General features: G+C 66.3%; 48 protein-coding genes, 1 tRNA gene and 1 pseudogene (1 of these 50 running past the window's edge). 24 read left to right on the top strand and 26 right to left on the bottom strand.

Annotation, left to right across the window (positions count from 1 at the left end; all coding sequences use genetic code 11):
- From ER13_RS01165 to ER13_RS01135, 7 genes are all read left to right on the top strand, one after another.
- A protein-coding gene (locus ER13_RS01165; RefSeq protein ID WP_008264116.1) for a hypothetical protein crosses the window boundary here: on the top strand, positions 1-168 show its final stretch. It extends 642 nt beyond the left edge of the window; 168 of the gene's 810 nt are visible here — the last part of the coding sequence; its start codon lies beyond the left edge, outside the window; it ends in the stop codon at positions 166-168.
- A 159-nt stretch (positions 169-327) separates the two neighbouring features.
- Positions 328-921 carry a YfbR-like 5'-deoxynucleotidase gene (locus ER13_RS01160; RefSeq protein WP_035305561.1) on the top strand — a complete coding sequence of 198 codons (594 nt, stop codon included), beginning with the start codon at positions 328-330 and terminating at the stop codon, positions 919-921.
- A 2-nt stretch (positions 922-923) separates the two neighbouring features.
- Positions 924-1,874 carry an NAD regulator gene (locus tag ER13_RS01155; protein WP_052004668.1) on the top strand — a complete coding sequence of 317 codons (951 nt, stop codon included), beginning with the start codon at positions 924-926 and terminating at the stop codon, positions 1,872-1,874.
- An 86-nt stretch (positions 1,875-1,960) separates the two neighbouring features.
- A tRNA-Ser gene (locus ER13_RS01150) sits at positions 1,961-2,050 on the top strand.
- A 149-nt stretch (positions 2,051-2,199) separates the two neighbouring features.
- Complete coding sequence (locus tag ER13_RS01145) at positions 2,200-3,003, top strand: DUF4102 domain-containing protein (RefSeq protein ID WP_081836069.1); 804 nt, start codon at positions 2,200-2,202, stop codon at positions 3,001-3,003.
- Between the two features lie 818 nt (positions 3,004-3,821).
- The gene (gene poxB / locus ER13_RS01140; protein ID WP_035305553.1) at positions 3,822-5,540 is read left to right on the top strand and encodes a ubiquinone-dependent pyruvate dehydrogenase; all 1,719 of its coding nucleotides are present in this window, start codon (positions 3,822-3,824) and stop codon (positions 5,538-5,540) included.
- A gap of 22 nt (positions 5,541-5,562) precedes the next feature.
- Complete coding sequence (locus ER13_RS01135) at positions 5,563-6,837, top strand: MFS transporter (RefSeq protein WP_035305516.1); 1,275 nt, start codon at positions 5,563-5,565, stop codon at positions 6,835-6,837.
- Between the two features lie 17 nt (positions 6,838-6,854).
- Here the strand turns inward: ER13_RS01135 and ER13_RS01130 are convergent, their stop codons facing one another.
- The 4 genes from ER13_RS01130 to ER13_RS01115 form a co-directional block, all read right to left on the bottom strand.
- Positions 6,855-7,484 (bottom strand): response regulator transcription factor, encoded by a 630-nt coding sequence (locus ER13_RS01130; protein WP_008258680.1) that lies wholly within the window; start codon positions 7,482-7,484, stop codon positions 6,855-6,857.
- Positions 7,477-10,461, bottom strand: coding sequence for a triple tyrosine motif-containing protein (locus tag ER13_RS01125; RefSeq protein ID WP_035305514.1), 2,985 nt, complete (start codon positions 10,459-10,461; stop codon positions 7,477-7,479). Before ER13_RS01125 ends, ER13_RS01130 begins: the two co-directional genes overlap by 8 nt.
- 240 nt (positions 10,462-10,701) lie before the next feature.
- Positions 10,702-15,819, bottom strand: a complete 5,118-nt coding sequence (locus tag ER13_RS01120; protein ID WP_081836068.1) for an ATP-binding sensor histidine kinase — start codon at positions 15,817-15,819, stop codon at positions 10,702-10,704.
- A 378-nt stretch (positions 15,820-16,197) separates the two neighbouring features.
- Positions 16,198-17,028 carry an alpha/beta fold hydrolase gene (locus tag ER13_RS01115; RefSeq protein ID WP_035305512.1) on the bottom strand — a complete coding sequence of 277 codons (831 nt, stop codon included), beginning with the start codon at positions 17,026-17,028 and terminating at the stop codon, positions 16,198-16,200.
- 247 nt (positions 17,029-17,275) lie between these two features.
- Here ER13_RS01115 and ER13_RS18205 point away from each other — a divergent pair, with 247 nt between their 5' ends.
- From ER13_RS18205 to ER13_RS01085, 7 genes and pseudogenes are all read left to right on the top strand, one after another.
- The gene (locus tag ER13_RS18205) at positions 17,276-17,566 is read left to right on the top strand and encodes a hypothetical protein (protein WP_154725620.1); all 291 of its coding nucleotides are present in this window, start codon (positions 17,276-17,278) and stop codon (positions 17,564-17,566) included.
- Between the two features lie 80 nt (positions 17,567-17,646).
- Entirely contained in the window at positions 17,647-18,306 is a 660-nt protein-coding gene (locus tag ER13_RS01105) for a hydrolase (protein ID WP_035305508.1), read from the top strand.
- A 37-nt stretch (positions 18,307-18,343) separates the two neighbouring features.
- Positions 18,344-18,487, top strand: coding sequence for a hypothetical protein (locus tag ER13_RS18560; RefSeq protein WP_196066333.1), 144 nt, complete (start codon positions 18,344-18,346; stop codon positions 18,485-18,487).
- Positions 18,484-18,702 (top strand): DUF1427 family protein, encoded by a 219-nt coding sequence (locus tag ER13_RS01100; RefSeq protein WP_035305505.1) that lies wholly within the window; start codon positions 18,484-18,486, stop codon positions 18,700-18,702. The genes ER13_RS18560 and ER13_RS01100 overlap by 4 nt, the downstream gene beginning before the upstream one ends.
- Positions 18,699-20,663, top strand: coding sequence for an amidohydrolase (locus tag ER13_RS01095; RefSeq protein WP_081836066.1), 1,965 nt, complete (start codon positions 18,699-18,701; stop codon positions 20,661-20,663). Before ER13_RS01100 ends, ER13_RS01095 begins: the two co-directional genes overlap by 4 nt.
- Positions 20,664-20,665: 2 nt before the next feature.
- Complete coding sequence (locus tag ER13_RS01090) at positions 20,666-21,088, top strand: DoxX family protein (protein ID WP_035305502.1); 423 nt, start codon at positions 20,666-20,668, stop codon at positions 21,086-21,088.
- Positions 21,085-22,673, top strand: a pseudogene (locus ER13_RS01085) (MFS transporter). Before ER13_RS01090 ends, ER13_RS01085 begins: the two are co-directional and overlap by 4 nt.
- 6 nt (positions 22,674-22,679) lie before the next feature.
- Here the strand turns inward: ER13_RS01085 and ER13_RS17530 are convergent.
- Entirely contained in the window at positions 22,680-23,255 is a 576-nt protein-coding gene (locus tag ER13_RS17530) for a helix-turn-helix transcriptional regulator (protein WP_052004664.1), read from the bottom strand.
- A gap of 203 nt (positions 23,256-23,458) precedes the next feature.
- On the opposite strand from ER13_RS17530, the gene ER13_RS01075 reads away from it, so the two are divergent.
- Positions 23,459-25,135 (top strand): FAD-dependent oxidoreductase, encoded by a 1,677-nt coding sequence (locus ER13_RS01075; RefSeq protein WP_035305499.1) that lies wholly within the window; start codon positions 23,459-23,461, stop codon positions 25,133-25,135.
- A gap of 61 nt (positions 25,136-25,196) precedes the next feature.
- Here ER13_RS01075 and ER13_RS01070 read toward each other — a convergent pair whose 3' ends face one another.
- The 3 genes from ER13_RS01070 to ER13_RS01060 are packed head-to-tail and all read right to left on the bottom strand — an operon-like array spanning position 25,197 to position 26,439.
- Positions 25,197-25,496, bottom strand: coding sequence for a UBP-type zinc finger domain-containing protein (locus ER13_RS01070; RefSeq protein ID WP_035305496.1), 300 nt, complete (start codon positions 25,494-25,496; stop codon positions 25,197-25,199).
- The gene (locus tag ER13_RS01065; protein ID WP_035305495.1) at positions 25,493-25,873 is read right to left on the bottom strand and encodes a response regulator transcription factor; all 381 of its coding nucleotides are present in this window, start codon (positions 25,871-25,873) and stop codon (positions 25,493-25,495) included. Before ER13_RS01065 ends, ER13_RS01070 begins: the two co-directional genes overlap by 4 nt.
- A 44-nt stretch (positions 25,874-25,917) precedes the next feature.
- On the bottom strand, positions 25,918-26,439 hold the full coding sequence (locus tag ER13_RS01060; protein ID WP_035305492.1) for a Dps family protein: 522 nt from the start codon (positions 26,437-26,439) through the stop codon (positions 25,918-25,920).
- Between the two features lie 186 nt (positions 26,440-26,625).
- On the opposite strand from ER13_RS01060, the gene ER13_RS01055 reads away from it, so the two are divergent.
- Positions 26,626-28,548, top strand: a complete 1,923-nt coding sequence (locus ER13_RS01055; protein WP_035305489.1) for an ATP-binding protein — start codon at positions 26,626-26,628, stop codon at positions 28,546-28,548.
- Between the two features lie 47 nt (positions 28,549-28,595).
- Here ER13_RS01055 and ER13_RS01050 read toward each other — a convergent pair whose 3' ends face one another.
- The 6 genes from ER13_RS01050 to ER13_RS18910 all read right to left on the bottom strand — a co-directional run bounded on the left by ER13_RS01050 (position 28,596) and on the right by ER13_RS18910 (position 35,894).
- A complete protein-coding gene (locus tag ER13_RS01050) occupies positions 28,596-29,213 on the bottom strand; it encodes a response regulator transcription factor (RefSeq protein WP_035305488.1) in 618 nt (205 codons plus the stop codon).
- A 371-nt stretch (positions 29,214-29,584) separates the two neighbouring features.
- On the bottom strand, positions 29,585-31,816 hold the full coding sequence (locus ER13_RS17525; RefSeq protein ID WP_231492435.1) for an ABC transporter permease: 2,232 nt from the start codon (positions 31,814-31,816) through the stop codon (positions 29,585-29,587).
- 53 nt (positions 31,817-31,869) lie between these two features.
- Positions 31,870-32,838 carry an HlyD family secretion protein gene (locus tag ER13_RS01040; RefSeq protein ID WP_008264120.1) on the bottom strand — a complete coding sequence of 323 codons (969 nt, stop codon included), beginning with the start codon at positions 32,836-32,838 and terminating at the stop codon, positions 31,870-31,872.
- A gap of 89 nt (positions 32,839-32,927) precedes the next feature.
- Positions 32,928-34,451, bottom strand: coding sequence for a TolC family protein (locus ER13_RS01035; protein WP_050771613.1), 1,524 nt, complete (start codon positions 34,449-34,451; stop codon positions 32,928-32,930).
- Positions 34,452-34,863: 412 nt separating this feature from the next.
- The gene (locus ER13_RS18915) at positions 34,864-35,319 is read right to left on the bottom strand and encodes a zinc-binding dehydrogenase (RefSeq protein ID WP_231492433.1); all 456 of its coding nucleotides are present in this window, start codon (positions 35,317-35,319) and stop codon (positions 34,864-34,866) included.
- Between the two features lie 41 nt (positions 35,320-35,360).
- Positions 35,361-35,894, bottom strand: coding sequence for an alcohol dehydrogenase catalytic domain-containing protein (locus tag ER13_RS18910; protein WP_231492431.1), 534 nt, complete (start codon positions 35,892-35,894; stop codon positions 35,361-35,363).
- Positions 35,895-36,037: 143 nt separating this feature from the next.
- Between ER13_RS18910 and ER13_RS01025 the strand changes: the two genes are divergently transcribed.
- The gene (locus ER13_RS01025; RefSeq protein WP_008263425.1) at positions 36,038-36,934 is read left to right on the top strand and encodes a LysR family transcriptional regulator; all 897 of its coding nucleotides are present in this window, start codon (positions 36,038-36,040) and stop codon (positions 36,932-36,934) included.
- A gap of 200 nt (positions 36,935-37,134) precedes the next feature.
- Here ER13_RS01025 and ER13_RS01020 read toward each other — a convergent pair whose 3' ends face one another.
- Entirely contained in the window at positions 37,135-37,506 is a 372-nt protein-coding gene (locus tag ER13_RS01020) for a VOC family protein (RefSeq protein ID WP_035305485.1), read from the bottom strand.
- Positions 37,507-37,601: 95 nt separating this feature from the next.
- Here ER13_RS01020 and ER13_RS01015 point away from each other — a divergent pair, with 95 nt between their 5' ends.
- From ER13_RS01015 to ER13_RS01010, 3 genes are all read left to right on the top strand, one after another.
- The gene (locus ER13_RS01015) at positions 37,602-38,024 is read left to right on the top strand and encodes a MarR family winged helix-turn-helix transcriptional regulator (protein ID WP_154726889.1); all 423 of its coding nucleotides are present in this window, start codon (positions 37,602-37,604) and stop codon (positions 38,022-38,024) included.
- A gap of 429 nt (positions 38,025-38,453) precedes the next feature.
- Positions 38,454-38,594 (top strand): hypothetical protein, encoded by a 141-nt coding sequence (locus ER13_RS18200; RefSeq protein WP_154726890.1) that lies wholly within the window; start codon positions 38,454-38,456, stop codon positions 38,592-38,594.
- A gap of 224 nt (positions 38,595-38,818) precedes the next feature.
- A complete protein-coding gene (locus ER13_RS01010; protein WP_035305481.1) occupies positions 38,819-39,199 on the top strand; it encodes a DUF1622 domain-containing protein in 381 nt (126 codons plus the stop codon).
- Positions 39,200-39,642: 443 nt separating this feature from the next.
- On the opposite strand, the gene ER13_RS01005 is transcribed toward ER13_RS01010, so the two are convergent.
- Both ER13_RS01005 and ER13_RS01000 read right to left on the bottom strand, forming a co-directional pair.
- The gene (locus ER13_RS01005; protein WP_035305479.1) at positions 39,643-40,809 is read right to left on the bottom strand and encodes an MFS transporter; all 1,167 of its coding nucleotides are present in this window, start codon (positions 40,807-40,809) and stop codon (positions 39,643-39,645) included.
- A gap of 1 nt (position 40,810) precedes the next feature.
- Positions 40,811-41,221, bottom strand: a complete 411-nt coding sequence (locus ER13_RS01000; protein ID WP_008264298.1) for an antibiotic biosynthesis monooxygenase — start codon at positions 41,219-41,221, stop codon at positions 40,811-40,813.
- Here ER13_RS01000 and ER13_RS00995 point away from each other — a divergent pair, their 5' ends adjacent.
- Positions 41,222-42,199: a LysR family transcriptional regulator gene (locus tag ER13_RS00995; RefSeq protein ID WP_230307729.1), complete on the top strand. Its 978-nt coding sequence runs from the start codon at positions 41,222-41,224 to the stop codon at positions 42,197-42,199.
- Between the two features lie 369 nt (positions 42,200-42,568).
- Here ER13_RS00995 and ER13_RS00990 read toward each other — a convergent pair whose 3' ends face one another.
- The 8 genes from ER13_RS00990 to ER13_RS00955 form a co-directional block, all read right to left on the bottom strand.
- Entirely contained in the window at positions 42,569-44,383 is a 1,815-nt protein-coding gene (locus ER13_RS00990; protein ID WP_035305476.1) for a Ca2+-dependent phosphoinositide-specific phospholipase C, read from the bottom strand.
- A gap of 53 nt (positions 44,384-44,436) precedes the next feature.
- A complete protein-coding gene (locus tag ER13_RS00985; RefSeq protein WP_035305473.1) occupies positions 44,437-47,343 on the bottom strand; it encodes a TonB-dependent receptor in 2,907 nt (968 codons plus the stop codon).
- A 162-nt stretch (positions 47,344-47,505) separates the two neighbouring features.
- Positions 47,506-48,504: a FecR family protein gene (locus ER13_RS00980; protein ID WP_035305470.1), complete on the bottom strand. Its 999-nt coding sequence runs from the start codon at positions 48,502-48,504 to the stop codon at positions 47,506-47,508.
- A gap of 84 nt (positions 48,505-48,588) precedes the next feature.
- On the bottom strand, positions 48,589-49,092 hold the full coding sequence (locus tag ER13_RS00975) for an RNA polymerase sigma factor (RefSeq protein ID WP_008261471.1): 504 nt from the start codon (positions 49,090-49,092) through the stop codon (positions 48,589-48,591).
- Between the two features lie 231 nt (positions 49,093-49,323).
- Entirely contained in the window at positions 49,324-52,092 is a 2,769-nt protein-coding gene (locus ER13_RS00970; protein WP_035305466.1) for a TonB-dependent receptor, read from the bottom strand.
- A gap of 193 nt (positions 52,093-52,285) precedes the next feature.
- The gene (locus tag ER13_RS00965; RefSeq protein ID WP_231492428.1) at positions 52,286-52,909 is read right to left on the bottom strand and encodes a DUF1190 domain-containing protein; all 624 of its coding nucleotides are present in this window, start codon (positions 52,907-52,909) and stop codon (positions 52,286-52,288) included.
- A gap of 5 nt (positions 52,910-52,914) precedes the next feature.
- Positions 52,915-53,328, bottom strand: coding sequence for a DUF350 domain-containing protein (locus tag ER13_RS00960; RefSeq protein WP_035305463.1), 414 nt, complete (start codon positions 53,326-53,328; stop codon positions 52,915-52,917).
- Between the two features lie 26 nt (positions 53,329-53,354).
- Positions 53,355-54,002, bottom strand: coding sequence for a YjfK family protein (locus tag ER13_RS00955; RefSeq protein WP_035305461.1), 648 nt, complete (start codon positions 54,000-54,002; stop codon positions 53,355-53,357).
- A 135-nt stretch (positions 54,003-54,137) separates the two neighbouring features.
- On the opposite strand from ER13_RS00955, the gene ER13_RS00950 reads away from it, so the two are divergent.
- From ER13_RS00950 to ER13_RS00940, 3 genes are read left to right on the top strand one after another with little or no spacing between them, the layout of a single operon-like run.
- Positions 54,138-54,833, top strand: coding sequence for a YjfI family protein (locus tag ER13_RS00950; RefSeq protein ID WP_008259979.1), 696 nt, complete (start codon positions 54,138-54,140; stop codon positions 54,831-54,833).
- Between the two features lie 15 nt (positions 54,834-54,848).
- Positions 54,849-55,589, top strand: coding sequence for a PspA/IM30 family protein (locus tag ER13_RS00945; protein ID WP_035305458.1), 741 nt, complete (start codon positions 54,849-54,851; stop codon positions 55,587-55,589).
- A gap of 3 nt (positions 55,590-55,592) precedes the next feature.
- Complete coding sequence (locus ER13_RS00940; RefSeq protein WP_035305455.1) at positions 55,593-56,759, top strand: glutathionylspermidine synthase family protein; 1,167 nt, start codon at positions 55,593-55,595, stop codon at positions 56,757-56,759.
- 19 nt (positions 56,760-56,778) lie between these two features.
- On the opposite strand, the gene ER13_RS00935 is transcribed toward ER13_RS00940, so the two are convergent.
- On the bottom strand, positions 56,779-57,671 hold an 893-nt coding region (locus ER13_RS00935; protein WP_035305453.1), incomplete at its 5' end, for an acyl-CoA dehydrogenase.

Raw genomic sequence — 57,671 nt, 5'->3', positions numbered from 1 at the left:
CTGCTCGCCGACGACAATGTCGAAGCCGGCGCCTGGCGTCAGGTGGGGTTCGTGGCGCGCGGTCCGGTCGGCGGCCCCCTGGTCATCGCCACTGTGCGGTCCAAGGCCACCAACGACCGGGTGTTCGAATCCGCCAAGGATCTGGTCGCTCTGAACGTCGGGAACTGACGGTTTTCCACGCTGGATGCGGCGCCGATCAATCCGATTCGCCCTTGCCGCCTTGATCCCCGCGCCGCTTTGCGTCACCTGACCAGCCCACAAGCCATCAGGATCGACGATTTGGCCGAGCGCCCCAAGAAGAAGACCGAAGTCCGCGCCTGGCAGCGTATGCTGTCGGGCCGACGCCTGGACCTGCTCGATCCCTCGCCCTTCGACATCGAGATCGAGGACATCGCCCACGGCCTGGCTCGCGTCGCGCGCTGGAACGGTCAGACGATCGGCGAGCACGCCTTCTCGGTCGCCCAGCACAGTGTCGTGGTCGAGGAGATCGCCGCCCACATCAAGCCGGGCCTGGACCCGAAATGGCGCCTGGCCGCCCTGCTGCACGACGCCTCGGAATACGTCATCGGCGACATGATCTCGCCGTTCAAGGCGGCCCTGGGCTCGGGCTACAAGGATTTCGAGGCCCGGCTCGAGGCGGCCATTCACGTCCGCTACGGCCTGCCGCCCAAGACGCCGCAGACCATCAAGACCCTGATCAAGAAGGCCGACAAGGCCTGCGCCTTTTTCGAGGCGACGCAGTTGGCCGGATTCAACGAAAAGGAATCCCTGGGCATCTTCGGCTCGCCCCCGCCGGGCTACAGCCTGGTCATCGAACCCCAGCCGGCCTCCATCGCCCAGGCCCGTTATCTGGAACGCTATCAGGTCCTGGCCAAGGCGGTCGGCCTCCTGCCCGCCGACGACGCCTGGCATACGGAATAGGCATGGCGGGACCGGCGGATCAGGGCGTGCGCATCGGCCTGTCGGTCGTCGTCATGGCGCTGAAGGACCGTCGGGCCGTGGTCCTGACGACCCAGGCCGAGGACGGCGCCCGCGCCCTGCCCTTCGGCCCGTTCGATCCCGTGCGCGACCGCACGTTTGAACGGGCTCTGCGCGACTTCGTGACCGACCAGACGGGCTTCCGCCTGGGCTTCGTCGAACAGCTCTACACCTTCGGCGATGCGGGCCGCGCCACCCCCCGCGCCACACCCACTCCAGACCAGAGGCGCGAGGTCTCGGTCGGCTATCTGGCCCTGACGCCGGACGCGGCCCAGGGCCAGACCCACGACGCGCACTGGGACGCCGTATTCGACTTCTTCCCGTGGGAGGATCGTCGCGCCGACAACCCCGCCCTGCACGCCGCCCTGGTCGAGGGACTGGCCCGTTGGTCCGGCGCCGACGACCGCCGCACGGCCCGCGCCCGCGCCCTGTTCGCCCTGACGCCCGACCACCGTTGGAACGAGGAACGGGTGCTGGAACGCTATGAGCTTCTGTACGAGGCGCGACTGGTCGCCGAGGCCTGGCGCGACGCGCGCCAGACGCCGCCCGAGGCCTCGGCCCTGCTGCCCGGCGCGCCCATGGGATCGGACCACCGGCGCATCCTGGCGACAGGTCTCGGCCGGCTGCGCAGCAAGCTGAAATACCGCCCGGTCCTGTTCGACCTGACGCCCGGCCTCTTCACCCTGTCGGAACTCCAGGCCGCCGCCGAGGCCGTCTCGGGCCTGACGCTGCACAAGCAGAATTTCCGTCGCGGCGTCGAACGCACAGGCCTGGTCGAACCCACCGGACAACTGTCCTCGACCACCGGCGGACGCCCCGCCGAACTGTTTCGATTCAAGGGCGTCGACCCCCAGACGGGCGCCGCGCCGGGCCTGTCCCTACCTGCGCAAAGATAGCGTCCGATTTCTTTCACAGACCGCTTGCGATGCGGCGCGCCTGCCATTAGAGAAGCCGCTCGCTCGACCAAGCGACTATGCACCGCGGAGAGGTGGCAGAGTGGTCGAATGTACCGCACTCGAAATGCGGCGTGCCTGGAAGGGTACCGTGGGTTCGAATCCCACCCTCTCCGCCATTCGCCTGTTCAGGGGCGTTCGCCAAGGTTCCTGAACGTCCGAAAACCCAATAAAAACAACACTTCGTGAGCTAGACCCGTCCGGCGTTGACCGCCCCGGTTCGCCATGTTTTGCTGCACAAACGTGGGTAGGAACGTGGGTAGAAACCATGCGTGCCTTGCATCGTTTGAGCGCTCTGAAAGCCAGCAGAATCAAGGAGCCTGGGCTCCATGCTGACGGCGGGGGCCTGTATCTCCAAGTGGGTCGGGGCGACGCCCGGTCGTGGATTTTCCGCTATTCCGCCGATGGGCGCGAGCGCCAGATGGGCCTGGGCCCGGCGCATACGGTCGGCCTGGCCGAAGCCAGAGATATGGCGCTTGAGCTTCGGAAGCTCCGTTTGAAGGGCGTGGATCCGATTGAGGCGCGCAAGGCTGAGCAGGAGGCCTGCCGTCGGCAGCGGGCCAGCGCCGTGACCTTTTCCCAGGCCGTGAGCGAATATATCCGCCTCAATAGGGCCGGGTGGCGCAACGACAAGCACGCCGCCCAATGGACCTCCACCCTGAAGACCTATGCCGAGCCGGTCATCGGTTCGCGGCCGGTCGCCTCAATCGACGCGAACGACATCCTGCGGGTTCTCGAACCGATCTGGATCGATAAGGCCGAAACCGCCAGCCGCGTTCGGGGACGCATAGAGGCCGTCCTGGACTGGTCCACCGTTCGCGGCCAGCGCTCGGGCGAAAACCCCGCACGCTGGCGCGGACACCTCGAACTGCTCCTTCCCGCCAAGAGCAAGGTGCGCAAGGTCGCGCACCATGCCGCCATCGACCGCGCCGAACTGCCCAAGTTCATGGCCCTGCTCTCCAAGCAGCCCGGCACAGGCGCGCATGCTCTGTCCGCTCCGCCGCCCAATCGCGGAAGGTGGATCGAAAGCCGTGGGGAACCGCATCCACCTTCAGGTCGCGCAGCACCTTGATCAGGGTCATGTCGACAATGTCCCGCCGCTTGCAGCGGGAAAGACGATGTCGTCGGGTTTGCCGGGAACGCCAAGAAGGTCGATTGCGGCGCGGGAAAGCGCGGCGCGATGCACCCTTCCCCCTTTCATGCGCTCTGCAGGTGCTGTTCAGATTCCGCGAGCAACGTCCATCTCGCCCCATGTGGCGCCCCGGGTTTCCCCCAGCGGGCAGCCATGAGAATTCCGAACATCAGGGCTCGAGCGCCCATTCCGCCAACGTCTGAAAGGCGAGCGATGAACCCAGGCATTTCGTCAATCGGCAGAGCGCGATGGCGCCGGACCCGCGACACCTTCCCTGGATCGGCCAGCAGCTTATCCAGATGTCCCTCGGCCGTTGAGGGTGCCGCCAGCAACGGACGCTGCGGTTCGCTCCAACTCACGCGATGGCTAGCGTCGGTGACGGGATCAACTTGGCCGGTTGCGCAGGTTTTGGGCGGCGCCGCTGGCGGACCCCTGCGGTCGGCGCGTTGGAGATCCTGGCCCCAGGCCTTGGTCGTTACGCTTCCGACCGCGCTGGGGGTCGCGGCCTGGGCGGGCGATGACCTGCGTCCAATGTTCTTCGCCTATTTGGCATTCGGATACTAGGCGACTGCGGCAAAGCCTGCGCCGACGGCCATTGAGGCCGGATCTCGAAAAGCGGTTAGCCGAAAGACACTGGCGCCAAGTGTGATCGGGCGCCGTCGCCATCGGTCGAACCGGCCACGCTTTGACGCATTTCCAGACAAGACGCGATGGGCTCGTTCCCGCCCCCTGAGCGCAAACTTCACAAGGACAAGCTCATGTCGATGACGGTTGCGGACTTGCTGGCCAAGACCCTGGCTTCAGCCGGCGTAAGCCGGATCTGGGGCGTTACCGGCGACAGTCTGAACGGGCTGAACGACAGCCTCCGACGCTTCGACCAGATCGAATGGATGCATGTCCGCCATGAGGAAACCGCAGCCTTCGCCGCCGGGGCCGAGGCCGCGATCACCGGTAAGCTGGCGGTCTGCGCCGGCAGTTGCGGGCCAGGAAACCTGCATCTGATCAACGGCCTGTTCGACTGTCACCGCAACCGCACGCCGGTCCTGGCCATCGCCGCCCATATTCCCTCGTCGGAAATCGGCCTGGGCTATTTCCAGGAGACCCATCCGCAGGAGCTGTTCCGCGAATGCAGCGACTTCTGCGAACTGGTGTCCAATCCGGCCCAGATGCCGGGCGTCCTGGCGCGCGCCCTGAACACCGCCGTCGGCAAGGGCGGGGTAGCGGTGATCGTCCTGCCCGGCGATGTGGCTCTGGCCCCGGCGTCGGAAGGCGCCTCGCCCGACTGGACCCCGCCCGGCAAGCCGCGCATCACCCCCGCCGTCGCCGATGTGGCCCGGGCCGCCGAACTGCTGAACGGGGCCGAGAAGGTCGCCATCCTGGCGGGCAGCGGCTGCGCCGGCGCCCATGATCAGGTGCTGGCCCTGGCCGAGGCGCTTCAGGCGCCGGTGGTTCACGCCCTGCGCGGCAAGGAGTACGTCGAATGGGACAATCCCTTCGACGTGGGCATGACCGGCCTGATCGGCTTCTCGTCCGGCTATCACGCCATGATGAACTGCGACGCCCTGGTCATGCTGGGCACCGACTTCCCCTATCGCAACTTTTATCCGTCGGACGCCAGGATCATCCAGATCGACCATGACCCGTCCAGCCTGGGCAAGCGCGCCCATCTGGCCCAGGGCGTGGTCGGGGACGTCGCCGAAACCGTCGCCGCCCTGTTGCCGCAGCTGAAGCCGGATCGGTCGCCGCGTTTCCTGGAGGCCGCACGCAAACACTATCAGTCGGCGCGCGCGGGCCTGGACGATCTGGCGCGGCCGTCCGCGAAGGGCCGGCCCATCCATCCCCAATATCTGGCCGAGGTCATCAGCCGACTGGCGTCCGACGATGCGATCTTCACCGCCGACGTCGGCACCCCCACCGTCTGGGCGGCGCGATATCTGAAGATGAACGGGCGGCGTCGCTTGCTGGGATCCTTCAGCCACGGCTCCATGGCCAATGCGATGCTTCAGGGCATAGGCGCCCAGGCGGCTGCGCCGGGGCGGCAGGTGATCTCCCTGTCCGGCGACGGCGGCTTCACCATGATGATGGGCGACTTCGTCAGCCTGTCGCAGCTGGATCTGCCGCTGAAGGTGATCGTCTTCAACAACGGCTCGCTGGGGTTTGTGGCCATGGAGATGAAGGCCGGCGGCTTCCTGGACACCGGCACGGATCTGAGGAACCCCGACTTCGCCGCCATGGCGACGGCCATGGGGATCAAGGGCTTCCGCGTCGAAGACTCCGACCCGCTGGAAGACGTCGTCGCCCATGCCCTGGCCCATCCCGGCCCGGTGCTGATCGACGTGGTCACAGCCGGCCAGGAACTGGTCATCCCGCCCAAGATCAAGCTGGAACAGGCCAAAGGCTTCAGCCTGTTCATGCTGAAGGCGATCATGAACGGACGGGGCGACGAGGTGATCGAACTGGCCCGGACCAACCTCTAGGCCGCAGGCCGGGCGGCGTCTGATGACACGCCGGTACAAGACCGGGTCGGACCATCCGGGCGACAAGGGCGGATCGTTCGAGGTGCAGAAAGACGTTCCGATGACCGCCGATACCCGACCCGCCCCAGCAGCCCCTGCGGCCTCCGCCGGCCTCGGGCGGGGCCTGATGTTCGCAATGGCCGTGGCCGCCGGGATCGCGGTGGCCAACATCTATTACAACCAGCCGATGCTGGGTCTGATGGAGCGTGACCTGCCGGGCGAGGCGACCCGGTTCGTGCCGACGGTGACGCAGCTGGGCTACGCCTTGGGCCTGTTTCTGCTGTTGCCGCTGGGCGATCTGATCGAGCGCAAACGGCTGATCGTCGGCCAGTTCGTGGTTCTGGCCCTGGCCCTGGCGGCGACGGCCGTGGCGCCGGGCGCGGCCCTGGTGATCGTCGCCTCGCTGATCGTCGGGATCGTCGCTACGGTGGCGCAGCAGATCGTCCCCTTCGCCGCCCATCTGGCCTCGCCCGGGAAGCGCGGCGCGACCGTGGGCGTGGTCATGTCCGGCGTCCTATGCGGCATATTGCTGAGCCGGACCCTGGCCGGCTTCGTCGGCGCCCACGCGGGCTGGCGCGAGATGTTCTGGCTGGGCGCGCCCCTGGCCCTGATCGCCGGCGGTCTGATGGCCGTCGCCCTGCCGACCAGCCGCCCCGACAGCCGCCTGTCCTATCCCGCCCTGCTACGCACCCTGGTCGATCTGTGGCGCGAGTTTCCGACGCTGCGGCTGGCGGCCGCGACACAGGCCCTGTTGTTCGGCGCCTTCGCCGCCTTCTGGACCATCCTGGCGTTGCGCCTGCAGGAGCCGCGCTTCGGTCTGGGGTCAGACGTGGCGGGCCTGTTTGGCGTAGTCGGCGCGGTGGGCGTCGTCGCCGCGCCCATAGCGGGCCGGGTGGCGGATCGGCGCGGGCCGCATGAAGTCATCGCCTTGGGCGCGCTGCTGACCTTGGCCTCATGGATCATCTTCGGGACCTGGACCTCGATCGCCGGCCTCGTCGTGGGGGTGATCCTGCTGGACTTCGCGGTGCAGAGCGCCCTGGTCTCGAACCAGCACGTCGTCTACGCCCTGCGGCCCGAGGCGCGCGGCCGGTTGAACACTCTTTTCATGGGCGCGATGTTCCTGGGCGGGGCGGCCGGATCGGCCCTCGCCACCTTAGCCTGGGCGCGGTTCGGATGGACGGGCGTCGTCGCGCTGGGCGCCGTGGCGGCTGTTCTGGCGACCGGGCTTCAGACCCGCAGCCTGGTCAAGGGGCGCTGAGCCGCCTGGATAATATCCTAGATGTGGAGGGATCCGCGCTGGATGGCGACGATGACGGCGCGCGTCCGGTCCGTGACGTCCAATTTCGAGAAGATCCGCTTCATGTCGGCCTTCACCGTGTCGACGGAGACATGCAGGCGACGGGCGATCTCCTTGTTCGCCCGCCCTTCGGAGATGGCTTTGAGAATGGCGATCTCTCGCTCGGTCAGGCGGTCGCCAGCCGAATAGATCGCGATCTGCTGCGCCACTTCGGGGGCGATGACGCGACGACCCGCCACCACGTTCCGCACGGTCGTCAGAAGATCGCGCCGGATGCAGTTCTTCAGCAGATAGCCGCTCGCGCCCGCCTGCAGCGCCTGAACGGCCAGGGCGTCGCCGGGATAGGTCGTCAGCACGACGATGGCCGCCTGCGGATCGAGGGCGCGGATCTGCCTTATGGCCTCTAGACCCGTGAGCTCGGGCATCTGGATGTCCATCAGGGTGAGGTCCGGCCTCAGCCGCTCGAACAGGTCGATGGCTTCGCGGCCGTCGCGCGCCTCCCCGACCACCGACATGTCGGACTGTCGCCCCAACAGGCCCACAATGCCTTCGCGCATCATGGGATGATCGTCGGCGACCAGAATACGGATATGGGAAGGCTCAGTCATGAGGAGTCCGCGACCAGAGCGGGAGAGCTTTCAGAAGCCGTGCGAAATAGGCCCCGCGCACGCGTATTCGCACCGTGACCGCCGTCCCGCCGTCGGCCCCGGCTTCGACCGCCAGCCGAGCCCCGATGGCCCGCGCCCGCTCGCGCATGCCGCTGAGACCAAAATGACCGGCGCGGCCGTGGCTCAGGATATCGGCCGGGATTCCCACGCCGTCGTCGGCCACAGCCACGATCAACTCGGACCGAGCGTAACCCACCTCCACTCGAATTTCCGAAGCCTGGGCATGGCGGTGGGCGTTGAAAAGGGCTTCGCTCACGATTTGAAGGATCGCGTCGCAGACGATGGGCGTCAGAGGATAGGGCGCGCCTTCCGTCACGATTTTGATCGGCCCCTGGTGGGTGGCGTTGCGGAAATCCACGAGTTTGCGAAGCGCCGTGTCCAGATCGCCCTCGGTCCGCACAAGGCGCAGGTTCTGCACCCGCTCGCGCGCTTCGCCCACGATTTCGTCGGCGTCGTCCAGCGCCGTCTCCAGGGCGGTTCGTGCCGGCGCCTGGCGCGGAAAGTCCTCGACGAGCACCTGCAACCGCAGGATCAGACCCTGAACCCCCTGCAGCAGCGTGTCGTGAAGCTCGCGGGCGATGCGTTCGCGTTCCGCCAGCCGTTCGGTCATCTTCGAACGGATACGGCCGGCCACGACCCTCATCCGCAGATTGACCACCACCCAGAACAGGCCGGCGAGCCCAAATCCGCAGAGGGCGTAGAACATCCAAGTCTGGGTGAAGGTGTTGGGAATCTCCACCTCGACGCCCGCGCCGACCGTGTTCCAGACGCCGTCTTCGTTGGCGGCGATGACCTGAAAGCGATGCTTGCCCGGCCCCAGGTTCGTATAGATGGCCTCGCGCCGCGTACCGGCCTCGACCCAGGTCTTGTCGACGCCTTCCAGCCGGTACCGGAAACGGACGAGCCGGGGCATGCGAAGGCTCAGGGCCGAATAGTTGATGGTCAGATTCCGCGTGCCCTCGGGCAGGACGACCGGCTTGCTCGCATCATAGGACACGCCTCTGGCCGTCACATTGCGGATGACCACCGGCGGGGCCAGCCGGTTCATCGTCAGCCCCTGAGGCTCGACCTGCATCAGGCCGCCGGTCGTGATGAACCAGAAGCGTCCGTCGCCCCCCAGCGCCGCAGTCAGGCCGTCATGCAACCGACGCCCCCCTTGCAGACCCGGCAGCCCACGCCGGGCGACATGTGGAATAGGCAGGCCCGGCAGATCGAACGCCTTGTCCAGATCCGCTGCGGACAGCCGCACCAGACCGGCGCGCGACATGATCCAGACGACGCCGTTCGGTCCCCACGAAATCGAGGACACATAGTTCAGCCAGGGATGATCACGGACAGTCAGGCGCTGGGTCTGTCCCGGACGAATGCGAGCCAGCCCCTTGGTCCCCGCCACGATCAGGCCGCTCGGTCCATCCTGCACCGAATTGATGAACGGCCCCACACCCAGGGCGGCGTTGCTCAGGACCTGGGGCCGCAGACCGTCGAACTTCACCAGGTAGCGGCGATCCATCAGGATGACGGCGTCGCCCCGGCGATCGATCACAATGCTCCAGGGCAGGTCTTTTCCCACCGGCAGCCGATCCGTCATGTCGCGCCATTGATCGCCCTCCCAGACCTTGAGGGTGCGCGACGAGTCGATGCGCCAGAGCCTTCCCTCCCGGTCCTCGCCGCAGCTCACGGTTTCCAATTCGACCGGCACGGACATGCCGTATCGGCCATCCACGACTCTGCGCAGCCGATCACGCGTCGAAACCCAGACCGCCCCGTTTCGCCCTGAGCACAGCCCCTCGAAATCCGCCGCGCCCAGGGGTTCGGGCGCGCGCCCCGAGCGAATGATGGAGAATCCGTTCTCGTAGGTGACATAGACCCGCCCCAGGTCGTCGACCATCATGCGATATCCGGCAGGCGAAGACGGGATATCGGCCTCCCTGACCAGGCCCGTGGACACGAAACTATCCAGACTTCCGGCCGCGACCCAGACCGTGCCCTCCCGGTCCACCATGACGTCCGATGCGCTGTCGCTGCCCAGCCCGTCCGCCGCCCGATATCGGCTGAGCGTTCCCGAGCGGTCCGGCGACTGGATGCGGAAAATTCCGTCGCCACGCGTCGCGCCCCACAGGCTGCCGTCGGGCGTAAAACGGATACGGGCGCGGCTTATGCCGGAGACGGCGTAGGCGGGTTCTGCGCGCGTCTCCTTTGCGCCGTTCAGATAGTCCGGCAGGCGCCGCACCCCGCTGCGGTCCGCCAACCATATTCGTCCCTTTGAATCTTCGGCCAGGCCGGCGCCGGCCGCGACGGCCGCGGAGGTTTCGACAAACCGTCTGGCGCCCTTTGGAAGCACGAACAGCCTGTCCATCATGGCGACCCAGAGCGCGCCGTCCCTGGTCACCAAAAGATCGAACACCCACCCCTCCGGCAGGCCCCACGACGGGTCGAGTTCAGACCAGCGTCCGTTGACGTAGCGTTGCAACGGCCCGTCCAACCGGGCTGTCGCCGCCCAGATCAAGCCGTCATGATCTTCCGCCAGATTGGTGACCTGAATCGGCGGGTTCGGCATGCCGGTGTCGACAAGCTCTCCATCCCGCAGGGTCCAGCCCCCGCCGAACTCGCCCAGGCCGACCCAGACTGCGCCAGATCGGGTCGTCAGCAGCGACCGTATGGCGGCGGCGGCGTCAGGGTTCTGGCGGCTGGTGAAGGATTCGAACCCCACGCCGTCAAATCGGCTGAGGCCGTCTGCGGAGACGATCCAGAGAAACCCGTCCGGAGCCTGGCTGACGGCGATCGCCAGGGAAGGCCCGCCCTCCATCACATCCCATCGCGAATGGTGGAACTGCGAGATCGACAGCGGCTCGCCATCAGCGTGCGCCGGGCCCGACACCGCTATGACCGCCATCAAAGCGAGCAGGAGCGCCTTCATGAATTCTCCCGGCCCATCGCCAAGACGGGCGTCTCCGTCGAGCCTCCGAGTTGCGTGTCACGCCTCAAAGATCACAACCAAGGTCTGGCCTGCGCATCCGGAGACAGGAGTACTTGCAGACAGGCAAATACGACATACCCATTCGGGTAAGATTGATCGGCGTTCGCTCCAGATATCGAAGTCGGGCCCTCGCTTGAAGGCGCCGGATCAGCGCGTGGCGTCGCCGATCTCGTTTCGCCGTCAGTTCGGGCGCAAGGGGAGCGTAAACCACACCTCGGTTCCCTGTTCGCGTTCCACGGCCCCGATCTGACCGCCGTGGGACTGGATGATCGAGCGACAGATCGCCAACCCCATTCCCATGCCCTTTTCCTTGGTCGTGAACATCGCGCCGAAAATCCGCTCGGGGTCGCCGTGGGGCAGTCCCTTTCCGGCGTCCCCCACGGTAATCTTCACAAACCCGTCTTCCAGCGCCGAGCCCACCGTCAATCGTCGTTCGGAGATCGGCGTCGCCTCCATGGCGTCGATCGCATTGGTGATCAGGTTCAGGACGACCTGCTGCAACTGGATCGGGTCGCCGTGAACCGTATGCTGTGCGCACTGCAGACGCGCCTCGACCACCACCTTGTTCGCCTCGATGTCCCCCGCCGTGATGCGCAGCACATCCTCGACGATCTGGTAGATGGACAGGGACGTCAGGGCCGGCGGAGTCTGTTTGGCCAGGGACCGCAGCGAGCTGACGATGCCGGCGGCCCGGTTCGCGGCTACTTCCAGCTCGTGGAAGGTCTCCAACGCCTCGCCGACATCCGGCGCGCTTCGTTGCAACCAACGCACGCCTGCACTGGATAGGGCCAGTATGCTGGCCAGCGGCTGGTTGATTTCGTGGCTGATGGAGGCGGCGAGTTCCCCCATGACGGTCAGGTGCGAGGTCTGGGCCAGTTCGACCCGCGCCTTTCGAAGTGCGAACTCGATATCGGTGCGGTTGGCGTTTTCCGCCAGCAATTCCGAATAGAGCCGCGCCATCTCGATCGACACCGCCGCCTGAGACGCCAGGATCTGCGTCATCGTCGTGCGCTCGGGCGTGAACACGCCTGGGGCCAGCTGGTTCTCCAGATAGATCATGCCGATCAGCGCCCCCCGGCTGAGCAGCGGCAAGGCGAGGACAGAGCGGGCCGCCGTCTCCATCGGGATGCGTCCCTGACGTCTCCACTCCAGCTTGGCGTCCTCGATGACCTTGGGCTTCCAGGTCCGCATCACCTCGTTCAGGATCGCGGCGGGGACCTGGCGGTTCGTCGGGGTCGTCGTCGCCGTCGTCATCACCACGTCGCCCTCGACCACCCGGCCCTCGGCCTGAACCACGGGGTCCGGCCCTCTCAGCAGCACCAGGACGCCGTAGTCCGCCCCGGCGTGGATGATGATGTTCGACATCAGGGTCTCGATCACGCGGTCCAGCGGAATCTCTTCCGACAGGGTCTGGGAGACGCGCGTGATGACGTCGAGATCGAGGATGGCGTGATCGGCCCCGTCGGCGACTCTTTCGGGTCGGGCGCTTGCGGCGAGACGGGGGTGGATCTGCGCCATCCGCTTCGCCTTGCCCGCCGCGCCCCACCGGACATAGGCGTCGTGGGCGGCGCTCAGTTGATGCTGCGCGGCCGCCGCAAACCCCAGGGCTTCGTAGCAGCCGGCCGCCCGTTCGCGCGCGATAGCCTCTTCATGGACGAACCCGGCCGCAACCGCCGCAATGATCGACTCGTCGAACCGCCGCAGGGCGAGAAGCGCATCGCCCTCCAGATAGGCGATCTGAGCCTCGACGAGACGCTGCTTGTTGGTGAAGGTCAGCGGATTGAGCGCCGCCCAGGTGGCCAGTCGATCCAGAAGCGGGCGCACCCGAGCCACGACGGCGGAAGCGTTCGACGCATCGGCCGCGGCGGTCTCGGCCAGGGCCTTGAACAGAACGCAATAGGCCGAGTCGATGTGGGCCGGCACGGTCCAGAGCAGGACCTCGGCCTCGCCCAGGCGGATGCAGGCGCTGGCGTAATCCCCGGCGAAATAAGCGCCCATGCCCTCGTAAAGCCGAGCCCAGAACTGCGACGCATAGGACACGATCTGGGGCTCGACGCCGGCGACCGGGGTTCGAACCGGATCAACCTGTAGATCGCGGACCAAACGCCTCTGAGCGCCGATCAGATGTTCGATGTCCGAATACCCCACCTGACGCGTCAGGGCGATCGCCTCGTCAGCCTCCTCGACGACAATCGACAGGTGTTCGCCGGACACGATCAGGTCCGAGACCAGGTGGTTCCGCGCGTAGCAGGTCATGCCGACGTCGCCGGCAGAGCGGCCTGCGGCGATCGCGCTGCGGATATGACCCAGGGTGTCGGACAGGGGCTCGACCCAGGGGCTGAGTTGATCGACCGCCACCAGGGCTGCGGTCAGTTGCCCGGCATAGCCATGGCGTCGAACCAGCGCGAGCGCGGCCTGACCATAGGCGAAGCCCTCGTGATAGGCGTCATGGCGATGGGCGATCATGACGCCGAACCAAGCCAGCCCATAGGCGGAATCCGGGGTTCGGCCATGTCTGAACGTCAGTTCCACCATCTTCGCCACATGGAGGAATCGCATTTCGTCCTCGACGAACATAGAACTGATGAGCGTCGAAAGCAGGGACATGGCCATCCGCATCGATGGATCTTCCATCGTCGACAGATCCGACACGTCTTCGAGCCGGCGGCCGCCCATGGCCGACCGGATGGGCCGCAGGGCGGTGTCGTAATCTGCGGCAACGGGCCGCCGCTCCAGGACGACGCCCAACAGGTTCAGCCCCTCAAGGGCCGCCTCGATGGCCTTCACATAATCGGACCGCACGGTCAGAACCATGGCCTTCAGGCGATGGACGGCGGCCGTATCCAGGGGCCGCCCCGCCCGCAGCAGCAGGGCGTCGATACTGGTTTCCGCCTCGTCGATCATCGCCCCGGCGATCAGGCATTCGCACTGCAACAAGTGCAGGTCGAACGTCAGCTCATAGTGTGCGGTCCACCATGAAGGAACGACCAGGGCCCGGGCGGACTCCAGCAGTTGCAGCGCACGCCCAACGGCTGCGGCCGTCCTGGCGCCCCGGGCCGCCGCCAGCAGGGCGATCACGAACGGTACCCGGTCGCTGGCCGGAACATCGTCGCCCACGCGTTCGATCTGGGTGGCGATCTCGAACGCGCCTTCGCTGGTCGTCGCGGCGCTCATTTCGATCATCAGCCGCGCGATCTGGGCGTGCAGCCGACGTCTTTCGGATAGCGGCGTAAGGGCGTAGGCGGCCTCCAGCACGCGATCATGCGAGATCACGTAACGGGCCGGATAGACAAGCACGAGCCCGGCGTCGATCAGCGGCTGTATCCGGCGGCGCACCTCGGCCGCATCGCTCCCGGCCAGCCGTTCGACAGTCTGCTTGTCCGCCTGTCGCCCGATACAGGCCAAAAGCCTGAGCATGCCTTGCTGTTCGGCCGGCAGTTGTTCGAAATGTTCGACCAGGAATTCCACCACGTCTTCGGCACGGCTGTAGGCGGCCACATCCGCGTCGTTCCAGGCCCATATCCCGCGCTCGACGTCATAGGCGATGACATGATCGTCGAAGAACCGGCCCAGCAGTTGATCGACGAAGAACGGATTCCCCGCCGTACGCTCATGGATCATCTCCGCCAGGGTGAAGACGGACTCGGAGTCTCGTCCCAGGGCGGCCGCGACCAGGTCCGTGAGCGTGGCCTGGCTTAAGGGCCCCAGATGGATTTCCGTCAGCCGCGCCACGCCCTCCCGGGCGAGCGGAATGACGCCGCCCGGCGCAGCCAGACGGTCGGCCTCGTCGTCGCGATAGGCCCCGATCAACAGCATATGCGCGGGCGGCGCCGCGACCGCCGCCTTCAACACTTCCAGCGAGTCTTCATCGGCCCACTGCAGATCGTCGAGAAACAGCACCAGGGGCGCATCTTCGCGGGCGAAGGCCGATAAGGCCGCCAGTATGACCTGCACGATCCGCTCTCTGGCTGCGGCCGGCGGCAAGTCAGACAAGATCGCAGACTTGCCGAAAATGATCTTGGCGTCAGGAACAAGATCGACGATCAGTTGGCCGTGCCCGGCGACGGCCTTGAGAATGCGCGTACGGGTTTCGTTCAATACGGCGGCGCTGCTGACCAGAAGCTGAGCGACCAGGGCGCCGAGGACGGACCGCATCAGGGCGAACGGCGCCTGCTCCTGCAGGGCGTCGGCCTTGCCGGTCAGCATGTTCAGACTGTCCTGGCCCGAAAACTGCGGAAGCCGCTCGACCAGACAGGATTTTCCGGCGCCCCCCGCCCCCGCCAGCAGAACCATCTCGGACGCGCCATCGGCTTGAACGCGCCGCCAGGCCTCCACCAGGGCCGCAGCCTCGTCGCCGCGTCCGAAAAGCCGCCGCGCGGCGCCACGGACGCGATAGGCCGGACGGGCATCGACGGCCGTGAATGCGCCGGGGGACTGCCAGGCCGCCAGCGTCTGCTGCAGGTCCGAGCACAGACTGCCCGCGCTGCGATGTCGATCCGCGGGATCTTTCGCCATCAGCTTGAGAATGAGGGCGTCCAACGCCGCCGGCACGCCCGGCCGATGCCGGCTGGGCGGCGCTGGCTCGACCGCCAGTTGGGCATGCAGCCACTCGGCGCGCGTTCGCGCCTCGAACGGCGGCCTGCCGGTCAGCAGTTCGTACAGGCTGACGCCCAGCGAATAGAGGTCGGAACGTTCGTCACTGTACGGCCGGATCCGCCGCGCCTGTTCCGGCGCGGCGTAGAGGATGTCCGCATCATCGAGCGGATGGGGAAAAGCGATCGGAAAGCTCGAATCCCGGTCCTGCACGACGGCACGCATGAAGCCGGTCAATATCACCGCCCCCGCCTCGCCTTCCAACAGTGAGGACGGCTTTATGGCGCGATGCAGAATCCCCGCGCCGTGGACATGCGCTAGGGCTTCTGCAGCCGCCGAGGCCATCTTCAGAAAGCGAGACATCGACTCCGGCCTTTGGTCTCGAACCGGTTCGACGGGAGGCCTTAGGTTTCCGGGAAGGACCAGCAGCAGTTCTTCGTTGCTGCGAACCAGGGCGGCGGCGGCATCCACCCGCTTCGAAGAGAGACGTATCGTCGTCTCATAGTAAGTCTGCAGCCCCTGAGCGACGTCAGCGGAGGCGGCGGAGCCGCTCACCAGCCGCCAGGCCGCTCCGTCCGCATCGGTAACGGCAAACCAGACGAGGCAGCGATCTTCGGACAGTCGATTCCGAACAGCAGACTCAATCCAGGCCCAGTCCTTTGTTGGATCGACGCTGGAGAGCACCTTTCGGCTCAAGACGTTCATAGCTGATGACCTCTGTCGGGGTCATGCGCCACCGCATGACAGTCGTCTTTATGCGGGTCTTGCGCAGGCGCTCCAGCAAGCCATCCCGCTTTGCGCGCGCTGGATTTCAGTTCAACTCGATGACCTTGGCGTCCATGCAATCAGAGGCGCGACCTCGCCCCCTATGCGGCGACTATTGCACCATGCCTGGATATCTCAACCTCATGCGGAGGCATGGGGAATACCCTATCGGGTAGCTGGTGGGACTGACGAGCCTATCGCTGCTGCACAGGCGCCGCCGGGCTCGCCGAAGAGGCGACGTGGTAGATGACGCCAGCCTTGCACACAGGGAAAAACCGCCCCGCACTACTGCGGGGCGGCCTCTTCATCTCCAATCGATCAGGACTGGATGAAGGCGAGCAGGTCGGGGTTGATGACGTCGCCGTGCGTCGTCAGCATGCCGTGCGGGAAGCCCGGATAGATCTTCAGCGTGCCGTTGGGCAGCAGGGCGGCGGTCTTCACCGAAGCGTCCTTGTACGGAACGATCTGGTCGTCATCGCCCTGGATCACGAAGGTCGGGACGTTCATGACCTTCAGTTCTTCGGTGAAGTCGGTTTCCGAGAAGGCCTTGATGCCGTCGTAGTGGGCCTTGGCGCCGCCGGTCATGCCCTGACGCCACCAGTTGTCGACCACCGCCGGCATCTGGGTCGCGCCCGGACGGTTGAAGCCGTAGAACGGACCCGAGGCGACGGCCTTGTAGAATTCGGCGCGGTTGGCGGCCAGGCTGGCGCGGAAACCGTCGAACACTTCGATCGGCGTGCCCTCGGGGTTGGCGGCGGTCTTCAGCATCAGCGGCGGGACCGAGCTGACCAACACGGCCTTGGCCACGCGGCCGGCGCCGTGTTTGACGACATAGCGAACCACTTCGCCGCCGCCGGTCGAGTGACCGATGTGGACGGCGTTGCGCAGATCCAGGTGGTTGGCGACGGCTGCGGCGTCCGCGGCGTAATGGTCCATGTCATGACCTTCGGACACCTGACTGGAGCGGCCGTGACCGCGACGGTCATGGGCGACGACGCGGAAGCCCTTCAGGACGAAATACATCATCTGGGAATCCCAGTCGTCCGAGCTCAGCGGCCAGCCGTGATGGAAGACGATGGGCTGGGCGTCCTTGGGGCCCCAGTCCTTGTAGTAGATTTGAACGCCGTCCGAGGTGGTGACGTAAGACATGGTGTCGTCTCCGGTGATGGAGGCCGAGGCGGTTGTGGCCCGCGCCGACGCTATGGAAGGGATGAGGGAGGACAGTCCGAGCGCGGCGCCGCCGGCCAGAAGGCCGCGACGAGACGCCTGGGGGAGGTCGGATACGAAGGTTGGCATTGCACTGTTCCAGTTGGGTGACGCGGTGCGGCCGCGCCCGTAATCGACGCTGACAGACTGGCCCGCCGGTTCGCTGTGGTCTTGGACCAGAACGCTGCGCTTGGACGATCCGACGACAGAGCCGAACCCGCAGCTTTCAGCGCTTCGGTCCAAGACCCGAGCCGGCGATGCGGCGACCCTGGCGTCGACCTGGGAGATCGCCATGCCGCACCGCGCCGCACAATCCACGCCGCAGAACACCCGCACGACCGCCTCCGACTGGCTGTCGGTCGCCGCGATCCGGTGCCGTCTGGATGGACGTTCGGTGATCGCGACCCTCGAGACCCCCGCCCCTTCGCCGCTCGGCCCCGAACCCAGATCGCTCAGAATTCGAAACAGTGAATTTTGTTAGTTTCCATTTCTAACCGTCGAGGGCGTGGGCACATTGCCTTCATCAACACGCCGCACCGCGGCCAACCCGAGGACTAGACCATGACCGTCACCGCCACCCCGACCGCCGGCAAGGGCCTGCTGACCCCGACCGACCACAGCCTGATCCTGGTCGATCACCAGTCGCAGATGGCCTTCGCCACCGCGTCGATCGACATTGGAACCCTGCGCACCAACACCGCCCTGATCTCGACGGCGGCGCGCGATTTCAATGTGCCCACCATCCTGACCACCGTGGCGGAAAAGACCTTCTCGGGTCCGATCTTCAGCGAGATCAAGGACGTCTTCCCAGACGCCCCGGTCTATGACCGCACCACGATGAACGCCTGGGAAGACTCTCAGGTGACCGACGCCGTCAACCGCGCCGGCAAGTCACGGGTCGTCATCGCCGGCCTGTGGACCTCGGTCTGCATCGTCGGTCCGGTCCTGTCCGCCATCGATCAGGGGTTCGAGGTCTTCGTCATCACCGACGCCTCGGGCGACGTCTCGACCGAGGCCCACGAACGCGCCGTTCAGCGCATGATCCAGGCCGGCGCCCGCCCGATGACCTCGATCCAGTATCTGCTTGAGCTGCAACGCGACTGGGCGCGCGGCGAGACCTACGAATCCACCACCGCCGCCGCGGTGAAGTTCGGCGGCGCATACGGCGTCGGGCTTCAGTACGCCCGCGCCATGCTGGGCGCGCATGCCCGCGAAGGCTGATCTCTCGCTCTAACCTCCTGATCTGAAAGGCGCCGCCATGACCGACCGCATCGACCCTGAGCATACGGACGTCCCGGCGGCGCCTGATCCGGACCTCGACGAGGCACTCGACGAGGCTCTGGACGACAGCTTCCCCGCCAGCGACCCCGTCTCCATCGACCGCCGGGAAGACCCGCAATGAAACCCTTCCTCATCGCCCTGGCCGTCGGCCTTCTGGTCGGGGTGGTCTACGGCCTGCTGAACGTCCGTTCGCCGGCTCCGCCCTATGTGGCCCTGCTGGGTCTTCTGGGCATGCTGCTGGGCGAACAGGCGACCCAGTACGTCCGGCACAGGATGACCCCGCCCCCGCCGGCCGTGGTCGCCGCCCAAGTCCAAGCCCCCGACGCCGCGCGATGAGCCAGACCCGTCGCACCACGATCACCGCCCTCGGCCTGGCCGGCATGGCCCCCGCCGCATTCGCCCGGAGTTCACCGATGACCGCAGCCCCGACCGCTTCTCCCGACCTGATCCTGCACGGGGGCCGTTTCACCACCCTGGACCGCGCCAATCCCAACGCCGACGCAGCCGCGGTCAAGGACGGGGTCTTCACCGCCGTCGGTTCGGCGCGCGAGATCATCCCCACCGCCGGACCGCAGACCAGGATCATCGACCTGGGCGGTCGTCGCGTGGTGCCGGGCCTGATCGACAGCCACACCCACGTCATTCGCGGCGGGCTGAACTATAATATGGAGCTGCGCTGGGACGGCGTGCCCAGCCTGGCCGACGCCATGGCCATGCTGAAGACCCAGGCGGCCAACACCCCGCCGCCCCAGTGGGTGCGTGTCGTCGGCGGCTTCACCCGCCACCAGTTCGCCGAAAAACGCCTGCCGACCCTGGACGAGATCAACGCAGCCGCGCCCGAGACCCCGGTCTTCATCCTGCACCTGTATGACCGCGCCTTGCTTAACCGCGCCGCCCTGCGCGCCGTCGGCTACACCAAGGACACGCCCAATCCCCCGGGCGGCGAGATCCAGCGCGACGCCGCGGGCGAGCCCACCGGCATGCTGATCGCCCAGCCCAACGCCATGATTCTGTATTCGACCCTGGCCAAAGGGCCGAAGCTGCCGGAGGAGTATCAGCTGAACTCCACCCGCCACTTCATGCGCGAGCTGAACCGGCTGGGCGTGACCAGCGTGATCGACGCCGGCGGCGGCTTCCAGAACTATCCCGACGACTATGAGATCATCGAGAAGCTGCACGAAGACGGCCAGCTGACCGTGCGTCTGGCCTACAACCTGTTCACCCAGAAGCCCAAGGAAGAGCTGAACGACTTCAAGACCTGGGGCAAACAGGTGCGGCCCGGCCAGGGCGACGACTATTACCGTCACAACGGCGCCGGCGAGATGCTGGTCTACTCCGCCGCCGACTTCGAGGACTTCCGCCAGCCGCGCCCCGACATGCCGGCCAATATGGAGACCGACCTGGAGCCGGTGATCCGCCAACTGGTCGAGCAACGCTGGCCCTGGCGGCTGCACGCCACCTATAACGAGACCATCGACCGGGCGCTGGACGTCTATGAAAAGGTCAACCGCGACATGCCGTTCGACGGCCTGCACTGGTTCTTCGACCACGCGGAGACGATCAGCGAACGCAACATCGACCGGATCGCGGCCCTGGGCGGCGGCATCGCCGTGCAGCACCGCATGATGTACCAGGCAGAGGATTTCGCCGAACGCTATGGCGCCGAGGCCCTGGCCGACAGCCCGCCGATCTCGAAGATGCTGGCGGCCGGAATCCCCGTGGGCGCGGGCACGGACGCCACCCGCGTGGCCTCTTATAACCCCTGGGTCTCGCTGAGCTGGCTGGTCACGGGCAAGAGCCTGGGCGGTTTGCGCATGTATCCCGCCGCCCAGCGGCAAGACCGCGAGACGGCCTTACGCCTGTGGACCGAGGCCAATACCTGGTTCTCGAACGAAGAGGGCAAGAAGGGCGTCATCGCGGTCGGCCGACTGGCCGATCTGGTCGTGCTGGACCGCGACTATTTCTCCGTCGCCGAGGAGGAAATCGTCCATATCGAAAGCGACCTGACCCTGTTGGGCGGCCAGGTGGTCTGGGGCGCCGGCGACTTCAGCCGCGAGGCCCCGCCGATCCCGCCGCCGACGCCCGACTGGTCGCCGGTCCGCGCTTTCGGCGGCTATCACACGACCAAGACGCAGGAACGGACCGGCTTCTTCGCCAAGGTGGCGGCGGCCTGCGGATGCACCACCGCCTGCGGCGTCCACGGCCATGACCATGCGGCCACGGCCCGGCTTCAGGCCTCGGCGGCCGACCACAAATCCTTCTGGGGCGCCCTGGGCTGCGCCTGCTGGGCGGTGTGATCATGACCGCATCGACCACGCCCCGCCCCATCGCCACCCTGCTCGACGCGCCGGGCGTGGCCCTGATCGGCCGCCTCCTGCTGACCTCGCCCTTCTGGATCAGCGGCGTGCTGAAACTGTTCGACTTCCCCTCGGCCGTCGGCGAGGCGGTTCATTTCGGGCTGCAGCCGGCGGCCCTGGTCGCGGTCGCCGTGATCCTGCTGCAGATCGGCGGGTCGCTGGCGGTGATCCTGAAACGCCGGACCTGGCTGGGCGCCGGCGCCCTGGGCGTCTTCACCGCCCTGGCCGATCTGATCGGCCACGCCTTCTGGACCCTGCCGGATCCCATGGCGCGCTTCCATGACATGAACGCCTTCACCGCCAATCTGGGCCTGATCGGCGGACTGATCCTGGCGGCCGTCCTGGCCGAGCGCCGCCGCGCATGAGCGGCGCGCCCGCCCCCGCTGCAAGCCGCGGACCGCTGGCCACGCCGCTGTTCCGCGCCCTGTGGATCGCGACCATCGTGTCGAACATCGGCACCTGGATGAACGACGTCGGTTCGTCGTGGCTGATGACCTCGCTGTCGCCCAGCCCGCTGTGGGTGGCCATGGTCCAGGCGGCGACCACCCTGCCGATGTTCCTGTTCGCCCTGCCCGGCGGAGCCCTGGCCGATGTGGTCGACCGGCGCAAACTGCTGATCGCCGCCCAGCTGCTGATCCTGGTCGGGGCGGCCAGTCTGGCGACGGTGACGCATCTGCGTCTGACCACGCCGCTGATCCTGCTGGCCCTGACCGCCGTCATGGGCCTGGGCGCGGCCCTCAGCGCGCCGGCGTTTCAGGCCATCGTGCCCGAACTGGTGGAAAAGCCCGCCCTGGCCGACGCCATCGCCCTGAACGGCCTGGGCATCAATATCGCCCGCGCCATCGGCCCGCCCTGGGCGGGGTCATCGTCGCCGTGGCGGGATCGGCGGCGGTCTATGCGTTGAACGCCGTCTCGATTCTGGCGGTGCTGGGGGTTCTGGTCGCCTGGAAACGCAAGCCCACCCTGGGCGACCTGCCGCCCGAACATTTCCTGGGCGCCCTGCGGACCGGCTATCGCTACGCCCGCCACGCGCCGGCGCTACAGCTGGTGCTGCTGCGCTCGGTCGCCTTCTTCCTGTTTTCCAGCGCCCTGTGGGCCCTGCTGCCCGTGCTGGGTCGGCGCGTCCTGGGCCTGGACGCCGCCGGATACGGCGCCCTGCTGGGCTGTATGGGCGTGGGCGCCATAATCGGGGCGGTGGCCCTGGCGCGGGTGCGCAAACACGTCAGCTCCAACACCCTGTCCATCGTCGGCTCGGTCGTCTTCGCCGCCGCGACCCTGGCCCTGGCTCATGTGGGCGACGCTATTGTGGCGGGCGGCGTCATGGTCTTCGCCGGCCTGGCCTGGATCACCATGCTGTCGGCGCTGAACGTCGCCGCCCAGATGGCCGTGCCGACCTGGGTCAAGGCGCGCGCCCTGGCGGTCTATCTGCTGGTGTTCCAGGGAGCCATGACGGCCGGAAGCCTGGCCTGGGGCGGGCTGGCCAGCCGCACCGACATCGCCACCGCCCTGACCGTGGCGGGCGTCGCCCTGTTCCTGGCCACCGGCGTCGCCTTCCGTTTCCGCCTGCCGGCCGCCGGCGCCCTGGACCTGACGCCGTCGGGCCACTGGGTCGAGCCGACCGTTGCGGGGACGCCTGCGGCGGATCGCCGGCCGGTGATGATCCTGATCGAATACCGTATCGATCCGATCCAGGTCCCCGCCTTCGTTCAGGCGATGCGGCCGCTGAAGGCGGTGCGCAAACGTGACGGCGCCCTGAACTGGTATCTGTTCGAGGATGCGGCCGAACCGGGCCTGGTCGTCGAGAGCTTCGTGGTTCCCAGCTGGCTGGAGCATCTGCGTCAGCACGAGCGGATCACCCGTGACGATCATCTGACCCAGGCCCAGATTCAGCGCTTCCACATCGGCGATCAGCCGCCCCGGGTTCGCCACCTGATCGCCCCCTCGACCTGAAGCGGCTCAGGCGGCCACGCGGCTGTCGCGGCGCCATTGGAAGGGGGTGGCGTTCAGGTGGCGGCGGAACAGGCGGGTCAGGTGCGCCTGATCCGCCAGGCCGCAGGCGTCGGCGATGTGGCACAGGCTTTCGTCGGTGCTCAACATCATGGCCTTGGCCTTCTCCAGGCGGCGCCGCATCACATAGGCGTGGGGCGTCTCGCCGGTCGTGACCTTGAAGGCGCGGCAGAAATGGCTGGCGCTGAGCCGGACGCGAGAGGCCAGGTCCTCGACATGGATCCGGTCGTCCAGGCTCTCGCCCACGAACTCGGCCACCCGCTTCATCTGCCAGGGCGCCAGGCCGCCGCGTGCGGGCTCGGCCTCGCGGACCGGTTCGCGCGACCGGTCATAGGCTTCGCCCGACCAGACCGGCAGGGCGCGCAGCAGGGCCTGAAGCTGGCCCAGGCCGTGCCGTGCCGCGGCGGCGTTGCGGTCCAGCGCCCCGTCCACTTCCGCCAGGATGCGGAAGGCGGTCGGGCCCAGGTTCTCCAGCGACGGCGCCGCCATGCGGGTGTCGGGGAAGGTGGCGAGTAGGTCGGTCATTGCGGCCTCCGGGGTTTTTGTCCTGCACCCAAACTGACGGGGGCCGCCCCTGTCCGCCATTGAACGATCGGTTGGTCAGACCCCGACTTGGTCTTGGGCGCCTAACCTTTGGTATGGGGTCGGCGCGGCGCGGGTTTGGTACAAGCGCGAAACCCGCATCGCAGCGATGATGGCCCGATCACAGCCCCCTCTGGAGGACCGCCATGGCGTCCGCCGATCCCTTGATCACCGAAGACCCCTACGCCCGCACCGCCCAGGTCTATCCCCGCCTCAGCGACGAGATGATGGACCGGGTGCGCAACTATGGCGAAGAGGAAGCCGTGGCTGCGGGCCAGGTGCTGTTCCGGCGCGGCGACCGACGCGCCGACTTCTTCGTGGTGGTCCAGGGCGAGATCGCCATCATCCGCCAGGACGATCAGGGCGCCGACGAACTGCTGGTGACCCACCAGGCCCATCAGTTCACAGGCGAGCTGGACCAGGTCTCGGAACGCGCCCTGCTGGTGGAGGGGCGGTCCACCGGTCCGGGGCGGGTGATCCGTGTCCATCACGACGACCTGGCCCGGCTGATGTCGTCGGAGCCCGACATCGGCGAGCTGATCATGCGCGCCTTCATCCTGCGCCGGATGGGGTTCCTGTATCACGCCCAGGCGGGCGTGTTGCTGATCGGCGATCCCAACGACGGCGACACCCAGCGGCTTGAGCGGTTCATCATCCGCAACTCTTACCCATTGCGCACGGTCGATCCCCAGACCGATCCTGCGGCGGCCCAGCTGATGGAGGTGTTCGCGGTCGGGGCCGGCGATCTGCCCGTCGTGATCTCGCCCGACCGCTCCGTCCTGTCCAATCCCGGCCTGCCGGAACTGGCCGACCATCTGGGCCTGACGGAGCGGTTCGATCCGGACGAGGTCTGGGACGTCGTGGTGGTCGGGGCCGGTCCGGCCGGATTGGCGGCGGCGACCTATGCCGCGTCCGAGGGCCTGTCGACTGCGGTGATCGAGGCCCTGGCCCCCGGCGGCCAGGCCGGCACAAGCTCCAAGATCGAGAACTACCTGGGCTTCCCCACCGGCATCTCCGGCCAGGCCCTGGCCGGGCGCGCCCTGATCCAAGCCCAGAAATTCGGTGCGCGCATGGCCATTTCGCGCGGCGCCGTGGCCCTGGACTGCGGCGTCCACCCGTTCCATATCCGGCTGGAAGACGATCAGATCGTCCAGGCCCGCGCTGTGGTGGTGGCCACCGGCGCCCATTATCGCAAGCTGGACGTGCCCGACTACGCCCGGTTCGAAGGCCACGGCATCCACTACGCCGCCACCGCCATGGAGGCGAAACTGTGCAGCGGTCTGGACGTGGTCGTGGTCGGGGGCGGCAATTCGGCCGGCCAGGCCGCCATGTATCTGTCGCGCCACGTCGGCCACGTTCACATGCTGGTGCGCGGCCCCGGCCTGTCAGAGACCATGTCCGACTATCTTGTCCAGCGCATCCAGCGCTCGCCCCGCATCACCCTGTATCCCCACACCGAGGTGACGCAGTTGGAGGGCGACCGGCTGTTGTCCGGCGTGGCCTGGACCGACCGCCGCACGGGCCAGACGACCCGGATCCCCGCCCACGCCCTGTTCGTCATGATCGGCGCCAGGCCCAATACCGAATGGGTGGCGGACTGTCTGGCGCTGGACGACAGCGGTTTTGTCGTCACCTGTCTGCGGCCGGGCCAGACGCCGGACCTGCGGCCGGGGGCCTCGGCCTATGAGACCGAGCGGGCGGGGATCTACGCCGTCGGCGACGTCCGCTCCGGCTCGGTCAAACGGGTGGCCGCCGGCGTCGGGGAAGGCTCGGTCGTGGTCCAGGCCATTCACGCCTATCTGGCCTCGCTGGGCCGCGACTGAGGGCTGGAATGCAAGAACGGCCGCCTCCGGACCGGAGGCGGCCGTCTGGTTTCAGGTCTGTTCAGAAGAAGCGCGGGATCGGTCCGGGATGCGGCGTGGGCGCGCCGACATCCACCTCCTGTTCGTCGACATAGCACCAGCCCCAGCCTTCGGGGGGGTCATAGCCTTCGATGATCGGGTGGCGGGTCGTGTTGAAATGGGCGCGGGCATGACGGTTCGGCGACTCGTCGCAGCAGCCGACATGGCCGCATTCCCGGCATAGCCGCAGATGCACCCACCAGCTGCCGATCTTCAGACACTCCTCGCACCCCGACGCGCTGGGCGTGACGCGCTTGATGGTGTTCAGGTGCGAGCAGGTCATGTGACTCTCGGTTCAGGGGTTAGGGCGCGGTCGAGACAGCGCGACAGGGCGTCGGCGGAACAGGGCTTTTCGAGATAGCAGACCGCCCCCGCCGTCAGGGCGCGCGACCGGGTCGGTTCGTCTGGATAGGCCGTTATGAAGATCACCGGCAGGTCGGGTCGGTCGACCAGAACCTGCTGTTGCAGCGCCAGGCCGCTCATCCCCGGCATCTGCATATCAGAGATGACGCAGTCGACCAGATGGATCGACCCCGCGAGGAAGACCTCGGCGGAGTCGAACCCCAGCACTCGCAGGCCCATGGACCGCAACAACCGCGTCAGGCTGGCGCGCACCATGCCGTCGTCATCGATGATCGCGATCAGGGGAGACGAGGGCATGGCGGGGTCTCTGCTTTCCAGACTGGCTGCTGGTCTGCGAGAGATCAGGCGTTGCCGCGACGACTGACTTCAAACAGGAACCAGACGCGGCGTTCGGTCTCGTCGATCCAGTTTTCCAGCAGGCTGGTGGTGGCGACGTCGCCCAGTTCATCGCAGACCGTGTGGGCGGCGCGCATGCGCTGGGCCAGGTCGGCGTTGTCGTCGCGCAGCTCGGCCAGCATGTCCTCGGGGCTGATGTAGTCGGCGTCATTGTCCAGCACGCGTTGCAGCGTCTTGATCTGGCCGATGGAGCGCAGGGTCGTCCCGCCGACCTTGCGCACCCGCTCGGCGATCGGATCGGTCATGGCGAGGATCTGGTCGCCCTGGTCGTCCAGCATCAGGTGGTAGTCGCGGAAGTGCGGGCCCGACATGTGCCAGTGGAAATTCTTGGTCTTCAGATACAGGGCGAAGACATCGGCCAGCAGGGCGTTCATCGCGCCGCTGATGTCCTGGGTCGCCTCGGCCGTCAGACCCGTGGGGGTTCTGAGGGGGGCCAGACGGCGGGTTTCGAGGGTTTGGCGGTCCATGACGATTCCTTTGGGGGCTTGTCTGTGATCTGGACGTTAGGCCCGCCGGCCCTGCGGCTCTTGCATCGGACGCGTGGAATTTGAACAGACGCATGGTCTTGCGACGCGGGGGCGAAGCCTGTCATTGCCCGGACGCCGCGTGCTGATTAGCGTGATGAGGCAAACAGGGGTCGGGAGGGACTGCCGGTGAATTCAGTCCAAAACGATCAGAATCTCTCGGTTGCGGCCGTCCTGCGCCGCCTGCGTCTGATGATCAGTCCTGTGCTGATCCTCATCATCTTCCTGCTCGACACCTTCACCCCGCTGATCAGCGCCGTCGCCGTCTTCTATGTCGTGCCGCTGCTGATGCTGGGGGACTTCCTGTCGATCCGCCGGGTCCAGCTTCTGTTCTTCGGCATGATCGGCCTGGCGACCTTCAGCCTGCTGTTCGATCACGGGCTGAACCCGGAGTTCGCGACCCTGCTGCGCTATTGCGTCAGCGTCGCCGCCATCAGCATCACCGGCTTTCTGATCGTCAAGACGCTTCGCGACCGCCAGACCCTGGTCGGTCAGGCCGCCCTTCTGGACGTGACCCACGACGCCATCTTCACCCGTTCGCCAGACGGTCAAATCCTGTTCTGGAACCGCGGCGCGGAACGTCTGTACGGCTGGAGCCGGCAGGAGGCCGTCGGGCGAAACTCCCACGAACTTCTTCAGTCCCGCTTCCCGACGTCGCTGGAGGCGATCAACGACCATCTGCACGCCAATGGCTTGTGGGAGGGCGAAATCAGCCATCAATGCCGCGGCGGCGGCCGGTTGATCGTGCTGAGCCGCTGGACCCTTGACGAGCACGATCCCGGAAAGCCCCCGGTCATTCTGGAATCGAACACCGACATTACCGCCGGCAAGGCGGCCGACACCGCCCTGCGCGCCAGCGAAGTGCGGTATCGCAACATCTTCAACACCCTGGCCGTGGGCATCTGGGAGCATGACTTCGGCCCTCTGCGCGCGGCGCTAAAGGGGCTGCGGGAATCGGGCGTGGAGGATCTGCACGCCTATCTGCTCCAGCATCCCGAATTCGTCCGCGACGCCCAGCAGATGATCCCCATCACAGACGTCAACGACACGGCCCTGACGCTGATGGACGTCGAGCGCAAGGAAGACTTCTTCCACAGCCTGGCTGAAATCCTGCCGCCGGCAGAAGGGAGTTTCATCGACTTCCTGATCGCCTTCGACGAGGGGCGCGGCTATTATCAGGCCGAAACCGAGGTTCTGAACCGGCGCGGCGAGGCGATCCCGATCATCGTCGCCATCACCTTCCCGCCGCCGGGGCACGAAGCGGACCGGGTCCAGGCCGTCGTGCTGAACATCACCGAACGACGCCGCCTGCAGCTCGCCTTCGACCATGCAAAGCAGGAGGCGGAACACGCCTTGCGCGCCGCCGCCATGGGCGAACTGTCCGTCTCCATCGCCCATGAGGTGAACCAACCGCTGGCAGCCATCATGACCTCGGCTGAGGCCGCGCTGCGCTGGATGGACCGGTCTCCGCCCGACTTGGAGGAGACGCGCGAGGCGCTGGCGGACGTACTGAACGCCACCCGCCACGCCACAGGCGTGGTGAAGCGGGTGCGCAAGCTGGTCAGCCGCGCCAAGCCCGAGACCGAGGTGGTCGCCGTCAACGCCCTGGCCGCGGAGGCTCTGCGGCTGGTGCGCGACGATCTTGAACGCCTGAACATTCCGGTGCGCGTCACGCTCTCCGCCGCCGACGGCCATGTCCAGGCCGACCGTGTGCTGCTGCAGCAGGCGCTGGTCAATCTGGTGACGAACGCCGCCCAGGCCATGACCGCCGCCGGAACCCCCGCCCCGACCATCGAGATGCGCACTTGCCTCAAAGACGGCCATGCGGTCATCGACGTCATCGACAACGGGCCGGGGTTCGATCCGGACAGCGCCCAGCGCGCCTTCGACGCCTTCTTCAGCACCCGCCCGAACGGAATGGGCCTGGGTCTGGCCATCTGCCGATCAACCGTGGAGGCCCACGAGGGGACAGTCAGCATCGTCTCCGGGCCAGGCGCCGGGGCGCGGCTTTCGATCCGCCTGCCGCTCCTTTCGGATCCGCCCGGAGCCTGACCGTTTCCGGAAGCCGGTTGCGGCTCCACCGACGCGTGAACCGGCGCTTAGGCCTGGGCCTTCAGGTCCTGGGAAAGGCGCACCAGATCCGCCACCGTATGGACCTCCATCTTCCGCATCAGGCTGGACCGATGCAGTTTGACGGTGATCTCGCTGAGGCCCAGCTCGGCCGCCGTCTGCTTGTTCATCAGGCCCGCGACGACCAGGTCCATCACCTGCCGCTCGCGCGGGGTCAGCTGGGCGTAGCGCGCCTCGGCGCCGGCGACGTCGCTGGCGCGCTCGCGGGTGCGACGGTCGCGCTCCAGAGCCTCGTTGACCGCGTCGATCAGGTCCTGGTCGCGGAAAGGTTTGGTCAGGAAGTCCACCGCCCCCGCCTTCATCGCCCGCACCGACATCTGGACGTCGCCGTGGCCTGTGATCAGGATGACGGGCGTCGCCACGCCCTGGGCCGCAAGGGTCTTCTGAAAATCCAGGCCGCTGACGCCGGGCATTCGCACATCGGTGATGATGCAGCTGTTGGCCTTCGGCGGCTCGCTCGCCAGAAAGGCGGTGGCGGATTCATACAGGGCGGTCGCCAGGCCGATCGATCGAAACAGCGAGTCCAGGGCGCGGCGCACCATCGGATCGTCGTCGATCACGATCACGACCGGTTTCTCCAGCTCCATTCCACCCCCTCCTCAAGAGTCCGCGTATCCTGACTACGGAGCCTGAAAAAGCATTGCAATGATCCGGCCTACCCTCAAGCCTGATACAGGGATCAAGCCCAACCCTATCGGATCGGGGCCAACCTGCCGTGCGGGATCGGACAGCTGTGGCGGCCGTCTCTAAGCTAAGACGGCAAAACGATGCAGGCCAGTTTTGTCCACACGTACCGGCTCTCCGACGGGAGGATCATCGTCCATAGAGTCATGTGTCGATCCCCCCGTCATCAGCTTAACTCAGAGACATCAAACCGTAAGGCTACCCTCGCCAGAGGCCGCATCCCGAGGCGCGCCCCCCTACTCCCACGCTAACGTATCTCCTCGTCCCCCAAGCACTATCGGCTGAGATCGACGCGGAGAGAGCCGCGCATGAGCCACAAGCCGCCATAGACGGCGGCGAGGCCTGTCAGAATGGCCGCCGAAGCCGCGACTTCGCCAAGGCTGGCCCCCATGGCGTTCAAGCGAACGAAGGCCTGAACCGCAGCGGTGGACGGTGAAAGATGAGCGAGCCAGACGAGCATCTTCGGCATCATGAAGTGCGGCCAGGCGGCGCCGGACAGGAAGAACAGGGGCGCGGACGTGCCGACCAGCACCTGCAAGACGCGCTCATGTCGATCAAACAGACCGCCCAGGAGCAGACCCAAGGCGGAAACTCCTGCTGAAAAAATCGGCGCCAGCAGCAAGACGCCGATCAGGTTCCCTGCGCGCGGGTAGTCCTGAAGCCAGAAGACAAAGCCGAAATAGAACAGGCTGGACGCGGTCCCGATTGCTATCAGCGCCAGCCATAGACCCAGGCGCACGCTGCGTCTCAGAGGAGGCGCGCCCGTTTCTCGACGAACCGCTGCGACCACGCCGGCGCCCATCAAAAGCGTCTGTTGCAGGATGATCAGACTGACCGCCGGCACGGCGTAGCCGCCATAGCCCTCGGTTGGATTGAACAGGGAGTCCTGCTTCAGGGTCGGCGCCAACCGGACTGCGCGGGCGATGTCAGGAAGGCCTTCCAACTGCGCGTCGGCGACATGCGCCGCCGCTGCGGCGACGGCCTTGCCGACAGCTGTGACACGAACCAGATAGCCGCCGTTCAGCCAGATCGCCAAGCCCGTCGGCGCCCCTCTCACCAGATCGGGTTCGAACCGCCGGGGCAGGACGACGACGCCATCGATCACGCCGCGCCGCATCAGTTCAAAGCCCTCAGCGGAGGACGGGATGACGGCGGCGACCTCGACCTCGCGTGAGGCGTTCAGGTCTTCGACAAGGGCGCGCGTCAATGCGCTTTGCGTCGGGGTCACCACGGCGACGGGCAGACCTGCCGCCGCCTGCCCGGCGTAGGCGGCGGGATAGTAGAAGGCGTAGAATACGACAGCCAGGATCAGCAGGCTGTTGACGGGCCGTGCGTGCGGCAGATTGCGGAAAGTTGCGATGAAGGCGGCGGTGACGCCCTGCTGGGGAAGTGAGAAGCTGAGCGTTTCCGGCTTGGGGGCGAAACGCGAGCGCAGCCGGATGAGAAGCGCTGACAGGATCAGACCGATCACAGCGACGCCGCCTAGGATCATCAAGTCTCGCCACGCCGCATCCGTAGCCGCACCCGTGACCAGCTGGCCCGTCTGCAGTCGCAGATAGTGAGAATAGGGCAGAATATCGCTCCAGATCCGGGCGAAGCGTGGCCCGTGATCCAGCGGCAGAGTGCCGTTTGAAAAGGCGATGGCCGCGCCGGAATAGATGGCGGTGGCCGAGAACGCCGTGTCCACGTCTCCGAGCGCCGTAACCAGCAAAGCGGACAAGACGACGCTCACCGCCATCAGGGCGAGCACGCCAAGCGTCAGCAAGGGGAGAGAACCGGCCACACCCCAGCCCCGCACGCCGCTCAGCCAGGCGATCCAGCACAGTCCCCACAGGCTGAAGATCACGAAGTGCGGCGTCAGACGTCCCATCAGGGCTGTCGTCGTGCAGCCGCCCGTTTGGGACCTGAAGGTTTTGAAGGAACCGCCCTGCATCAGCCGACCGACCGCCAGCACCGCTGAACAGGCGGCCAGCAGATGAAGGACGCCAGGCGCCAACAGTCCGCCGAGGAACAGCTCGAAGCTAAGTTGGGGATTGCCGACGATCGACACCTGGACGGCGGGCGGCTGCAGTGCGGTCTCAGGCACTCCGCTCTGGCGTGCCCGCTCCTGCAGTTGCGGGCCCGCCGCTGACGCAATGGCCGTACTCTGCCCCAATGCGGACAGGGCGCCGACGGTCTGGAAGGCGCCATTGAAGGAGACTGTCACCTGTTCCGGGCGACGGAACGCGCCGTCAGAAAAACCCGCCGGAAAATGGGCGACGCTGTAAATCTCACCCCGCCGCATCAAGGTCATGGCCTCTTGCATCGTCGCCGGAGCGTGGACCACACGCACACTAGGGCTCGCCTCCATGTTACGGATTGCAGCACGGCTGAAGGCTGAGTTGTCCTGATCGACCACGGCGACCGGAGCCTGACGGATCACGCCAGGGGCCAGCATTGCTGCGATCACCGTCAGCAGGATCAGCGGCAGACCAAAAGCGACGAACGCGTCCCACGGTCGGGTCATCAAGAGACGCGCTTCGTCCTGAACGGCCGATACGAAGACGGCCGTCGCGCGCTTCACCGTGCGGACCAATCGAACAGAACGCTCATGCCAGGCCTCAAGCCGTTGACCGCTCGAACGGGCTTGGCTTTGACCTGAAAGCTGCGCACGTCATAGCCGCTTGACTGCCGGGTGGAGCGCCACGTGGCGAACTCGCCCTGAGGATTGATGGCGGTGATCCGGAAGGCGGCGTTGGTGACACCGAGTGCAGGCACGTCGCCATGCACGATCACGCCGATCTTCAGATCGCGGAACTGATCCTCGCGCACGCTGAATGCGACCCAGGGATCGCCGATGTCCACAATCGTGAAGACTGGCACGCCCGTGAGCACCAACTCTCCGACATTGGCGAAACGCTCCGCCACCTCGCCGTTGTGTGGAGCGAGCAATCGTGTCTCGCCCTGCAGGCTTTCGACCTCGGCGACGGCGGCCCGAGCGCCCTGGACGTTGGCGTCGGCCACAGATTTTTCCTGTGGCCGGGTTCCAGCCAAAGTCTTCAGATACTGCTGGCGGGCCGCCTCGCTCTGCGAGGCCGTGGCGGCCCGGGCGGCGACGGCCTCGTCACGACGCTGGGCGGAGATCACGCCTTCGGCAAACAGGTTCTCCGCTCGATGCGCGGTCTGGTCCGCCAAGCGGGCCGTCGCCTGGGCGGCGCGCCAGATCGACTCAACCGTCTTCACATCTTCGCCACGCGCGCCTTCGCGGCTCATCGATTGGATGGCCTCTGTCGATTGAAGCAAGGCGCGCGCCTGGGCGTCCTTGGCCGCGATTTCTGGACTGCTCATCAGGGCCAGCTCCTGACCAGCCTTCACCTGATCGCCCTCTGCGGCCAGGAAACGCTCTACGCGGCTGGGCACCTTGGTCGCGACGGTGACGGTCTCCGCCTCGACCATGCCTTGAACCTGGTCTTTCGCGGGACGGGCCGCGAGAAAGAGGCCCACGATGATGAAGCCGATCAGCAGGACGAGGCCGACACCCACGATCACAGGCAGTATCCGCCGACGTGAAGACGTGCGACCGGGTGCGATGGCCGGCGCGCCGTCTGTCAGGTTCTCTGCCAAAGGCGGCGTCTCACTCATGGCGCGCTGATCCGGTCTTCGCGTTGCAGGTAGTCGTTCAGGGTCAGATCGCTTCCCGCCGCCGCCAACAGGGCGGCCAGGCTGAGATCATATTCGTAAGCCGCTGCTGCGCGTTGCAAACGAGCAGTTCCAAGAAGGTTGCGGGCATCGACCACCGAGGCGGCCGTGGCCTCGCCCTCCCGAAAACCAATCTCCTGAACTCTCAGATTTTCGCTGGCGGCCTCCAGGCTGCTGTCCATGCTCAGAAACTGACGGCGCGCCAGTTCCGCCTGGTTGTACGCTCGCGTGACCAGCAATCGTGCGTCGTCTCGGGCCTGCCGTTCCACCTCCGCAGCGGCCGAGGCCTGGGCGCGGGCGGCGCCCAGCATACGCCGTCGATCCACAGTCGAAATCAGGGTGTAGCGCGCGCCTATTCCGACCGCCCAGTCCGGCTCGGTCGGCAGAGCGTCGTCTGGATTCAGGTTGTAGGTCCCGAATGCATAGACGGACGGCTTCATCCGTGACGCCGCCAGATCGGCGCCCGCTTCGGCGAGATCGCGCCCGGCCTGGGCCTGCGCAAGACGGGCGTTCGCCTGGCTCGCCTGGTCCAGAAACACGCCGGCCGGACCGACGGGGTCGCGGTTTACGAACAGGGGCGTGGTCGGAACAACTCCGGCGTCGGCGTCGACGACCCGTGCGAGGGACGCCACGGCGTTGTCATGCTCCAGCTCGGCCCTGTTCACCTGCCGCTGAGCAGCGTCGCGAGCGACTTCGATCTGGAGGGTCTGGGAATGGCTGAGCATGCCTTCGGCTTCCAGAAGTCGGGCGTTACGCAGATGCAGGTCGAAGCCGTCCCGGGTCTCATGGGCGATCTTCAGCGCTTCCGCTGCGAGCACCTGGCCAAAATAGGCGCGCGCCAGATTGACGTCTTCCAGACTGACCGCCTCCTGCTGTCTGGCCTGCGCCAGATCGACATTGGCCGCCGCCGCCCGTCGCAGGGCCGGAATCGCGCCGCCGGTGTAGAGCGGCTGAAGCGCGGTCACCGTGGGTCGAAATGTAGTGTCGTCAACCTGGAGCCGGACATCCTGCGGCAAGGCGGCGAAGATTTCCGGAAGAGCGGCTTCCAGTCGCTGCCCGACGCCCTGCAATACGTCGCCCGGCACACCAGGCAGGTCTGCAATGAGCCCGGGAAGGGCGGCGCCGAGCTCGGCCTGTGCGCGGTCCAGCGCGTCGCCCAGAGACAGATCGAATGTCTTGCGGTATCGGATCAGCTGGGCGTCGAGGGATACCGTCGGGCGATTCAATCCAGCCGCCACATCGGCCTGCGCCTGCGCGGCCTGCATCCCATAGCCGGCGGCGCGCCCGAGACTGGAACCGAACCGCACACGGTCCTGAGCAGCAGCATAGGTCAGACCTATAGGGGCGCCCGTCTGCGTCGTCTCTGCGGGCGCGAGCTGAACCTGGGCGACCGCCGCCAAAGCGTTCGACGCCAATCCAGCCAAAGCCACGACGACAGCCCGGCCGATCCAAGCTGTAGCCATTGCTTCACCTCGCCGTCAGCAGTGACAGACTATCTCAAGCTCAGCCGCTCCGTCCAGCGACGGCCGGTTGAGAAGGCGCCACAGTCTGTCGCTTACGCATCCGGAATCATCTGGACGTATCAACCTCAAGCATGAGGCCGCTCTCAGGCTAGCTTGCAACGCGGCTGGCCTGCAGTTTCGTGGTCTGGTTCATCCAGCGACTGCAATACGTCGCCAGAGCTGACGCCCAAGCGCAGGATCTAGCTGCGGCGCGACACGACCTGGGGCTCTGGCGGCTCGCCGTAAGCGGGCCTCCCGACTTCCGCTTTGAGTCAGGCACAGTCACATTTGCTGATGTCGCAGATCGGCCCTGCACGTGAGCCGCGATCGGCTGATCGCACGACATTTCCGTGCATAGCCGATCGCGAAACTCTCAGCCCCTTGCCTGGAGATCGATCACGATCTTGCCGAACGCGCTGCGATCCAGGTGATCAAGCGCAGAGAAGAGATCCTCAAACCGATATCGCGTATCGATCACGGGCTTGAGGCTTGTTTGGTCCACCGCACGCACGAGACGTTCCAGCGCCCGCCGGCTGCCCGTGCCGATGCCGTGAATCGTGACGTCCTTCAGCATCAACGGCATGGCCGGAGCGGAGATATCGAACCCTTCCAGGGCGCCGATCTGGCAGATATGGCCCCCAACGGCCGCGAGCCTCACCGAGCTCGCCAGATGCGATCCGCCGATCACCTCGAGAATATGATCGGCGCCGCGATCCCCGGTGATGGCGAGCACCGCCTCCTCCCAATCTCCGGTCTGATTGTCGACGACATGGTCCGCCCCGAGCGCCATGGCGCGGTCGAGATTTTCGCCGGAGCCGCATACGATCACGCGGGCCCCGTGAGCCCTAGCGATCTGGAGGCCAAAAATGGCTACCCCGCCGGTGCTGGGATCAGCACCGTGTCCCCGGCCTGAAGCCCCGCACGCTCGACCAGGCCGAACCAGGCCGTCAGTCCCGAGACGGGCAGCGTGCTCGCTTCACCGTCGTCGAGAGTCGTCGGAGCGTGAACGAACCAGTCTTGCGGGAACGCCACATATTCCGAAAGCACCCCCGGATAGAAGCCGCCCAGTGTCCGATAGGCCGGCGTGCGGGCGTCGCCCGGCCGCAGACCGTCGATCCAGTCCGGGGTGAAGGTCGAGATCACACGGTCCCCTATGGAGAGGCGCGTGACATCGTTTCCGAGCGCGACCACCGTTCCGGCCAGGTCGGATCCCGGCGTAAACGGAAAGGTGAGAGGCAGGCCCCGCCCGGACTCGATCACCATCTTGTCGCGATAATTGAGCGCGACCGCCGCCACCTTGACCAGCACCTCTCCGGGTCCCGGCGACGGGATCGGAGCCTGTTTCAGTTCAAGCCTGTCCCGTCCAAGGGCGTCCATTTCCCAACGCCGCATCATGTTCGTCATCACGTGATCCTTCCAATCGGAGGACACCCATCAGAAACGCCGGACGGCGCGCCCGTGGCTGTCATCACAACAATCTGGGGGATCGGATTGTCGACGATAATCCTCTATAATCGGGACGGGCTGTTGCCTTTGGAGACATCAATATGAAGGGTGGAGAGTTCGCCGAACTGACAGCCTTCATGGCCGTCTTCGACGATCGGAGCTTCAGGAAGGCCGCTACCCGCCTCGGTGTGTCGCCGTCCGCCCTGAGCCGGACCATCCGGGCCCTCGAAGATCGGCTTGGAGTCCGACTGCTCAACAGGACGACCCGGAGCGTGGCTCCCACGGAAGCGGGCCTGGCCCTGGTCGATCGTATGCGGCCGGCGATGGCCGAACTGGACAGCGCGGTTCAGGAGGCCGGCGCCCGGCAGGGTCAGCCCCGGGGTCTGGTCAGGCTGAACCTTCCTCGCATCGCAGCCCGGCTCATCCTTACGCCCCTCTTCGCGGAATTCTTCGTCGCCTATCCGGACATTCGGTTCGATCTGGTGATCGATGACAGCCTCACCGATGTCGTCGCCAGGGGCTTCGACGCGGGAATCCGATCCGGCGCCCTGGTGCATCAGGACATGATCGCCTTGAGGTTGACGCCCGACCTCAGAATGGCGGTCGTGGCTTCCCCGGACTATTTTTCGCGGCGACCACCGCCGCGGACGCCGCGGGATCTTCACGACCATGTGGGCGTCACCTACCGGTGGAGCGAGACCGGGGCTCTATATCGGTGGGTCTTCGAGGGTCCCGACGGGCCGATCGAAATGGACATCAAGAACAGGATCACGGTCAATGAGACCGATCTGATCCTTGCGGCGGCTCTGGAAGGGGTCGGCGTGGCCTTTCTCCCGGAAAGCTTCATCGCCCCCTGGCTGCAGACCGGAGAACTGGTGCGGGTGCTGGAAGACTGGTGCAAACCCTTCCCGGGCTTTCACCTCTACTATCCGAGCCGGCGGCAGATGCCCGAAGCACTGCGGGCCTTCATAGACTTCGTCAGGAAAGCCGAACCCTGAGCAGGGTCGAGCCGCGAGCGGCGCGTCGGACCCGAGCAACAGATGGTGTCCGCCGGCGACGTGGCGAGGCGCGACGGGGAGTCGGGTAAGCGGACATGCGAAACGTTCCGGACAAATCAGGAAGCGACCCTGGACCGTCACCGAAGAGCGGACGTTCAGCGACCGTCCCGCCCTGAACTCGATCGACGAAGCGCCTCCAGTCAGGACTGGGCGACCGTGTGAGGGGTGATCGTGTAGCCAAATGGATCCTGAAACGCGAAGTAGCGGCCAAACGGCCCGTCCTTCGGCGCGAACACGATGAGCGTCCCATGCTCGACGAGCCGTTCATGCAGAGCGTCCGCGTCATCGCAACCGAACCAGATCGCGACGCCTCTGCCGAGTTCTCCCGGTGCTTTCAGGTCGATCACGGGTGTGCGCACGGCGAACGGGATCGGGCTGGTGTCGAACACCACGGTGCCCGGCGGACTGTTGGCGGCGACCTTGAGCCCGACGACCTCGGTGTAGAATGTCCGCGCCGCCTCGATATCCTCGACCTGGATGCCTATGAAGTCGGGCCCGATCAGATGGGGCATGGCTGGGCCTTTCGCTGGCTGCACAATCGCTTAGTATCAGGGCGCTGATATTTTGTAAGGACCCTTATATGTCAAGCGAGGAAACGGAGTCACGGTTGGACGATCCTTATGCGACCATCGGCTTTGCGCTGAAGCAGGCCCAACAGGCTCTCCGCACCCACATGGACGCCGAGCTGCGGACGCTCGGGCTGACCACGCCCCAGTATGCCGTCCTCACCTTTTTGTCGGTCGAGCCCGGGGCGTCGAACGCCGAGCTCGCCCGTCGCGCGTTCGTGACCCCTCAGACGATGCAGGCCATCCTGGTGGCGATGGAGCGCGCCGGCCTCATCATGCGGACGCCCCATGCCCGACACGGGCGGGTTCAAACGACCGAACTGACCGCCAAGGGTCGTGAAGCACTGGAAGCGGCCGCCGGAATGGTCGGCGACGCGGAAGCGCGCTTACGGGAAGCTGCGTCCCCGCTTGATCCTCAGGTAGTCACCGAGATGCTGCTGAGGCTCGCGGGAGCGCTTCGTTAGCGATGACTATCTGGAAGCGCGACGTTCGGGACCCTTGGGGACGCCATCGCCGCGAACTATTGCACCGGCGCATAGCGCCACTGAGCTGAAGATGCCGGGCCAATAGAACTGAAGGCTCAGAGCCAGCCGCTGAAGGCTTTTCTTTCCTGGCGTTCATTTGAAGCAAGAGCGACCCGGCGACAGAGCTTTCCAATCGAGCGCCGGCGCCCGGTCGCGGACCGGCGTCGTGGCAGCCGAGTCGAGGCATCAACCAGTTGCTGGAGGATCTCTCGCTCTCGCGCATCAAGACGGCGCCATCGGCAAAGCCCGCACGAGCCTGGACAAATTCGACCTCCTGATCCTCGACGATTTCAGCGCGCCGATGACCGAGCGCGGGAAGCAGGTTCTGCTGGAGATTGTCGACGCCGCACCTGCAGTTCATCCATCCTCTTGGCCGGGCAACCGCCGTTCAAGGAGTGGCGCGCCTACATCGACAACCCGATGGTCGCCGACGCCATCTTGGACCGGATCGTCGGCGTCGCGCGCCGGAGCCTGTACGGCCAGGGACAGCGGCCCCTGCCCGATCATTGACGCGTTTGGGGGGCAATGCCGTTTGACACAAGACCCATCTCGACATGCTCAAGCCGGATGCCGAGACTGAGGCGCCCAAGTGTGACCAGTCGCTGGCTTACAGGAAGCCGCCGATGCCTTAGAGCGTCTGCATCGTCGGCGGATGGATTGATGCGATCCTTTGCGCATCTCGCACGTTCCCGAGTTTCCCAGTCCACAGAGGCGATTAGACTGAGGCCCAAACCATGCTGAGCGGTGTGCACGCCTTCATCCAACCGTTCGCTGTTCTGCTGGAATTGCTGGGCGCAGCCATCATTGTCGGTGGCGCCGGGCTTGCGACCCTTTTCTTTCTGGTCAGGGGCGCTCGGGATCGGAACTGGCGCGAGGCCTATACAAACTACCGTGCAAACCTCGGGCGGGGCATTTTACTGGGTCTGGAGCTTCTGGTCGGCGCGGACATCATCAGCACGATCACGGCGCCGCTGACGCTGGAGACCGTCGGATTGCTCGGTCTCGTGGTTTTGATCCGAACCTTCCTGAGCTTCTCGTTGGAAACCGAGATCGAGGGGTGTTGGCCTTGGCGCAGGGCGGAGCGGCTGGAGAAGCGCAAGACGGATCAGCGCTGATCCTCGCGTATGAGGGCGATGTCGCCATTGCGTTCAAGAAAGGCGTTCTGGACCTCTCCCGGTTCGGTGTGTCCGTGGGTCCTTAGAGCCCTGTTCAAATCGCCGTGGCCGAAACCCGCGAGGCGCATGCATGATGGTCACGCTCGCCACTTCTGACCAGCCGCACCCGACCGCCCTTCACGAGGAAGCTGAGCCATGACCATCAAGGCACGCAGCGATCGCCGCCCCTCGGACGACTCACGCAAAACAGACGCTCCAAGCGTCCGCTAGAAATCATGCCCAATCATTTTCCGATGTCGCAGATGCGCCAACAGCAGAAGTTCAATGCGCAGCGGGAAGCCGACGTCGCATATCGAATCAGCCTGTGCCCGAACGGGTTCGGGGTAGAGCCTATTAAGTCAGGGCGAGCGACCATCACGGGCGCCCCTCTTCCACTTCGATGGTCAAGCAAACCCGAGGCGGCTTTTCCACACCACCAGACCGATCGCCGCAAGCAGGAGGACGCAGCTCCAGGGAAGCAGCCCCGCCCCGCCGCCGAGGAGCATCAGTCCGCCGAGCAGGCCGCCGCCAGCGATGGCGAGGTTCCAGGCTGTCACGACCATCGACTGGGCCACGTCCGCCGCCTCGCCGGCAATCCGCGCCGACGCGGTCTGAAACAGGGATGCAGCGCCGCCGAACCCCAGGCCCCAGATCACGACCGCAAGCAGCACGATCCAACTGACCTGTCCGAAGGCCCCAAGCATCAGCGCCGCGACGAGGAAAAGCCCGACGCTGGCGAGCGTCAGTGTTCTGAGCCGCCTGTCGATGCCGACGGCGACCATCCAGATACTGCCGATGGCTGCGACCCCGAACAGGAGAAGCGTCGCATCCACGCGGCCTCCCATCCCGGCGCGATCCAGAAGGGGGGCTATGTAGGTGTAAAGGATGTTGTGGGCGAGCACGAAGCCGAGGGTGGCCGCCAGCACCGGTTTAAGCCCCGGTCGCCCCAACACCGAGGCCAGAGACGCCCGATCACCGCCAGTTTCACCCTCGAAATCAGGAACGCACCAGGCGATCCACGCGACCAGCAGGATGCTTAGGCCGCTCATCATAATGAAGACCGGTCGCCAGCCGATGATGCCGCCAATCAGTGTCCCGGCGGGGATGCCGATCGTCAGCGCAAGCGGCGTTCCGATCATGGCCAAGGCGATGGCGCGGCCCTTGAGATGCTCGGGCGCCATGCGACTGGCGTACCCGGCCAGCAAGGCCCAGACGAGGCCTGCGAAAGCCCCGGCGAAGAAGCGGGCGCACAGGGTCAAGACATAGCTGGTCGACACCGCCGTGATGATGTTGACCAGAAGAAACCCGCCGACGGCCGTCATCAGAAGCGGTCGCCGTCTCCAGCCGCGTGTTGCAGCAGTCAGGGGGATGGCGGCAATGAGCGAGCCCAAGGCATAGGCGGTGATCAACTGGCCCACCATGGCCTCGGACACGGCCAGATCGGCGCTCATCTGGAACAGGAGCCCCGCTGGCAGCGCCTCGGTGAGGATGGTGAGGAAACCGGCCGCGGCCAGGCCAAGGAGGCCGAGAACCGGAAGGCGGTCGTCGGACGGGGCACGGATCGGAGTCATCTCAGGCGGCAACCGCGCCGGGCAGCACCAGGTCGGTGACGCGATAGGTGTGGAACTCGCTCTGCGAAACAGCGTCCAGTCGCTTGAACTTCTCGACGAAGACCGGATCGGCGAAGAACTCCCCGACATTACCTTCGTCCGCAATGGCCTCGATGTTCACGACCGTCAGACCATCGGTGCTCTTGGCCAGATTGCTCCAGAGGAAACCGGGCTTACGCTCCGCGACGTAGCGGACGACGTCTTGAATGATCGCGAAGGCTTCATCCTGACGGCCCGGATGAGCATGAATGACGTTCACGATGAAGACGGTTGGGACGGGGCCAGGGGTGAAATGGGCGGGGAAGGACATCGGACGTCTCAGCAAGGAGCGGCCAAGGTCGACCGCGCCGTTCAGGTAGACCGGGGCGGCCACATGAAAAACCGGCTGCAAATCCGGACTTTCAGGATATGGATGTCCGCAATGGATAGTCTCCGCGCTCTCAATGTCTTCGTGCACGCCGCCGAGGCAGGCAGCTTCGTCGGCGCAGCGCAGCGGCTTGGCGTTTCGCCATCGGCCGTCGGCAAGGCCATCGCACGGCTCGAGGAGAGACTGGGCGCACGGCTGTTCAACCGGAGCACGAGAAGCCTCGCCCTGACTGCGGAGGGCGGGCTGTTACTCGAACGCTGCCGCAGAATATTCGCCGAAGTTGATGCGGCGACGAGAGACATGTCCCTCTCACAGGACACGCCGCGCGGGCGACTGCGCGTCAGTCTTCCGTTGGCGGGGATGTTGCTGATGCCGACGCTTTCCGCGTTCATGCGGACCTATCCCGAAATCATGCTCGAACTCGATTTCACCGATCGGATCGTCGACGTGATCGAGGAGGGGTTCGACGCAGTCGTGCGGACCGGCGAGGTCTCGGATTCCAGACTGATGACCCGCATGCTCGGCGCATTCGAGCATCGCGTCGTAGGCTCTCCGGGTTACTTCGAACGCTTTGGGCGGCCCGAAACGCCGGAGGACCTGAGCGGACATGCCTGTCTTCAGCATCGTTTTCCCTCGACGGGTAAGTTCGAACGTTGGCCGCTTTATCGCGGCGAGACCTTTGTCGGGAATGACCTTCCCTCGACACTCAGCGCGAGCACGTTGGAGCCGCTGATTTATCTGGCCGAGCAGGGACAGGGTCTGACATGCGTTCCGCTGTTCACTGTCAGGCGACAACTGGCGAGCGGCGAACTTGAGCCGGTGCTGACCTCATTCATGAAAAGCACAGGCAAGCTGCGCATCGTCTGGCCGTCAAGCCGTCATCCGACGCCCAAGGTCCGCGCCTTCGTGGACTTCGTGGCGGCCGAACTCTTGGTCACCGAGCGGGCGGGCCCGGTGTCGGCGACATCGCAAGTGTCAGCCTAACAAGAGCGGATATTGCGGCCTAGGACTGTTAACGACCTTCCGAACGCTAGGAAGGTCAGGGAAGAGTCACGACCCGACAATCAGCCTGAACGAGGCTGATTAGAAACTCATCTAGGGCGCGATCCGAAACGTGGCTACAGACGTGGGAAAAATTGAAGAAGCGCCCATAGAATATTGTTTTTCTTTCATTATTTACCCCAGAAAGCGGATCGCCCGCTCCGCCATTCGTCTTAGGCCCCAAACCGGGGCCGGCGAAATCAAACTTTCGAATTGAATCAGCAGGGCTCGGATCGGGCCACGCCCCCGTGTTCCTAAGCCTGAAGGCTGCAGGGCTCCGCCGCGATCACGCCGCGACGGAGCGCCCTTGCCTTATTGGGCCGCCAGCGCGGCCTGGACCTCGGCCCGGGCGGCTTCCATGTCGCGGCGGAAGACGTCGGAGCGTTGTTCGGCGCCATAGATGACCATGCCCGACTGCATGCCGGCCTCGACGGCGCTGTAGCTGTGGGATCCGCAGATGTAGCGGCTCTCGGCGAACTCGCGGCCGCGCGCATAGAGGGCGTCGGCGCGCTGGGGCGCCAGTTCGGCCAGGATCATCGCCACATGCACCCCATGGGCCGAGTGACCGGACGGATAGTCGGGATTGCCGGCCAGATGGTCGCTCTTGGCTTCGCAGATCGGCTGGTCCGTGCCGATATAGGGGCGTTTGGTGGCCCAGTGGGTCTTGGCGTCGCCGACCACCGATCGGTCGTCGCCCGCCCGGTCCAGCAACGCCGTCAGGACCGGCGCGGTTTCGCGCGTCAGGCGCACGCCCAAGGCCTCGGCGAAATGATCATAGGCGTCCCCGGTGACGTCGTGGGTGGCCAGCACCCAGCGCGGCGTGCCCTCCAGACTGCGGGTCTGCAGGAAGACGCCCCGGTTGGCGATGTCGCGGGGCGAACCCGGCGCGGGCGGAGGCGCCAGGACGGCGGTCAGGTCCGGCCGGTCCGGCTTGGCCAGATAACCGCGCGGGACGGCGGCGCCGGTCGGCTCGATCGCCAGACCGTCGCAGCGCGTCTCGGTCCGCACCCGGTTGCAGGCGGCGGCGTCCGCTCCCGTCAGCCGCACCTCATAGCCCGGGAAGCGCGGATCAGCCCACAGATAGTCCGTCGACACATATTGCGCCCCGCTGGCGAAGGCGGCGCTGCGGCGCGCGACGTCGCCGGAGCGGGCCTCGGCCGTATCCGCATCGGCGCGGGTGCGGACGATGAAGCCGGCGCGAACGGCGGCCTGGATGCGCGCCTGCTCGGCCGCGGGGTCGTTCAGCGTCAGATAGGCGGCGGCCGGCGAGGTCTCGTCGGTGTTGACGAAGAAGACGCGGCCTTCCAGCGAGCGGCGCGCGCCACGATAGCTGGCGACCTTTTCCGGGCCTTCGTCCAGGGCGAAGAAGACCTTGCCTCGCGCGGCTCCCAAGGTCGGCCAGCCGCCGGCCAGAACCGCGTCACGCAGGGTGGGATGATCGCCCTGGACACCGTCCGGCGTGATCAGCCGGTCGGCGTCGAAGACCGAGCGGACCTCGGCGTCCAGGGCGTCCCAGGCGGCGGCGTCGAAATCCAGGGGCGTCACCCCGCCCGGCATGGAGGCCGCGCCCGTCTTGGCGTTCAGCATAATCAGGACCGGGGCGTGATCGGGATGGGCGCGCGACCAGTCGCGGATCTCGGTCAGACAGGCCACGAAAGTCAGGCAGGTGCTGCGGAAATCGACGTCCGGCATATGCAGGGTCTTGAAGCCGGGTCGGGCCATGGCTTCAGCGAAGGCGGCGCTGGTCAGCGCCCCCTGCCCCGGCCGACCCAGGGCGGACAGGGGATGGGCGTAGCGCCCGCCCTGCGGATCGTTCAGCACGTCGATCTCGATCTGGCGCGCGCCGGCGTTCAGTTGTTCGGCCAGGGGCCGGTGCGAATAGTCCAGGGCCACGGCGGCGGGATTGACGGCGATCATGGCCTGCAGCTCGGCGGCCGGGATCGGCAGCTTGTAGCTGTTATGGGTCCCCACGGCCGTCAGATCGTTCATCCCCAGACGCCGATCCATCCAGGCCACAGCACAGGCGTCCCCGCCCGCCGCCCGAACGTCCGACGCGCTCAGATCACAGGCCGGCTGTACGGCGTTGAGGGCGGATCCGGCCAACAGGGCGGCCATCAGGGTGAACATGGGGAACTCCTTGGGTTTGGAACAGGAAGGGCCTGGGCCGCGCGGTGTAGGGGCTATAGCGACCAGCGCAGGCTGGCGGTGACGCTGGGACCGACGCGGCCGAGTTGCAGCAGGCGTCGCGTGTCGTGCTCATAGGCGAGGTCGGTCGTGTCGGTCAGGTTCGAGGCGGCGATCACCAGTTCCCCGCCTGATCCGATGTCGAAAGAGGCCTGGGCGTCCAGATAGCCGGCGTCCGCCACGGTGAAGTCCGACACCCCTCCCCCCTGCATGTCCGCCTCGGATCGGAAGGCGGACCGCCAGGACCAGGACAGACCGATGGCGACCGGTCCCCGCTCGAAGAAGGGGTTGATCGAATAGGCCAGACGCGACACCCCCGCCAGGCTGTACCCCTCCGGCCCCTGGCCGTCCGTCCAGGTCCCGCTGGCCCAAAGGCCGAATCCCGAAGGCAGCCGCCGATGGAGCCCGACCTCCAGCCCCCGGCTGACCGCCCGCCCCAGATTGGCCGGCCGCGACATCAGCACCTCGGCATGCACCAGGGGACCGGCCCGGGTCTCGAACACCAGCATCTCCGGCGCGGCCACCAGTCCGATGAAGTCGTCGATGGTCTTGTGGAAGACCGCGACGCTGAGCGCGCCCTGAGGGAAGGTCCATTCGTAGGAGGCGTCGAGATTGGTCGACATGTAGGGACTGAGATCCGGGTTGCCGCCCACCCCGACGAACAGCGAACCCGGCGAAGGATCGTCGATCTCGGCCTGTCCGCGCTCGTAGATGGACGAGACCAGAGAACTGGCCGGCGCCGTCGCCAGCCGCAGATCGGCCAGGGACGGCCGGGTCATGGTGCGGGACGCCGCCAGTCGCAGCCGGCGCCCCTGATCAAGGTCGAAGGCGATGTTCAGGCTGGGAAGCAGACGGATATCCGACCCCGTATGAGATACGCCCCGGATCGCCGCCACGCCCTTGTCATCCGCCGTCAGCAGCGCGCCGTCCACGGCCGTCCGGGTCGCCACCAGGCGAAGACCCAGATTGCCGAAGAAGGGCGCCGATCCCGCTTCGCCTTCAAAGTCGATCCGCGCATAGACGGCGCCGACCCGTTCGCCCACCTTGTACGAATTCTGCAGGTCGGCGCCGGTGGGCTTCAGGTCGCCCGGCGAGACTACGATGCTGTCGCTTTCACCCGGGAGGATGAAGGCGGTCTGGAAGGGTGCGAAGTCGGCGACGACCCAAGATCCTGGATGTTCGTCGATAACCTGATCGAAGACGCCGTTCTGAACGCGCGAACTGAAGAAGTCCGGGCTCAGCGTCTTTCCCGGTCCAAGCACGGCTTCGCGGTCCCGGCGCTGATAGTCGCGAGACCGGTCGCTGACCTGGCCGCCGAAACGAAAGTCAAACAGGCTCAGCCCGCCGATCCGGATATCTGCAGCCCGGCCGATGTCGATCAGGGCCGTGGCGTCGTCATCGACGGATTCGATGGCGCGCACGCCCAGCTTTTTCCATTTCAGGGCGGAAGGGTCGTCAAGATCGAAGTCGGTCCGCAGCAGGGCCGCCTTTCGAACGGAGACGGCGTCGCCCACGTCGAAGCTGTAGGATGGCGAAAGGCGCGCGCGAAAAGAGAGGCGTTCAAGCGGCGTATCCAGTTTCGATCGTGCGCGCGACAGGCTGACCCGCGGCTGAAACCTCCACGCCCCCAGCATCACCCGGGCCATTCCCGAGACCACGATATTCAGATGCGCCTGGTCCGAGAACTCGGTGTTGTTGTCGATCGTGCCGGACTGGACGGCGCCGGCCGAAACCACCCCGTCGGTGATCGTCGCCTGTGCATCGTCCGCCTCCAGCAGCTTGCCGAGCCCATAGACGATCCGGTCTTCACGGATGGCGTTGTCAAAGGTCGAGACCAGGCTGTCGAACCGCAGATGGACGGACGGCGACGCCCGCCATTCTCCCCCCAGGAACAGGCTCCGGCGCAGGCGGTCCTCCTGTTCGACGGTCGTGCGGACGTCGCTGGGCGCCACGACCTGTTCACCGTCCAGGGCCACCGGCAGATAGCGCTGAATCTGGAAACGGTCGTAGAGAACCGAACGTCCCTCTTGCGACAGGCCGCCGACCAGCCCCCAGTCGCCGTCGTCCGAAACCAGCCGCCCGGCCACGGACAGGTCGAGACGGGGGTCCCGCAGTCGCGCCTCGGCCGCGCCGCCGACCCGCAGGCTCAGGAACGGATCGCCATCCAGCCCCCCGACCGTCTCGATATTGATGTTGGAGCCGATTCCGCCCTCGATCAGATCCGGCGTCGCGGACTTGGTCAGTTGCGCGCCGGCCAGCAGGTCCGCCGACAGGGCGCGAAAGCGGAACTGGCGGCCGCTCTGGGTCGAGTTGCGGATGTTCTCGTTGAAGGCCACCGGCGCGCCGTTCAGGGTCACCGACTGGAACAGGGGGCCCAGGCCTCGGACGCTGACAAACTGCCCCTCCCCCACCTCGCGCTCGATGGCGACGCCAGGGACGCGCTGGAGGGCCTCGGCCAGATTGGCGGCCGGCAGTTCGCCGATCCGGGTCGAAGAGGCGCTGTCGGAGATGACGTCGGCCTTGCGCTTGCGGCGCAGGGATTCCTCGATCTGTTCCGACAGCCGGCCGGCGACGGCAATGTCTTCCAACTCGGTCGGGGCCGCGGGCTGCGGCCGCTCCGGCGCCGCGGGCGCCGCCCAGACCCGAACGCCACGGGCGCCGATGAAGCGGTATTGAAGGCCTGCGCCGTCCAGCATCCGGCTGACCGCCGCGCGCCAGGTCATGCGGCCCCGAACGGGACGGCTGCGCCGCGCTTCGCCCGGCGAGGCGACAAAAGCCAGTTCACATCCCGCCGCCACGCAAAGATCCACCAGCGCACGGCGGGCGTCCTGGGCCGGAATATCGAACGTCAGTGTCCCGTCCTGCGCCTGGGCGCGCCCGGTCCATCCCCCGCTGACCAGCACAGACAAAACCGCCCCCGCGACAACGACACGTCGCGCACCGAGCGGCGTCGATGGTGCGAACGGCTTCAAGCGGAGCAGGCCTTAGGACAATGGGACGAAGTTCAGCGTCGATCCTTAGCGCGACCGCGTGACAGCTCTGCGATGGCCCCAGCCTGCACTGACCTAGTCTGCTCGTATCAGGGCGCGACCGTCCGAGGTCCGTTCAATGGAAATCGGCAACAGATCGTCCATGCGGTCGATCAGTCCGACCTGTCCGGTCAAGGGCAACACCACCGTCACCCGCGTCTTCGCCAGGGCGGGATCGGCGATGACCATCGGCCGGTCGGCATAACGGGCAGCCTCGGCGATCACGTCGGACAGCGGCGCGTCATGGAAGATCAAGCGCCGTTCGCGCCAGGCCGTGGCGGACTCGACGTCCGGACGGCTCAGATGGACGCGGTCCAGGCCGGGGGTGAAGACGGCCTTCTGGCCGGGCGCCAGCATCACCGCGTGATCAAGCGAACGCCTCTTGCCGACGTCATGGCGGCCGATGGCGACACGCCCTTCCAGCAAGGAGACCTCCGCCCGGTTCCGCCGCAAGGTGGTGGTGAACCGCGTGCCCGTGACGATGACATTCCGATCCGCAACAGCGACCTGGAACGGGCGGGCAGGATTGTGGACGACATCGAAATAGGCCGCGCCCCGCAACAGGACGACGCGCCGGGCGTCATCCTCGAACCGCACCCGGATTTGCGTATCGGCGTCCAGGGTGACGCGAGAACCGTCCTCCAAGGCGAGATCGGTGATTTCGCCGGGCGCGCTGGCGTAGACCACCGCCCCCTTGTCGGCGCTCTGGGGTCCCAGGCCGGGCAGGATCATCAGGACGGCGATGGCCGCGACGGCCGAGGTCGCCAGGCCGCCGATCAGGATTCGTCGGCCGGTGTTCACGGGCTTGCGCCCCCGCAGCCGCGCCAGATCGCCCTCGAAGGCGCCGGCCAGAGGCGCGAGGCCCGCCAGACTCGCCTTCGCGGTCTCGTAGGCTGGCAGGTTGTCGTCCTTCTCCAACCAATCGAGGAAGGCCGCCTGATCGCGCGCGGGGACGGTCGGCCGACGCATGCGCGCCAGCCAGTCTTCGGCGGTTCGCGGCCGACGATCAAACAGGGATGTCAGGCGCTGGATCATGCGCGAACGAAACGCTCCTGGACGCGGCAGGGGGATAAGGCGCCGACGCCTTCAATATTCACAACGACACAGGGGTACGACACCTCAACCCTCTCGCGAAATCTTCAGCTGACGGAGGGCTTCGGCGATGTGTTTCTCGACCATGCTGACCGAGACGCCCAGGCGTTTGGCGATCTGGCTGTAGGTCTGCCCCTCGAACCGGTTGAGCAGGAAGGCGTCGCGCGTTCGCGGCGGCAGGGCGCGAATGATCCGGGCGGCGGCGGCCAGGTTTTCCCGGCCGATCAGATGCTGGTCCGCGGCGGGGGCGTCGCTGGCCACGGCCCGCGGGCCGGCGTCCAGGGCGTGAATGTCGTCGGTTCCGCGCACGCCCTTGCGGCCGGCCGATTTCCAGCGGTCCGTCTGCAGATTGCGGGCGATCACGAACAACAGGGGTCGGGCGTCGGCGCCTGACAGATCGTGGCCGGCGCGATGAAACCGAACAAAGGCCTCCTGCACCACGTCCTCGGCGTCCTCGATCGTCTGCCCCTTGCGTTGCAGATAGCCGATCAGGTCGCGGCGCAGTTCGACGACAAGACGCTCAACCGACATGGTCGCCGTCTTCCCGCTGGCCAAACGCGCAAAGACGTCCCCTCTTGCGGAGGGGACGTCGCGCCAGGCCAACCTCTAGGGGATCAGAAGTGATGGTCTGAACTGCTGCCATGGTCACGGCTCCCAAGCGAGCCGGCGCCTCAGCCGGCCGCATGAGCGGCCGGCTGGAAGTTCTGCAGACGACGTCGGCCGTCCGCAGCCCTCACCATGGTTCGGCGTTCCGGAAATGGATCAGAACTCCATCCGCAGGCCAAGGTTGATACGGCGACCCGACAGTTCGTACATGGTGGGGAAGGACGGATCCATCGTATAGCCCTTGGTCGCCTCATCGGTGACGTTGATGCCCTCCAGGTTGATCTGGAGGCTGTCGGTCACATTGTAGCTGGCCGACAGGTCGATCTGACCATAGCCTTCGCGCCAGATCGGATACATTTCGTAGCCGATCCCTTCGACGTACTTGTCCTTGAAGTTGTAGGACGCGCGCGCCTGGAACTTCGAGTTATCGTAGTAGAGGGTGAAGTTGTAGGTGTTGTCGGCCAGACCGACGGGCGGCATGCTGATGCCCAGTTTTGTCGTGGACGTCAGCGAGCTGTCCAACACCGTGTAGTTGGCGTTGATGCCGAAGCCTTCCAGCGGCGCATAGAACTGGCCGAACGGCACGACGGCGACCAGTTCGACGCCGCTGACTTCATACGAACCCGGCTCGTTGATGGGCTGATGGACGTCGAAGGTGTAGACGCCGTCGATCGAGCCGTTTGCGTTGTACTTGGTCACGTTCGGCACCGTGCCCGTCAGGGCCTGGCGAACGACGCCCTCGATCTCTTTCCAGAAGTAGGACACGGCCAGAAGACCGCCGTCACCCAGATACTGTTCCAGGCCCACTTCCCATTGCTTGGCGTAGGTCGGCTTCAGATTGGGGTTGCCGTCGGTGAAGCGGAACGAGTTCCAGCTGGCCGTGCGCTTGTAGGCCAGATCGGTCAGGGCCGGGCGGATCAGGGTTTCCGAAGCTGCGGCGCGGAAGATCAGGCTGTCCGTCAGATCGGCCGTGATGTTGAGGCTGGGCAGAACCTTGTCATAGCTGCCGTCGCTCGACACCGGCTCGGGCGTATAACCGGTCGAACCGTTCGGGTTCTGGATCTGGTGGTAACCCGACGAAGTGATCGAGGTGTCGACGTAGCGAGCGCCGCCGTTGACGGCGACCGGCACGGCCCCCAGGTCGAAGTTCAGGTCGGCCATGGCGTACAGCGACACGACCTCTTCCGACACCTCGTAATAGTCGCCCACGTTGAACGGCGTGTAGAAGCCGTCGTAGCGGAAGGTGCGGCGGGCGTAGTCGTTGGACACCTGGCTCCAGGTCAGGTCACGGACGCTGTAGGCGCCGCCGGGGACCAGATCGCTGATCGCCGTCAGTTCGCTCTGCGACATCGGGCGTCCGAGGTAGTCGACCTTGCCGGCGCCGGTGCCCTGGATGTTCAGGGAGCCGTACTGGCGCTCCTTCGACTTGTCGGTATAGCGGGCGCCGACCTGGACGCTGGTCAGGGCCGGGAAGAAGTCCAGATTCAGGTCTTTGGTGAAGTCGATCTGGGCGGCGTATTTGTCGTCGCTGATCTGCTCCAGCGACGTCTCGTAGCCTTCGAACAGATAGCTGGACGGCGAGTTGTACATGTCGATCGACGCCGGGTTGGCGCTCTTGATCGTCTCACCGCCCTGGGCCGTCCAGCGCGTCCGCGACGGCGCATAGACCGTGTGCTTCAGGTTGGCGTAGTCCAGCGTCTTCTCGGCGCCGGAATAGCCGGCCAGGGCGTGCAGCTTCCAGCTGTCGCCGCTCCAGTTCAGTTCCGTCCCGAACTGCCGATAGTCCGTCTCGTTGATCCGCTCCTTGCTGAGCATCTCATGCTGGGTAAGGGTATAGGATACGTCGCGCAGCACGATCAGGCCGGAGTCAGCCAGGGTGGTCTTGTCGTACTCGTGGATGGTTTCCAGCGTCGAGCGGCTGGAGGCCGAATAGGCCGCCGCGTCATATTCGTCTTCGGTGGTTTCGTACCGGCCGATCAGGGCGTCGAAGGCCAGGCTGAAGTTCGATGACGGACGGTATTGCAGCGACAGGGCGCCGCCCCATTGGTCCTGGGTGTTCAGATAGGCGCGGTCGCCGACCTTGTCCTGGAAGATGATGCGGTCCGTCTCGGCCGTATTGGCGCGGTTCTGAACGACGACGCCGGCGTCGCGCGCCAGCACAGCCATCGCCTGGGCGCCCCGGGCGCCCGTCGAGTTGGCGAGGAAACGGGTCATCGGGCGGAAGTTGATGCCCGAGTTCGAGTCGGTCCGGTTGGTCCGACGCGCGGTCGAGAAGGACACCAAGGCCCCGAGGTCGCCCCAGGTATCGCTGGCCAGGAAGGACAGTTTCGGATCGGTCTTTTCCGAGATCGAATTATAGGCGCCCTCGACAGAACCGACGACCCGGCGGCCGGCGTAGTCGAACGGGCGGGCGGTCGAGATATTGACCGAACCGGCGATGCCGCCCTCTTCATCGGCGGCGCGCGGCGACTTCTGGACCGTCACCTGCTGGATGATTTCCGAAGCGAAGATGTCGAACTCGACGTCGCGGCCGCCGCTGCCCGAGGCGGTCGCCAGGCCGTTGATGCTGACAAAGGTGAACTCGCTGGGCAGGCCGCGCACGTTGACGCGCTGGCCCAGGCCCTTGTTGCGTTCGATGGTCACGCCGGGGATGCGCTGCAGCGCCTCGGCCAGGTTCTGCTCGGGGAAGTTGGCCACGTCGGTGGCGACGATCGAGTCCGAGAAGCCGACGGTCTTGCGCTTGATGTCCACCGCCTCTTCGAGGCTGCGGCGATACGAGCCGGTGACGATGATTTCGTCGATCTCTGTCGCTTCAGCCGCGCTCGGCGCGGTGACGACGGCTTGATCGGCCGATTGCGCCAGGGCGGCGAACGGCGACGCGGCGACCAGGGCGAAAGCCGTGGTGCCCAGGATTCGGTTCTTCATTTCAGGTAGCCCCCAGTGAGTTCTAGGCGCTTCAACGACCGGGCTTCGCAGCCCCTCAATGTGTGACAGGGCTTTTCATTCAAACTTCACGGCGCTGTCGCGTTCGCCGCTTCCGGACAGCAAAACGGCCCGCCGGACGCCCTGAAGGACGCCTGACGAGCCGCTGTCAGCCTGACTGTTCCGCCTGAAACGGTTAGCCGCCGTAGCTCCGGCCGCCGCCGCCGAAGCCGCCGCCCGACACGACGGCCGTGCGGCTCTGAACCCGGGCCGGCGCCTGACGCGCCACATCGCCATGTTCGCGGGCGTTGGCGACGGTGCGACCGGTCCGATAGTCGCGGTAGGTGTACCCGCCGCCGTAGCCGTTCGAGTAGCGGTTCTCGCGGTCGCGATACAGCGGGCCGCCGCCGCGATAACCGCCGCCGTTCAACAACTGGCCGACCACGAACCCCGCCAGCAGAGGCGTGAAGAAGGAGCCGTTGCCGCCCTGATTGTTGGGCTGGCATTGCGACGGCCCCCACTGGCCTTCGCATTCTTCGCGCGTCGCATAGCGCGGCGCGGTCTTGGCGGCTTCTTCCCGGGCCTTGGCCAGGGCGGCGTCGCACTGGTCGTCAGGGATGTCGTTGGCGGCGCGGCACTCGTCCAGACTGGCGTAGGCCAGGGCGGGTTCCGGCTCGGGCTCGGGCGCCCGGACCTGAGGCGAACTGCAGGCGGCCAGCGAGAAGCTGGCGGTCGCCATCAGACTGCTGACATGGAGGATACGCGAGCGCTTCAGCCGGCGCATGGTTTCCGTCTTAGACAGGTCCTTGGGATCGGTCATGGCGGTCACGACGTCATGCAGGCGGCGTTCAGCAGCCCGACACAGATGGAGATGGAGGCCAGATAGACGGCCGCGCCGATTTCGCCCGCCTCGATCCGGGCCACCAGATTGCGGAAGGCCATGCGGCTGATGGCTACGAAGACCACGATCTGGATCACGCCGGCCAACAGGGCCCAGGCCGCGAACTCCATCAGGCTGACGGTGTGCGACAGGGCCGAGGCCAGGGGCAGGACATAGCCGATCAGGGCCCCGCCCAGCGCAATGGCGGCGGCGGTGTTGCCCTCACGGATCAGCGTATGCTCGTGATAGGGCGTGACCCACTGGTAAACCAGCTTGAAGGCCACGGTGAAGGCGCCTGCGACGGCGAAGGCGATCAGGAAGGCGATCGCGCCCTGCTGAAAAATGAACCAGTCGAACATTCAGTCTTCCCTTTCGGATCGCGCGGTCAAGCGCGGAACTCGGCCATTTCCAATGGAATGCCGATCATGATTTCGTGGGTGGTCTCGCCGCCCTCGGGCTGTTGCTCCAGGGCGATCATCAGTTCGCGGCCGTCCGCCAGTTCTCGCGCGTACAGCATGCAGGTCTGAAAGATCTTGGCGTAGGGCGTGGTCGCCGCCCGGTCGTCCCAGATGGTCTCCCATAGAGTGACCGGCGGCTGAACGGCGTCGCTCTCGGCGAACCAAAAGCGCGGATAGTCCGGCAGTTCCTCCGCCGCACCGTGAAAGACCGGCGCCGACAGACGGTCGCGCCAGATCCGGCGTTCCCGCTCGCCGGGCGGATAGGCCGAGGTCCAGGGGATGAACAGGCTGAAATCATAGCTTTCGGCGCCCGCCTCGTCGTCGCTCATGGCCTGAAGCATGACGTGATCGTCGGTGTAGAAGCGGTGGACGAACTGGCCGCTGTCCAGACTGACCAGGCCCTGGGCCGAGATGTCCAGCACGTCCCGATCCAGCACGAAATGGGTCTCATCGCCCAACCGGCGCCAGGCCAGCGGATCCAGCGACACCGTCCGACCCACGGTGATGTTTCGCACGGTCGCCAGCTTGGAGGCCGGCTCGACCTTGTTCGATGATCCAAAGAGTTTCTTGAACATGGGCGACTATCTAGGCCCGAAGCGCGCCGACGGCGAGCGAACAGCGAGGATGCGACCGAATGATGCGGTTCATGGCTCGAAAATTCAACACATCTTGCCGGACGTCAAGCGTTCATGTTACGCGTTTCATGAAACATGCCTGCAACCGCCCCGCCCTCGTCCGCCGCCAATGACCGCATCCGTGCGTGGCGACAGGCGCGTCGGGAGGCGGGGCTGGTCAAGCTGGAGCTCTGGGTGCCCGAATCCGCTCGCGACGACGTGAAGGCCGCCGTCCGCGCCATCATCACCGATTCCACCCGCGGCCCCCGGCTTGCTGCTCAGAGCCTTGCCGGCCGCTCGCGCCGCCCCACTTCTCATTCCATCCCCCCTGGAGACGACCACCATATGGACGCCGTGATCGAAACCCCCTGGACCGTGCCCGCCATCAAGGCGGCGCTCGATGAATCCCCCCTGCTGCGCGAGGGCGAGATGACCCTGCGCGTGCTGGAGGGCGCCGAGCCCGTCCTGTTGGCGACCATGCACGAATACGGCGACCTGCCGGTCTATCTCAGCGTCGGCGGCGCTCAGATCGTCTGTTCGGTCCTGCTGTGGCCCGTCGCCGAACAGGCCGACCGCCACGCCTTCAACGAATTCCTGCTGAAGGCCCAGCGCGTGGTGCCCCTGTCCAACTTCGCCATCACCAACGTCGGCGGCGAAGACGTGTATGAGCTGATGGGCGAACTGTCGTGCAAGACGACGCTACAGACCATCCTCATCGAACTGCGCACCCTGGCCGAGAATGCGATCGACGCCACTGAACTGCGTGAAACCTTCGGCGCCGACGCCGCCTGATCCGGAGACCCGACCATGTCCATGCTCAGAAAACTCTCCGCCCTGTTCCGCGGTTCGGCCCATGATGCGGCCCAGGGCGTCGTCGACGCCAATGCGCTGAAGATCCTCGACCAGGAAATCCGCGACGCCGACAACGCTCAGGGCAAGGCCCGCGACGACCTCGCCGGCTTGGTGGCCCGTCGCCGCATGGCCGAAAACGAAATGGCCAGCTTCCGCGACCAGATCGCCAAATACGAAAGCTCGGCCCGCTCCGCCCTGGGCCAGGGCAAGACCGACCTCGCCCGCGAGGTCGCCGGCCGTATCGCCGAGCTGGAGGTCGAGATCACCAGCCGCGGCCCGCTGATCGAGGACATGAAGACGGCCGAGACGCGCCTGCGCACCGCCATCGCCTCGACCGACCAGAAGATCGAGACGCTTCGTCGCGAGATCGACATCGTCAAGGTCAACGACTCCGTCCAGCGCGCCCAGACCTCGGTCGCCCTGAACTCGGCCGGCGCCCAGTCGCGCATCGGCTCGGCGGCCGACAGCCTGCAACGCATCAAGCAGCGCCAGGCGATCCAGGAAGAAAAGCTGAACGCCAGCCAGGCCCTGGAAGACCGCCGCACCGGCGCCGACCTGGACGCCAAGCTGCGCGAGGCCGGCATCCTGCCCGGCCATTCGTCAGCCGACGACGTCCTGGCCCGCCTCAGCCAGCCGGACGTGACCGTGGTCACGCCGCGCATCGGCCAATCGACCCCCGACAAGGACCCGGCCTGAACCATGGAGCGTCTGCGCCTCGAAGCCCGAACCGACTGGGACGCCAAGGCCGAGGAACTCGGCTTCACCTGGCGCCACACTGACGGCAAACCCTATTGGGACGAGACGGCCGCCTACGCCTTCTCGCTGGCCGAGATCGAGGACGGGATCGAGGCGCCGACCGCCGAACTGCACGGCCTCTGCCTGGACCTCGTCAATGAGGCGGTCCAGTCGGAGCGCCTGATGGAGCAGCTCGATATTCCCGAGCCGATGCGGGACTATGTCGCCGAAAGCTGGAAACGGCAGGAGCCGTCCCTCTATGGCCGGTTCGACTTCGCCTATGACGGCGCGGGTCCGGCCAAGCTCTACGAATACAACGCCGACACCCCGACCAGCATCTATGAGACGGCGGTGTTCCAATGGCTGTGGCTGGAGGACCAGATCGCCGCCGGTGTCCTGCCCGCCGACGCCGACCAGTTCAACAGCCTGCACGAGAAGCTGGTCGACCGGTTTCGCGCCATCTTCCCGAACGGCGGCTTCCTCCACTTCAGCTCCGACGCCGACTTCGTCGAGGACCGCCAGACCGTGCGTTTCCTCGAGGATCTCGCGCGTCAGGCCGGGCTGGACCCTCAGTTCGTCGCCATCGATCAGATCGGCCTGAACGAAGACGGCCGGTTTGTCGATCATGAGAACTGGATCATCCAGGCCATGTTCAAACTCTATCCGTGGGAGCAGATGCTGCGCGACGACTACGCCGCCCCCCTGCCGACCGCAGAGGTCACGGTGCTGGAGCCGGCGTGGAAGAGCATCCTGTCCAACAAGGCCATCCTGCCCCTGTTGTGGGAGCGGCATGCGGGCCACCCCAATCTACTGGAATCCTATTTCGAGGGCGACCCTAAGGCGACGGCCCTGGGGACCTCCTATGTCCGCAAGCCCCTGTTCTCGCGCGAAGGCGACAATGTCGAACTGATCGATCAGGGCCTCAGCGCCGCCGAGGTGGTGGACGGCGGTTACGGCGAGGGCCGCTACATCCGTCAGGCCCTGCACAATCCGCCGCGTTTCGACGACAACTATGTCATCGTCGGTTCCTGGGTCGTCGGCGAAGAACCGGCCGGCATCAGCCTGCGCGAGGACACGGGCCGGATCACCCGCAACACCTCGCGCTTCGTGCCCCACTTCATCCGCGACTGACGCTCAACCCGCCGCCTGATCAGAACCACCGGTCCTGCATCGCCAGCGTCGTGTCGTCCTTGCTGACCAGCAGGTCCAGCATCGGCCCGATCTTGGGCAGTTCCCAGCGGAAGAAGTAGCGCGCGGCCTGGCGCTTGCCGTCGTAGAAGTCGCCGGTCTTGCCCGCCGCCGCCAGCGCCTGCTCCAGCCAGATCCAGGCCAGCACCGCATGGCCCACGGCCTCCAGATAGGTCGAGGCGTTGGCCAGGGCCCGCTCCGGGTCGCCGCCCTGCCAGACCGTGGCCGTCGCCGCCCCGATCCGGCCCATGGCCTCGGCCAGGGCCTCGCTGTAGGGCGCCAACTCACCATCGCCTGACGCCCGCGCCACGGTGGCCATCACCGTCTCGCCCAGCAGCTTCAGCCCCGAGCCGCCGTCCATGATCGCCTTGCGGCCCAACAGGTCCAGTCCCTGGATCCCGTGCGTGCCCTCGTGGATCGGGTTCAGCCGGTTGTCGCGATAGAACTGCTCGACCGGATAGTCGCGTGTATAGCCGTAGCCGCCCAGCACCTGGATCGCCAGGCTGTTGCCCTCCAGGCACCATTGCGACGGCCAGCTCTTGGCGATGGGCGTCAGCATGTCCAGCAGCCGTCCGGCGCGGTCCCGCTCGGCCGCGTCCTCGGCCGTCGTCTGGTCGTCGGTCAGCCGCGCGCAATACAGGTTCAGCCCCAGCGCACCCTCGGCATAGGCCTTCTGCGCCAGCAGCATGCGGCGCACGTCCGCGTGCTGGATGATCGGCACGGGCGGACTGGCGGGATCCTTGGCCGACAGGGGCCGTCCCTGCGGCCGCCCGCGCGCATAATCCAGGGCGTGCAGATAGCCGGTGTATCCCAGGGCCGCCGCCCCCGCCCCAACCCCGATCCGCGCCTCGTTCA

This window comes from Brevundimonas sp. EAKA (assembly GCF_000698025.1).
In the GTDB taxonomy this organism is placed as follows: domain Bacteria; phylum Pseudomonadota; class Alphaproteobacteria; order Caulobacterales; family Caulobacteraceae; genus Brevundimonas; species Brevundimonas mediterranea_A.
Note: the sequence above shows the minus strand (reverse complement) of the source record. Positions and strands in the feature narration are given on the sequence as shown.

Bases quoted from the DNA above. Each gene is read 5' to 3' on its own strand.
- ER13_RS01160 (WP_035305561.1), top strand. From the start codon at position 328: ATGCTGTCGGGCCGACGCCTGGACCTGCTCGATCCCTCGCCCTTCGAC.
- ER13_RS01155 (WP_052004668.1), top strand. From the start codon at position 924: ATGGCGGGACCGGCGGATCAGGGCGTGCGCATCGGCCTGTCGGTCGTC.
- ER13_RS01145 (WP_081836069.1), top strand. From the start codon at position 2,200: ATGCGTGCCTTGCATCGTTTGAGCGCTCTGAAAGCCAGCAGAATCAAG.
- poxB (WP_035305553.1), top strand. From the start codon at position 3,822: ATGTCGATGACGGTTGCGGACTTGCTGGCCAAGACCCTGGCTTCAGCC.
- ER13_RS01135 (WP_035305516.1), top strand. From the start codon at position 5,563: ATGACACGCCGGTACAAGACCGGGTCGGACCATCCGGGCGACAAGGGC.
- ER13_RS01130 (WP_008258680.1), bottom strand. From the start codon at position 7,484: ATGACTGAGCCTTCCCATATCCGTATTCTGGTCGCCGACGATCATCCC.
- ER13_RS01125 (WP_035305514.1), bottom strand. From the start codon at position 10,461: ATGAAGGCGCTCCTGCTCGCTTTGATGGCGGTCATAGCGGTGTCGGGC.
- ER13_RS01120 (WP_081836068.1), bottom strand. From the start codon at position 15,819: ATGAACGTCTTGAGCCGAAAGGTGCTCTCCAGCGTCGATCCAACAAAG.
- ER13_RS01115 (WP_035305512.1), bottom strand. From the start codon at position 17,028: ATGTCTTACGTCACCACCTCGGACGGCGTTCAAATCTACTACAAGGAC.
- ER13_RS01105 (WP_035305508.1), top strand. From the start codon at position 17,647: ATGACCGTCACCGCCACCCCGACCGCCGGCAAGGGCCTGCTGACCCCG.
- ER13_RS18560 (WP_196066333.1), top strand. From the start codon at position 18,344: ATGACCGACCGCATCGACCCTGAGCATACGGACGTCCCGGCGGCGCCT.
- ER13_RS01100 (WP_035305505.1), top strand. From the start codon at position 18,484: ATGAAACCCTTCCTCATCGCCCTGGCCGTCGGCCTTCTGGTCGGGGTG.
- ER13_RS01095 (WP_081836066.1), top strand. From the start codon at position 18,699: ATGAGCCAGACCCGTCGCACCACGATCACCGCCCTCGGCCTGGCCGGC.
- ER13_RS01090 (WP_035305502.1), top strand. From the start codon at position 20,666: ATGACCGCATCGACCACGCCCCGCCCCATCGCCACCCTGCTCGACGCG.
- ER13_RS17530 (WP_052004664.1), bottom strand. From the start codon at position 23,255: ATGACCGACCTACTCGCCACCTTCCCCGACACCCGCATGGCGGCGCCG.
- ER13_RS01075 (WP_035305499.1), top strand. From the start codon at position 23,459: ATGGCGTCCGCCGATCCCTTGATCACCGAAGACCCCTACGCCCGCACC.
- ER13_RS01070 (WP_035305496.1), bottom strand. From the start codon at position 25,496: ATGACCTGCTCGCACCTGAACACCATCAAGCGCGTCACGCCCAGCGCG.
- ER13_RS01065 (WP_035305495.1), bottom strand. From the start codon at position 25,873: ATGCCCTCGTCTCCCCTGATCGCGATCATCGATGACGACGGCATGGTG.
- ER13_RS01060 (WP_035305492.1), bottom strand. From the start codon at position 26,439: ATGGACCGCCAAACCCTCGAAACCCGCCGTCTGGCCCCCCTCAGAACC.
- ER13_RS01050 (WP_035305488.1), bottom strand. From the start codon at position 29,213: ATGGAGCTGGAGAAACCGGTCGTGATCGTGATCGACGACGATCCGATG.
- ER13_RS17525 (WP_231492435.1), bottom strand. From the start codon at position 31,816: ATGACCCGACCGTGGGACGCGTTCGTCGCTTTTGGTCTGCCGCTGATC.
- ER13_RS01035 (WP_050771613.1), bottom strand. From the start codon at position 34,451: ATGGCTACAGCTTGGATCGGCCGGGCTGTCGTCGTGGCTTTGGCTGGA.
- ER13_RS18910 (WP_231492431.1), bottom strand. From the start codon at position 35,894: ATGACGAACATGATGCGGCGTTGGGAAATGGACGCCCTTGGACGGGAC.
- ER13_RS01025 (WP_008263425.1), top strand. From the start codon at position 36,038: ATGAAGGGTGGAGAGTTCGCCGAACTGACAGCCTTCATGGCCGTCTTC.
- ER13_RS01020 (WP_035305485.1), bottom strand. From the start codon at position 37,506: ATGCCCCATCTGATCGGGCCCGACTTCATAGGCATCCAGGTCGAGGAT.
- ER13_RS01010 (WP_035305481.1), top strand. From the start codon at position 38,819: ATGCTGAGCGGTGTGCACGCCTTCATCCAACCGTTCGCTGTTCTGCTG.
- ER13_RS01005 (WP_035305479.1), bottom strand. From the start codon at position 40,809: ATGACTCCGATCCGTGCCCCGTCCGACGACCGCCTTCCGGTTCTCGGC.
- ER13_RS00995 (WP_230307729.1), top strand. From the start codon at position 41,222: ATGAAAAACCGGCTGCAAATCCGGACTTTCAGGATATGGATGTCCGCA.
- ER13_RS00990 (WP_035305476.1), bottom strand. From the start codon at position 44,383: ATGTTCACCCTGATGGCCGCCCTGTTGGCCGGATCCGCCCTCAACGCC.
- ER13_RS00980 (WP_035305470.1), bottom strand. From the start codon at position 48,504: ATGATCCAGCGCCTGACATCCCTGTTTGATCGTCGGCCGCGAACCGCC.
- ER13_RS00975 (WP_008261471.1), bottom strand. From the start codon at position 49,092: ATGTCGGTTGAGCGTCTTGTCGTCGAACTGCGCCGCGACCTGATCGGC.
- ER13_RS00970 (WP_035305466.1), bottom strand. From the start codon at position 52,092: ATGAAGAACCGAATCCTGGGCACCACGGCTTTCGCCCTGGTCGCCGCG.
- ER13_RS00965 (WP_231492428.1), bottom strand. From the start codon at position 52,909: ATGACCGATCCCAAGGACCTGTCTAAGACGGAAACCATGCGCCGGCTG.
- ER13_RS00960 (WP_035305463.1), bottom strand. From the start codon at position 53,328: ATGTTCGACTGGTTCATTTTTCAGCAGGGCGCGATCGCCTTCCTGATC.
- ER13_RS00955 (WP_035305461.1), bottom strand. From the start codon at position 54,002: ATGTTCAAGAAACTCTTTGGATCATCGAACAAGGTCGAGCCGGCCTCC.
- ER13_RS00950 (WP_008259979.1), top strand. From the start codon at position 54,138: ATGCCTGCAACCGCCCCGCCCTCGTCCGCCGCCAATGACCGCATCCGT.
- ER13_RS00945 (WP_035305458.1), top strand. From the start codon at position 54,849: ATGTCCATGCTCAGAAAACTCTCCGCCCTGTTCCGCGGTTCGGCCCAT.
- ER13_RS00940 (WP_035305455.1), top strand. From the start codon at position 55,593: ATGGAGCGTCTGCGCCTCGAAGCCCGAACCGACTGGGACGCCAAGGCC.